This window comes from Mesorhizobium sp. M0898 (assembly GCF_040319695.1).
Lineage (GTDB): Bacteria > Pseudomonadota > Alphaproteobacteria > Rhizobiales > Rhizobiaceae > Mesorhizobium.
Map to the genome: position 1 here is coordinate 53,595 of NZ_JAMYOE010000016.1, position 54,099 is coordinate 107,693.

At 62.5% G+C, this 54,099-nt stretch carries 61 protein-coding genes and 1 pseudogene (2 of these 62 running past the window's edge); 33 read left to right on the top strand and 29 right to left on the bottom strand.

Annotated features, from left to right (window positions below; all coding sequences use genetic code 11):
- On the top strand, positions 1 to 1,371 hold the 3' portion of the coding sequence (locus NKH90_RS18155; protein ID WP_352820257.1) for a multicopper oxidase domain-containing protein. 546 nt of this gene lie to the left of the window's left edge; 1,371 of the gene's 1,917 nt are visible here — the last part of the coding sequence; the start codon falls outside the window, past its left edge; the stop codon is at positions 1,369 to 1,371.
- A gap of 74 nt (positions 1,372 to 1,445) precedes the next feature.
- On the opposite strand, the gene NKH90_RS18160 is transcribed toward NKH90_RS18155, so the two are convergent.
- The 3 genes from NKH90_RS18160 to NKH90_RS18170 are packed head-to-tail and all read right to left on the bottom strand — an operon-like array spanning position 1,446 to position 3,472.
- Positions 1,446 to 2,159, bottom strand: a complete 714-nt coding sequence (locus tag NKH90_RS18160; RefSeq protein ID WP_352472639.1) for a HoxN/HupN/NixA family nickel/cobalt transporter — start codon at positions 2,157 to 2,159, stop codon at positions 1,446 to 1,448.
- A gap of 30 nt (positions 2,160 to 2,189) precedes the next feature.
- On the bottom strand, positions 2,190 to 3,212 hold the full coding sequence (locus NKH90_RS18165; RefSeq protein WP_352541627.1) for a cation diffusion facilitator family transporter: 1,023 nt from the start codon (positions 3,210 to 3,212) through the stop codon (positions 2,190 to 2,192).
- Positions 3,209 to 3,472: a metal-sensing transcriptional repressor gene (locus NKH90_RS18170; RefSeq protein WP_023719742.1), complete on the bottom strand. Its 264-nt coding sequence runs from the start codon at positions 3,470 to 3,472 to the stop codon at positions 3,209 to 3,211. Before NKH90_RS18170 ends, NKH90_RS18165 begins: the two co-directional genes overlap by 4 nt.
- A 104-nt stretch (positions 3,473 to 3,576) precedes the next feature.
- Between NKH90_RS18170 and NKH90_RS18175 the strand changes: the two genes are divergently transcribed.
- Complete coding sequence (locus NKH90_RS18175) at positions 3,577 to 4,248, top strand: TIGR02117 family protein (RefSeq protein ID WP_352541626.1); 672 nt, start codon at positions 3,577 to 3,579, stop codon at positions 4,246 to 4,248.
- A 27-nt stretch (positions 4,249 to 4,275) separates the two neighbouring features.
- Here the strand turns inward: NKH90_RS18175 and NKH90_RS18180 are convergent, their stop codons facing one another.
- Complete coding sequence (locus NKH90_RS18180) at positions 4,276 to 5,493, bottom strand: FAD-dependent monooxygenase (protein ID WP_352820260.1); 1,218 nt, start codon at positions 5,491 to 5,493, stop codon at positions 4,276 to 4,278.
- Between the two features lie 19 nt (positions 5,494 to 5,512).
- Positions 5,513 to 5,758, bottom strand: a complete 246-nt coding sequence (locus NKH90_RS18185; RefSeq protein WP_254820632.1) for a zinc-finger domain-containing protein — start codon at positions 5,756 to 5,758, stop codon at positions 5,513 to 5,515.
- A gap of 149 nt (positions 5,759 to 5,907) precedes the next feature.
- Between NKH90_RS18185 and NKH90_RS18190 the strand changes: the two genes are divergently transcribed.
- Together NKH90_RS18190 and ppx are read left to right on the top strand one after the other, a co-directional pair.
- Entirely contained in the window at positions 5,908 to 8,109 is a 2,202-nt protein-coding gene (locus NKH90_RS18190) for an RNA degradosome polyphosphate kinase (RefSeq protein ID WP_352541624.1), read from the top strand.
- Positions 8,109 to 9,641, top strand: a complete 1,533-nt coding sequence (ppx, locus tag NKH90_RS18195; protein WP_352820262.1) for an exopolyphosphatase — start codon at positions 8,109 to 8,111, stop codon at positions 9,639 to 9,641. The genes NKH90_RS18190 and ppx overlap by 1 nt, the downstream gene beginning before the upstream one ends.
- Positions 9,642 to 9,886: 245 nt before the next feature.
- On the opposite strand, the gene NKH90_RS18200 is transcribed toward ppx, so the two are convergent.
- From NKH90_RS18200 to betI, 5 genes are all read right to left on the bottom strand, one after another.
- Positions 9,887 to 10,318: a DoxX family protein gene (locus tag NKH90_RS18200; protein ID WP_352820264.1), complete on the bottom strand. Its 432-nt coding sequence runs from the start codon at positions 10,316 to 10,318 to the stop codon at positions 9,887 to 9,889.
- A 140-nt stretch (positions 10,319 to 10,458) separates the two neighbouring features.
- Complete coding sequence (locus NKH90_RS18205) at positions 10,459 to 10,893, bottom strand: DoxX family protein (RefSeq protein ID WP_352501902.1); 435 nt, start codon at positions 10,891 to 10,893, stop codon at positions 10,459 to 10,461.
- 159 nt (positions 10,894 to 11,052) lie between these two features.
- Entirely contained in the window at positions 11,053 to 12,450 is a 1,398-nt protein-coding gene (gene fumC / locus NKH90_RS18210) for a class II fumarate hydratase (RefSeq protein WP_352501903.1), read from the bottom strand.
- A 268-nt stretch (positions 12,451 to 12,718) separates the two neighbouring features.
- On the bottom strand, positions 12,719 to 13,477 hold the full coding sequence (locus NKH90_RS18215; protein ID WP_352472648.1) for an SDR family NAD(P)-dependent oxidoreductase: 759 nt from the start codon (positions 13,475 to 13,477) through the stop codon (positions 12,719 to 12,721).
- A 112-nt stretch (positions 13,478 to 13,589) separates the two neighbouring features.
- Complete coding sequence (betI, locus tag NKH90_RS18220; protein ID WP_352501904.1) at positions 13,590 to 14,192, bottom strand: choline-binding transcriptional repressor BetI; 603 nt, start codon at positions 14,190 to 14,192, stop codon at positions 13,590 to 13,592.
- A 123-nt stretch (positions 14,193 to 14,315) separates the two neighbouring features.
- Between betI and choX the strand changes: the two genes are divergently transcribed.
- Genes choX through NKH90_RS18235 form a run of 3 tightly spaced genes read left to right on the top strand, consistent with a single transcriptional unit; the run spans position 14,316 to position 17,565 of the window.
- Complete coding sequence (gene choX / locus NKH90_RS18225; protein ID WP_352820267.1) at positions 14,316 to 15,251, top strand: choline ABC transporter substrate-binding protein; 936 nt, start codon at positions 14,316 to 14,318, stop codon at positions 15,249 to 15,251.
- On the top strand, positions 15,248 to 16,108 hold the full coding sequence (locus NKH90_RS18230; RefSeq protein WP_352503397.1) for an alpha/beta fold hydrolase: 861 nt from the start codon (positions 15,248 to 15,250) through the stop codon (positions 16,106 to 16,108). Before choX ends, NKH90_RS18230 begins: the two co-directional genes overlap by 4 nt.
- 8 nt (positions 16,109 to 16,116) lie before the next feature.
- Positions 16,117 to 17,565, top strand: a complete 1,449-nt coding sequence (locus NKH90_RS18235) for an amidase (RefSeq protein WP_352820270.1) — start codon at positions 16,117 to 16,119, stop codon at positions 17,563 to 17,565.
- Positions 17,566 to 17,613: 48 nt separating this feature from the next.
- Here NKH90_RS18235 and NKH90_RS18240 read toward each other — a convergent pair whose 3' ends face one another.
- Positions 17,614 to 18,372: an NIPSNAP family protein gene (locus tag NKH90_RS18240; RefSeq protein ID WP_352820310.1), complete on the bottom strand. Its 759-nt coding sequence runs from the start codon at positions 18,370 to 18,372 to the stop codon at positions 17,614 to 17,616.
- Here NKH90_RS18240 and NKH90_RS18245 point away from each other — a divergent pair.
- Entirely contained in the window at positions 18,286 to 18,957 is a 672-nt protein-coding gene (locus NKH90_RS18245) for a hypothetical protein (protein WP_352820312.1), read from the top strand. The genes NKH90_RS18240 and NKH90_RS18245 overlap by 87 nt on opposite strands.
- A gap of 186 nt (positions 18,958 to 19,143) precedes the next feature.
- A complete protein-coding gene (locus tag NKH90_RS18250; RefSeq protein ID WP_352820272.1) occupies positions 19,144 to 19,737 on the top strand; it encodes a TetR/AcrR family transcriptional regulator in 594 nt (197 codons plus the stop codon).
- A 59-nt stretch (positions 19,738 to 19,796) separates the two neighbouring features.
- Here NKH90_RS18250 and NKH90_RS18255 read toward each other — a convergent pair whose 3' ends face one another.
- Positions 19,797 to 20,390: a hypothetical protein gene (locus NKH90_RS18255; RefSeq protein WP_352820274.1), complete on the bottom strand. Its 594-nt coding sequence runs from the start codon at positions 20,388 to 20,390 to the stop codon at positions 19,797 to 19,799.
- Between the two features lie 118 nt (positions 20,391 to 20,508).
- Between NKH90_RS18255 and NKH90_RS18260 the strand changes: the two genes are divergently transcribed.
- Entirely contained in the window at positions 20,509 to 21,639 is a 1,131-nt protein-coding gene (locus tag NKH90_RS18260; protein ID WP_352820276.1) for a metallophosphoesterase, read from the top strand.
- Positions 21,640 to 21,703: 64 nt separating this feature from the next.
- Here NKH90_RS18260 and NKH90_RS18265 read toward each other — a convergent pair whose 3' ends face one another.
- Entirely contained in the window at positions 21,704 to 21,883 is a 180-nt protein-coding gene (locus NKH90_RS18265; RefSeq protein ID WP_352820278.1) for a CsbD family protein, read from the bottom strand.
- Positions 21,884 to 22,030: 147 nt separating this feature from the next.
- On the opposite strand from NKH90_RS18265, the gene NKH90_RS18270 reads away from it, so the two are divergent.
- A complete protein-coding gene (locus NKH90_RS18270; protein ID WP_352820280.1) occupies positions 22,031 to 22,699 on the top strand; it encodes a glutathione S-transferase family protein in 669 nt (222 codons plus the stop codon).
- An 83-nt stretch (positions 22,700 to 22,782) separates the two neighbouring features.
- Positions 22,783 to 23,538, top strand: coding sequence for an SDR family NAD(P)-dependent oxidoreductase (locus NKH90_RS18275; RefSeq protein WP_352820282.1), 756 nt, complete (start codon positions 22,783 to 22,785; stop codon positions 23,536 to 23,538).
- An 18-nt stretch (positions 23,539 to 23,556) separates the two neighbouring features.
- Here the strand turns inward: NKH90_RS18275 and NKH90_RS18280 are convergent, their stop codons facing one another.
- Positions 23,557 to 24,408, bottom strand: coding sequence for a LysR family transcriptional regulator (locus tag NKH90_RS18280; RefSeq protein ID WP_352820284.1), 852 nt, complete (start codon positions 24,406 to 24,408; stop codon positions 23,557 to 23,559).
- A gap of 97 nt (positions 24,409 to 24,505) precedes the next feature.
- Between NKH90_RS18280 and NKH90_RS18285 the strand changes: the two genes are divergently transcribed.
- The 7 genes from NKH90_RS18285 to NKH90_RS18315 all read left to right on the top strand — a co-directional run bounded on the left by NKH90_RS18285 (position 24,506) and on the right by NKH90_RS18315 (position 28,002).
- Entirely contained in the window at positions 24,506 to 24,967 is a 462-nt protein-coding gene (locus tag NKH90_RS18285; protein ID WP_352820286.1) for a RidA family protein, read from the top strand.
- A gap of 66 nt (positions 24,968 to 25,033) precedes the next feature.
- Positions 25,034 to 25,825 carry an SDR family oxidoreductase gene (locus tag NKH90_RS18290; protein WP_352820288.1) on the top strand — a complete coding sequence of 264 codons (792 nt, stop codon included), beginning with the start codon at positions 25,034 to 25,036 and terminating at the stop codon, positions 25,823 to 25,825.
- 433 nt (positions 25,826 to 26,258) lie between these two features.
- Complete coding sequence (locus NKH90_RS18295) at positions 26,259 to 26,468, top strand: cold-shock protein (protein ID WP_010915421.1); 210 nt, start codon at positions 26,259 to 26,261, stop codon at positions 26,466 to 26,468.
- A 344-nt stretch (positions 26,469 to 26,812) separates the two neighbouring features.
- Positions 26,813 to 27,040: a hypothetical protein gene (locus tag NKH90_RS18300; protein WP_023677608.1), complete on the top strand. Its 228-nt coding sequence runs from the start codon at positions 26,813 to 26,815 to the stop codon at positions 27,038 to 27,040.
- Positions 27,040 to 27,447 carry a hypothetical protein gene (locus NKH90_RS18305; RefSeq protein WP_352503387.1) on the top strand — a complete coding sequence of 136 codons (408 nt, stop codon included), beginning with the start codon at positions 27,040 to 27,042 and terminating at the stop codon, positions 27,445 to 27,447. The genes NKH90_RS18300 and NKH90_RS18305 overlap by 1 nt, the downstream gene beginning before the upstream one ends.
- A gap of 1 nt (position 27,448) precedes the next feature.
- Complete coding sequence (locus tag NKH90_RS18310) at positions 27,449 to 27,613, top strand: hypothetical protein (protein WP_023722752.1); 165 nt, start codon at positions 27,449 to 27,451, stop codon at positions 27,611 to 27,613.
- Positions 27,614 to 27,663: 50 nt separating this feature from the next.
- Entirely contained in the window at positions 27,664 to 28,002 is a 339-nt protein-coding gene (locus NKH90_RS18315; RefSeq protein WP_352770987.1) for a YkgJ family cysteine cluster protein, read from the top strand.
- 37 nt (positions 28,003 to 28,039) lie between these two features.
- Here NKH90_RS18315 and NKH90_RS18320 read toward each other — a convergent pair whose 3' ends face one another.
- Entirely contained in the window at positions 28,040 to 28,969 is a 930-nt protein-coding gene (locus tag NKH90_RS18320; protein WP_352820290.1) for an AraC family transcriptional regulator, read from the bottom strand.
- Positions 28,970 to 29,048: 79 nt separating this feature from the next.
- On the opposite strand from NKH90_RS18320, the gene NKH90_RS18325 reads away from it, so the two are divergent.
- Both NKH90_RS18325 and NKH90_RS18330 read left to right on the top strand, forming a co-directional pair.
- Positions 29,049 to 29,549: a nuclear transport factor 2 family protein gene (locus NKH90_RS18325; RefSeq protein ID WP_352820291.1), complete on the top strand. Its 501-nt coding sequence runs from the start codon at positions 29,049 to 29,051 to the stop codon at positions 29,547 to 29,549.
- 86 nt (positions 29,550 to 29,635) lie between these two features.
- The gene (locus NKH90_RS18330) at positions 29,636 to 30,247 is read left to right on the top strand and encodes a LysE family translocator (protein ID WP_352472666.1); all 612 of its coding nucleotides are present in this window, start codon (positions 29,636 to 29,638) and stop codon (positions 30,245 to 30,247) included.
- A gap of 25 nt (positions 30,248 to 30,272) precedes the next feature.
- Here NKH90_RS18330 and NKH90_RS18335 read toward each other — a convergent pair.
- The 3 genes and pseudogenes from NKH90_RS18335 to NKH90_RS18345 all read right to left on the bottom strand — a co-directional run bounded on the left by NKH90_RS18335 (position 30,273) and on the right by NKH90_RS18345 (position 32,190).
- Positions 30,273 to 30,657 (bottom strand): annotated as a pseudogene (locus NKH90_RS18335) (nuclear transport factor 2 family protein).
- Positions 30,658 to 30,673: 16 nt separating this feature from the next.
- A complete protein-coding gene (locus NKH90_RS18340) occupies positions 30,674 to 31,120 on the bottom strand; it encodes an OsmC family protein (protein WP_352622135.1) in 447 nt (148 codons plus the stop codon).
- A gap of 59 nt (positions 31,121 to 31,179) precedes the next feature.
- Positions 31,180 to 32,190 (bottom strand): zinc-dependent alcohol dehydrogenase family protein, encoded by a 1,011-nt coding sequence (locus tag NKH90_RS18345; protein WP_352817479.1) that lies wholly within the window; start codon positions 32,188 to 32,190, stop codon positions 31,180 to 31,182.
- Between the two features lie 95 nt (positions 32,191 to 32,285).
- Between NKH90_RS18345 and NKH90_RS18350 the strand changes: the two genes are divergently transcribed.
- On the top strand, positions 32,286 to 32,885 hold the full coding sequence (locus NKH90_RS18350; protein WP_352684914.1) for a TetR/AcrR family transcriptional regulator: 600 nt from the start codon (positions 32,286 to 32,288) through the stop codon (positions 32,883 to 32,885).
- 93 nt (positions 32,886 to 32,978) lie between these two features.
- On the opposite strand, the gene groL is transcribed toward NKH90_RS18350, so the two are convergent.
- Both groL and groES read right to left on the bottom strand, forming a co-directional pair.
- Positions 32,979 to 34,634 carry a chaperonin GroEL gene (gene groL, locus NKH90_RS18355; RefSeq protein ID WP_352817476.1) on the bottom strand — a complete coding sequence of 552 codons (1,656 nt, stop codon included), beginning with the start codon at positions 34,632 to 34,634 and terminating at the stop codon, positions 32,979 to 32,981.
- A 62-nt stretch (positions 34,635 to 34,696) separates the two neighbouring features.
- Complete coding sequence (gene groES, locus NKH90_RS18360; protein ID WP_006333965.1) at positions 34,697 to 34,993, bottom strand: co-chaperone GroES; 297 nt, start codon at positions 34,991 to 34,993, stop codon at positions 34,697 to 34,699.
- A 217-nt stretch (positions 34,994 to 35,210) separates the two neighbouring features.
- Here groES and NKH90_RS18365 point away from each other — a divergent pair, with 217 nt between their 5' ends.
- Positions 35,211 to 36,146, top strand: coding sequence for a bifunctional helix-turn-helix transcriptional regulator/GNAT family N-acetyltransferase (locus NKH90_RS18365; RefSeq protein ID WP_352820292.1), 936 nt, complete (start codon positions 35,211 to 35,213; stop codon positions 36,144 to 36,146).
- 40 nt (positions 36,147 to 36,186) lie between these two features.
- Here the strand turns inward: NKH90_RS18365 and NKH90_RS18370 are convergent, their stop codons facing one another.
- Both NKH90_RS18370 and NKH90_RS18375 read right to left on the bottom strand, forming a co-directional pair.
- Positions 36,187 to 36,432 carry a BBE domain-containing protein gene (locus NKH90_RS18370; RefSeq protein ID WP_352474504.1) on the bottom strand — a complete coding sequence of 82 codons (246 nt, stop codon included), beginning with the start codon at positions 36,430 to 36,432 and terminating at the stop codon, positions 36,187 to 36,189.
- Positions 36,401 to 36,832 carry a hypothetical protein gene (locus tag NKH90_RS18375; RefSeq protein WP_352474506.1) on the bottom strand — a complete coding sequence of 144 codons (432 nt, stop codon included), beginning with the start codon at positions 36,830 to 36,832 and terminating at the stop codon, positions 36,401 to 36,403. The genes NKH90_RS18370 and NKH90_RS18375 overlap by 32 nt, the downstream gene beginning before the upstream one ends.
- A 135-nt stretch (positions 36,833 to 36,967) precedes the next feature.
- Here NKH90_RS18375 and NKH90_RS18380 point away from each other — a divergent pair, with 135 nt between their 5' ends.
- The 4 genes from NKH90_RS18380 to NKH90_RS18395 all read left to right on the top strand — a co-directional run bounded on the left by NKH90_RS18380 (position 36,968) and on the right by NKH90_RS18395 (position 43,323).
- Complete coding sequence (locus tag NKH90_RS18380) at positions 36,968 to 37,447, top strand: MarR family winged helix-turn-helix transcriptional regulator (protein WP_352474535.1); 480 nt, start codon at positions 36,968 to 36,970, stop codon at positions 37,445 to 37,447.
- Positions 37,444 to 38,622, top strand: coding sequence for an HlyD family secretion protein (locus tag NKH90_RS18385; RefSeq protein ID WP_352820294.1), 1,179 nt, complete (start codon positions 37,444 to 37,446; stop codon positions 38,620 to 38,622). Before NKH90_RS18380 ends, NKH90_RS18385 begins: the two co-directional genes overlap by 4 nt.
- Before the next feature lie 304 nt (positions 38,623 to 38,926).
- On the top strand, positions 38,927 to 40,462 hold the full coding sequence (locus tag NKH90_RS18390) for a DHA2 family efflux MFS transporter permease subunit (RefSeq protein WP_023674328.1): 1,536 nt from the start codon (positions 38,927 to 38,929) through the stop codon (positions 40,460 to 40,462).
- A gap of 173 nt (positions 40,463 to 40,635) precedes the next feature.
- Positions 40,636 to 43,323, top strand: coding sequence for an EAL domain-containing protein (locus NKH90_RS18395; protein ID WP_352820295.1), 2,688 nt, complete (start codon positions 40,636 to 40,638; stop codon positions 43,321 to 43,323).
- Between the two features lie 43 nt (positions 43,324 to 43,366).
- On the opposite strand, the gene NKH90_RS18400 is transcribed toward NKH90_RS18395, so the two are convergent.
- Both NKH90_RS18400 and NKH90_RS18405 read right to left on the bottom strand, forming a co-directional pair.
- Positions 43,367 to 43,885, bottom strand: a complete 519-nt coding sequence (locus tag NKH90_RS18400; RefSeq protein ID WP_352503378.1) for a CAP domain-containing protein — start codon at positions 43,883 to 43,885, stop codon at positions 43,367 to 43,369.
- Positions 43,886 to 44,120: 235 nt separating this feature from the next.
- Positions 44,121 to 44,576 carry a MarR family winged helix-turn-helix transcriptional regulator gene (locus tag NKH90_RS18405; RefSeq protein WP_352453713.1) on the bottom strand — a complete coding sequence of 152 codons (456 nt, stop codon included), beginning with the start codon at positions 44,574 to 44,576 and terminating at the stop codon, positions 44,121 to 44,123.
- Positions 44,577 to 44,638: 62 nt separating this feature from the next.
- Between NKH90_RS18405 and NKH90_RS18410 the strand changes: the two genes are divergently transcribed.
- Positions 44,639 to 45,088 carry an SgcJ/EcaC family oxidoreductase gene (locus NKH90_RS18410; protein ID WP_254817420.1) on the top strand — a complete coding sequence of 150 codons (450 nt, stop codon included), beginning with the start codon at positions 44,639 to 44,641 and terminating at the stop codon, positions 45,086 to 45,088.
- 276 nt (positions 45,089 to 45,364) lie between these two features.
- Here the strand turns inward: NKH90_RS18410 and NKH90_RS18415 are convergent, their stop codons facing one another.
- Entirely contained in the window at positions 45,365 to 45,730 is a 366-nt protein-coding gene (locus NKH90_RS18415) for a winged helix-turn-helix transcriptional regulator (protein WP_352474516.1), read from the bottom strand.
- A gap of 108 nt (positions 45,731 to 45,838) precedes the next feature.
- Between NKH90_RS18415 and NKH90_RS18420 the strand changes: the two genes are divergently transcribed.
- Positions 45,839 to 46,543 (top strand): glutathione S-transferase family protein, encoded by a 705-nt coding sequence (locus NKH90_RS18420; RefSeq protein ID WP_352503374.1) that lies wholly within the window; start codon positions 45,839 to 45,841, stop codon positions 46,541 to 46,543.
- Between the two features lie 101 nt (positions 46,544 to 46,644).
- Here NKH90_RS18420 and NKH90_RS18425 read toward each other — a convergent pair whose 3' ends face one another.
- On the bottom strand, positions 46,645 to 47,016 hold the full coding sequence (locus NKH90_RS18425) for a winged helix-turn-helix transcriptional regulator (RefSeq protein WP_352503373.1): 372 nt from the start codon (positions 47,014 to 47,016) through the stop codon (positions 46,645 to 46,647).
- 110 nt (positions 47,017 to 47,126) lie between these two features.
- Between NKH90_RS18425 and NKH90_RS18430 the strand changes: the two genes are divergently transcribed.
- Together NKH90_RS18430 and NKH90_RS18435 are read left to right on the top strand one after the other, a co-directional pair.
- Positions 47,127 to 47,876: an SDR family oxidoreductase gene (locus tag NKH90_RS18430; RefSeq protein WP_352569766.1), complete on the top strand. Its 750-nt coding sequence runs from the start codon at positions 47,127 to 47,129 to the stop codon at positions 47,874 to 47,876.
- Between the two features lie 133 nt (positions 47,877 to 48,009).
- Positions 48,010 to 48,834, top strand: a complete 825-nt coding sequence (locus NKH90_RS18435; RefSeq protein ID WP_352503372.1) for a DUF2189 domain-containing protein — start codon at positions 48,010 to 48,012, stop codon at positions 48,832 to 48,834.
- Between the two features lie 6 nt (positions 48,835 to 48,840).
- Here the strand turns inward: NKH90_RS18435 and NKH90_RS18440 are convergent, their stop codons facing one another.
- Both NKH90_RS18440 and NKH90_RS18445 read right to left on the bottom strand, forming a co-directional pair.
- Positions 48,841 to 49,473 (bottom strand): LysE family translocator, encoded by a 633-nt coding sequence (locus tag NKH90_RS18440; RefSeq protein ID WP_352685524.1) that lies wholly within the window; start codon positions 49,471 to 49,473, stop codon positions 48,841 to 48,843.
- A gap of 119 nt (positions 49,474 to 49,592) precedes the next feature.
- A complete protein-coding gene (locus tag NKH90_RS18445) occupies positions 49,593 to 51,560 on the bottom strand; it encodes a pilus assembly protein TadG-related protein (protein ID WP_502898859.1) in 1,968 nt (655 codons plus the stop codon).
- 338 nt (positions 51,561 to 51,898) lie between these two features.
- Between NKH90_RS18445 and NKH90_RS18450 the strand changes: the two genes are divergently transcribed.
- Both NKH90_RS18450 and NKH90_RS18455 read left to right on the top strand, forming a co-directional pair.
- A complete protein-coding gene (locus NKH90_RS18450; protein ID WP_352503369.1) occupies positions 51,899 to 52,759 on the top strand; it encodes a TIGR01459 family HAD-type hydrolase in 861 nt (286 codons plus the stop codon).
- Positions 52,760 to 52,768: 9 nt separating this feature from the next.
- The gene (locus NKH90_RS18455) at positions 52,769 to 53,752 is read left to right on the top strand and encodes a bifunctional riboflavin kinase/FAD synthetase (RefSeq protein ID WP_352541594.1); all 984 of its coding nucleotides are present in this window, start codon (positions 52,769 to 52,771) and stop codon (positions 53,750 to 53,752) included.
- A gap of 79 nt (positions 53,753 to 53,831) precedes the next feature.
- Here the strand turns inward: NKH90_RS18455 and NKH90_RS18460 are convergent, their stop codons facing one another.
- Positions 53,832 to 54,099: the final stretch of an HdeD family acid-resistance protein gene (locus NKH90_RS18460; protein ID WP_352685523.1), read on the bottom strand. 287 nt of this gene lie beyond the right edge of the window; the window shows 268 of its 555 coding nt (coding positions 288–555); its start codon lies off the right edge, out of view; its stop codon occupies positions 53,832 to 53,834.

Genomic DNA, 54,099 nt, shown 5'->3' on the forward strand with positions numbered 1-54,099 from the left:
GAGCTGCTGTTCTGGGGCGTGATGTCGATCGGCGTCATCGCCGGTTTTGCGCTTGCCTATCCGGCCAATGTCTGGCTGGTCGCCCGGGGGCTGAAGCATGGGCTGATGACGCAGCGTGCGCAGGCAGCCGGCATCGATGTCCGGGAGCAGCCTGCCACGAGGCAACATGCGCAGATACAAATGCAGCAGGCCGACGCCAACGGCCATCGCGGGCAGCACCACGATATGGTTTCCCACAAAGGCAAAGGCGGCGGCCATCACATGGAGACGGATGCCACGACGCCGCAGGTCGCTGCCCTGGGTGCCGTCTCCCTGCTGGCGCTCGCCATCGGCATGGTCGCGCCGGCGAACTGGCTGAACCTGACGCTGTCGGCACGCGACGTCGGCGGGGTGATCATGCCGCGAGGCATGATCATGGATCGCGACACGCCAGCCGATACAATGCGCGACATGGCGGCTACCGATCCACGCCTCGTGGCCGCCTCTTATGGCCTGACGGCAAGGGGCGACCAGGAACTGCCGTTTCGGATGGAGAACGGCATCAAGGTGTTCGAGCTCAGGCCTTCAGTGGTCCGCTGGCAGATCCTGCCGGACGTCGCGGTCGACGCCTATGCCTATAACGGCCAGATTCCCGGTCCGCGAATTCATATTCGCCAGGGCGATCGGGTCAGGATCAACGTCACCAACGGCCTGCCTGAGGAAACGACGGTGCATTGGCATGGCTTGATCCTGCCGAACCAGATGGATGGGCCGGCCGAGATCACGCAGCCGCCGATCGAGCCCGGGCAATCCTATTCATACGAATTCACCGCGACCCAGCACGGAACCTATTTCTATCACCCCCATGCCAAGCCGGACCGGACCCAGGCGCTCGGCCTCTACGGTGCGCTGATCATCGATCCCGCCAATCCCGCCGACGAGGTCGCGGCCGACCATGATTACGTCATCGAGCTTCAGGAATGGCTGGTGGGGGAAGGGCTGACCTACCCGTCGATGCCGATGGATGGCGGCATGCCGAATTTCTTCACCATCAACGGCAAGGCCTATCCCTCGACCGAGACGATCCCGATGAAGGTCGGCGAGACGCTCAAGGTGCGGTTCATCGGCACCAACAACGGCTTCATCCATCCGATGCATATCCATGGCGGACCGTTCGAGGTCGTTGCCCGCGACGGCGAGACGGTCCCCGCTTCGGGTCGTTTCCTTGCCGATACGATCAACGTCGGGCCGGGTCAGCGCTACGACGTAATCTGGAAGGCGCAGCGTCCGGGCAAATGGCTGATCCATTGCCACATCCCGCATCACACCACGAACAACAATGTCGAGGAAAAGGGCGGCGGCGGGCTGATGGTCGTGATCGATGTGACATGACCGGCGTCGCCTAGGCTCGTTCCAGCCGGTGCACCGGCCCGGACGCCATGCAGTGGCTGGGGCCAAATTTTCTCTCAAGCTGAGGTGATCTGCCAGACAGCGACGCCGGCAAGGGCGAGACCGGCGGCGCCCTCGATGGCCCGGGAGATGGTTTCGAACAGGCGTGGCTGGCGCGCGAAAAACTGTACAAGCCGTTCCCGAAACACGATCGACAACACGGCGACGCAGGACAGCGTCAGCGCCACGCCGACCATCATTGTGATGGCAAACAGGACGCCCGCTGCCGGAACACCCCTGGACATCGCGAAAGTCATCGCGAAAAGCGTAAGCGGACATGGGATCAGGCCTGCCATGACGCCGACAGCCTCGCCCTCGTGCCTGTGGTGATGGCTGTGGCTCAAAGCGCGCCAGAGCATCCAGATGCCAATGAGGCCGAGCAGCCCGCGACTGGTGTGCTCCAGAAGCGGAGCGCGGCCGACGCTGCCCAATGCTATTGAGACCAGTGGCAGCGAGAGAGCCGCAATCAGAACGGCAATCGTCACATGCGTGAACGATAGCGTGATAGATACGAGCAGACCACGCGAGACCTTCGCATCCGAACCGGCAAGATAAGTCGCCAGGACGGCCTTGCTGTGCCCCGGCGTCAGCGCATGGGCAGCCCCGAACACGACGCCCATCGGCAGGAAGGCCATGAACGCCAGCCAATTGCCTCCGGCCGCAAGCAGTTTGATCTGTTCGCCGAGCGTCAGATAGATCGTGCGCTGAAATTCGACGAGCGTCTGGAACATCGGACAAGACTAGCAGAAAATCGGCGAGCGTCAGTGCATGTGGCCGTGGTCATGCGTGTGCTCATGCGGATGGTCGTTCTCTCCACGTTCCGTTGAAAACCGCACATTCGCCTCAGCCAGGGCGGGCATATGCTGGGATAGTTCGTCCTTCAGCGCTGCGGCGATCTTGTTGGCCGCCGACAGCGGCAGGGTTTCGTCCGCGGCAATTGCGATGTCGGCGTGCAATCTATGACCGATCCAGCGCGCCTTGGCATCGACAATGCGCGCGCCCGGAACATGCTCGGCGGCATGTCGGATTTCGTCTATCACACCGGGTTCGATTCCATCCAGCATGCGGGTCAGCACCGAGCGGGCCGATTGCCAGACGATACCGAAGATCGCAATCGTGATCAGCAGGCCGACGATCGGATCGGCCAAGGAAAAGCCAAACCAGACGCCGATGGCTCCGATGACCACGGCAAGGCTGGTAAGTCCATCTGTGCGGGCGTGGTAGCCGTCGGCAATCAGTGCCGCGCTGTTGATTTCGCGGCCGACGCGGATACGGAACACGGCAACCGCCTCGTTGCCGAGGAAGCCGACAATGCCCGCCGCAGTCAGCCAGCCCAGGTGTGTCACCGCTTGTGGATTGATCAGCCTGTCGATGGCTTGGTAGGCAGCGACTACAGCGCTGAACAGGATGATGAGCACGATGATGATGCCGGCCAGATCCTCGACCCGGCCCAAGCCATACGTGAAGATCCGCGACGGCTTGCGCCGCGCCAGAACGAACGCAATCCAGAGCGGGATCGCCGTGGTCGCGTCGCCGATGTTATGGATCGTGTCGGCCAGCAATGCCACGCTCCCCGACAACGCAACCACGACCATCTGCAATGCCGCGGTGATGGCCAGGATCACGAACGACCATTTGATTGCCCAGATGCCCCGGTCGGTGGTGGCAATTGTCGCGTCGATGACGCCATGGCTGTGACCGTGCGGACCGTGATCGCCGTGATGATGTGCGGCGTGCGAGCCGAACCCGAGCCAGTCCAGAATGCGGGCTACGATGGCATTCATAGATATTTCGCCAGCTGCTTGAGTTCCGCCAGCGAGTTGCCGCCGGTTTCGACGCTGTCGGTCAGGCAATGCTCGATGTGATCGTTGATCAGCTCGCGCTTGGCGCTGCTGATGGCCCTTTCGACGGCATGAAGCTGCTGCGCCAAGTCAACGCAAGGGCGATGCGCCTCGATCATCGCCAGCACCGCCGCAAGGTGGCCTTGCGCGCGCTTCAGGCGCTTTATGATGGAAGGATGCGAGGCGTGGAGGTGATCTGACATGCCTCAGCGTATCCTCCCGGGGAGGATACGCGTCAAGCTCTAAGTCAGCTGTGCAACTTTCGGAGGGGCTTCACCTTGAGCATTGCTTGTTCTATGCCTTTCCCATGAAGAAGCTTGCCCGTTTTCTTGGCCTGCTGGTCGTTGCAGCAGTCCTTGCGGTGGCATTGGGCACACTGCTGCCGCGCCCGCTCTGGCCGGCGGCAGTTGCCGATCCGATCGGCTCAAGCCACCGCATCCTGGTGCTGAAAAATCCGATCCACACCGACATCGCCATCCCGGTCGACGACGATGTGCGCCGGCGCTTCCATTTCCTGGTCGATGCCGGCATTCCAGCAGACGTGGCGGAGGTCCGCTACATCGTCTTCGGCTGGGGCGGCCGCGCCTTCTATCTCGAGACGCCGACCTGGTCGGAACTGAAGGCAGTGCCGGTGATGAAGGCGCTGACCGTCGATGCCTCGGTGATGCATGTCGACATTTCAGGCGAAATCGCCGAGCCGCATCCCGACGTCGCCGGCTTCGACATCGGCGAGGAGCGGTTTACGGCGCTGCTCGATTACATTGCGGGAAGCTTCCGGCAGGGACCGAGCGGGGCCATGCCGATCGAGAATGCGGCGTATTCCCGTTTCGATCGTTTCTTCGAAGGCAATGGCCGTTTCAACGCGCTGGTCGGCTGCAACACCTGGGCGGCGGCGGCACTGCGCATCGCCGGGCTGCGCACCGGCTGGTGGAACCCGCTGCCGGCATCGCTCGGCCTGTCGATGCGGCTTTACAATTGACCGGGCGACTTAGGACCGCCGAACGTCCTACGCCCGCCAGCCGTAGAGCCAGTCGAGATCGGCGGCGAGTTTTTCGGGCGAGCGCATCGCCAGGAACAGGTTGCGGGCCATCGCCACCGGCCCGGCCGCATGCCAGGCGAGGCGATTGACGGCGCCGCGGCGGGCGACCTGGGCGACGCGCGGCCGCCGCGCCTGTTCCCAGGCGGCAAGCGCCCCCTCAAGATCGGCTGTGGAGGCCGCAATGAAGCCGGCAAGCGTCGCCGCGTCCTCGATCGCCATCGCCGCGCCCTGTGCGGCAAACGGCGTCATCGCGTGCGCCGCATCGCCGATCAGCGCGATGCCTTGCGGCGTCGTCCACCGCCGCTGCTCGAGAATGTGGATCGGCCATGCCGTCCACGGCGCCGCCTCGGTCGCCAGGCGAACCAGCGCCGGCGCGGTACCGCGCATGGCGCTGGCGAGGCTGGCGGGGTCGGCATACCCCGACCAGCCTTCGGCGATGCGCTCGCCCTTGGTGAAGGCAGCGAGGTTGAAGGCAGTGCCACGGCTGACCGGATAGGCGACCATATGAAAGCCGGGATAGAGGAATGCGGTAACGCAATCGGGCGCACCGATCGCCCTGAAGGCTTGTCCGGCGAGGGTGTCCGCGGCCACCGTGGCGCGCCAGGCAAGCTCGCCCGAGAATCGGCTTCTGCCGAATTCGGCCGCCTTGCGGGCCAGTTTTTCTCGCACCGACGACCAGACCCCATCGGCGCCGACCAGCAACGATGCTTCGGTTTCGATGGTCGTGCCGGCAATCTCGACTGTTGCGGTGATGCCATTCGGTCCGGTTGCGACGCCGCCGACGCGGGCACCGGTGACAAGCTCGACCTCGGGCCGCTCGGCTATCCGCTGCATCAGCGCTGACTGCAGATCCGCGCGGTGGGCAACGAGATAGGGCGCTCCCCAGCGCGTGTCGGCCGCCTGGCCAAGCGGTACGCGCGCCAGCTTGCGCAGCGTGGCGGCATCCTTGAGCACGACTGCCTCCGGCCGCACCGCCGTCGCCAGCAGCCGATCGAGTACGCCGAGCTGCCGTAGGATGCGCGTCGCGTTGGGCGAAAGCTGGATACCGGCGCCGGCAGCCTCGAGGTGCTGCGCCTGTTCGAACAGTTTTACCCGATAGCCGCGCTCGGCGAAGGCCAGTGCCGCGGTCAGCCCGGCGACGCCCGCCCCGGCGATGACCACCTGCCGGGACTGCGTTTCCTGCATCAGGCTTGTCGCGGAAGAATCAGGCGGCCTGGTCGATATAGAGGCAGCCCGGCGGCTGCGTTTCCAATGCCTTCAGTTTCGGCGAATAGCGATAGAGCGTCGAGCAATAGGGGCAGACCTTTTCATTGTCGTCGCCCATGTCGAGAAATACATGCGGATGGTCGAAAGGCGGATTGGCGCCGGTGCACATGAATTCCTTGACGCCGATGTCGATTGCCGGGTAGCCCGCATCGTTCTGGAAATGGGGAATGGAACCGCCTGCCATCGTCGTCTCCTGATCTCGTCGATTGCATCTGGATCATAACCCGTCTCTTTGCAAGATCGATGAAATGAAACTGTCGCAAAAGCCTGTCAGAGGATAAGTTAAGCCGGTTAAGGCTGTGCTCGTCGAACGGTGTGGGAAGAGCGGGAACCATGAACGAACTGAAGCCGGTGCAGAACGAATTCATCACCGTCGAGGCGGCGAGCCCCGAAGGCGGCAATCCCGATCGCTTCGTCAATCGCGAGTTTTCCTGGCTGCAATTCAACCGGCGCGTGCTCGAGGAATCGCTGAACGCCAATCACCCGCTGCTCGAGCGCGTTCGCTTCCTGTCGATATCGGCCGCCAACCTCGACGAGTTCTTCATGGTCCGCGTCGCTGGTCTTGCCGGCCAGGTGCGCGAAGGCATCGTGCTGAAGAGCCCGGATGGGCGCACTCCCGAGCAGCAGCTCGAACAATTGCTGCGCGAGGTCGAGCGCCTGCAGGAGGACCAGCAGAACAGCCTTTCGGCGCTGATGCTGCTGCTCGACAAACAAGGCATCGAAAGCATCACCCGCGATGGCCTGACCAAGGACGAGAAGACCTGGCTCGAGGACCATTTCCAGGAGCAGGTATTTCCGGTCCTGACGCCGCTGTCGATCGACCCGGCGCATCCGTTTCCGTTCATTCCCAATCTCGGTTTCTCGATGGCGCTGCAATTGCGCCATCGCAAGAACGGCGAGGAAATGAGCGCGCTTCTGCGCCTGCCGGTGGCACTGAGGCGCTTCATCCGTTTGCCGGATCGCAAGCATCATGTCCGCTTCATTCCACTCGAAGAGGCGGTCAGTCTCTATATCGGCAAGCTGTTCCCCGGCTATGAGGTCAAGGGCTCCGGCACGTTCCGCATCATCCGCGACAGCGATATCGAGGTCGAGGAAGAATCAGAGGATCTGGTGCGGCTGTTCGAGACGGCGCTGAAGCGGCGGCGCCGCGGCTCGGTTATCCGGATCGAGTTCGACCGGCTGATGCCGGCCGAATTGCGCGATTTCGTCGCCGGCGAGCTCGGCGTCTCGGCAAGCCGCATCAGCGTGCTCACCGGTCCGCTGGCGCTCAGCCAGATCTCGGAGATCGTCGCCGTCGCCCGCGACGATCTGAAATTCACCCCCTACAATCCCCGCTTTCCCGAGCGCATCCGCGAGCATGGCGGCGATTGTTTTGCGGCGATCCGCGAGAAGGACATCATCGTCCACCATCCTTACGAATCTTTCGACGTGGTGGTGCAGTTCCTGCGCCAGGCAATGGCCGACCCGGAAGTGGTGGCGATCAAGCAGACGCTCTACCGCACCTCCAACGACAGCCCGATCGTACGCGCTCTGGTCGACGCCGCCGAGGCCGGCAAGTCGGTGACGGCGCTGGTCGAGCTCAAGGCGCGCTTCGACGAGGAGGCCAACATCCGCTGGGCGCGCGACCTCGAGCGCGCCGGCGTCCAGGTCGTCTTCGGTTTCCTCGAGCTCAAGACCCATGCGAAAATGTCGCTGGTGGTGCGGCGCGAGGATGGCAGGCTGCGCAATTACGTGCATCTGGGCACCGGCAACTACCACCCGGTCACGGCACGCATCTACACCGACCTGTCCTTCTTCACCACCGATCCGACGATCGCGCGCGATGTCGCCCAATTGTTCAACTTCATCACCGGCTATGCCGAGCCGGCCGAGCAGATGCGGCTGGCCATCTCGCCGTTTACGCTGCGCGACCGCATCCTCCAGCACATTTCGGATGAGATCAGCCACGCGCTGGAGGGCAGGCCGGCCCGCATCTGGATGAAGATGAACGCCTTGGTCGACCCGATCGTCATCGATGCGCTCTACGATGCCAGCCGCGCCGGCGTCGAGATCGATCTCGTCGTGCGCGGCATCTGCTGCCTGAGACCGCAGGTGCCCGGCCTATCGGAGAACATTAGGGTGAAGTCGATCGTCGGCCGTTTCCTCGAGCACAGCCGCATCTATTGCTTCGGCAACGGCCACGGCCTGCCCTCGGACGGGGCGATCGTCTATATCTCCTCGGCCGATCTGATGCCGCGCAATCTCGACCGCCGCGTCGAGACCATGGTGCCGATCACCAATCCAACTGTGCATGAACAGGTGCTCGGCCAGATCATGCTCGGCAACATCATGGACAACCAGCAAAGTTTCGACGTATTGGCTGACGGAACCTCCCGGCGCGTCGTGCTGGAGGAGGGCGAGGAACCGTTCAACGCGCAGGAATATTTCATGACCAATCCGAGCCTGTCCGGACGGGGCGATGCGTTGAAGTCGCATGCGCCCAAGCGCATCGCGCAGTTCAAGCGCCGCAAGAAACAGAACGCAGCGACGGGCTGATGATTTCAGCGTCCCAGGGCCGGCTCCAGGACCGCCGACCGCTGTCCATCATCGATATCGGATCGAACTCGATCCGTCTTGTCATCTATGAAGGACTGGCGCGCTCGCCGACCTTGCTGTTCAACGAAAAGATGCTGGCCGGCCTCGGCCGCGGCATCGTTTCGACCGGAAAGCTCGATCCCGAGGCGGTGACGCGCTCGATGGAAGAGTTCCGCCGCTTCCGCGCGCTCTCCGACCAGGCCGGCGCCGAGCGCATGTATGTGCTGGCGACCGCCGCCGCTCGCGAGGCCGTCAACGGCCCCGACTTCATCCACCGTGCCGAGGATGTGCTCAAGACCGAGATCCAGGTGCTGAGCGGCCGCGAGGAAGCCCATTATTCGGCGCTCGGCGTCATTTCCGGTTTCCATCCGGCCAACGGCATTGCCGGCGACCTTGGCGGCGGCAGCCTCGAGCTGATCGATATTGACGGTGAGACGATCGGTGACGGCATCACGCTGCCGTTGGGCGGCTTGCGCCTGCAGGACATGGCGAAGAACTCGCTGACCCAGGCGGCAAGGATCACGCGCGAGCAACTGGCGCGGGCGAAATTGCTGAAGGGCGGGCAGGGCAGGGCGTTCTACACGGTCGGCGGCACCTGGCGAAACCTCGCCCGGCTGCACATGGAAATGACCAACTACCCGCTCGGCGTCATGCACCATTACGAGATCGGCATCGAAAGCGCCGCGAACTTCCTCCGGCAGGTCGCCAAAGCCGAGATCGACAAGATCAAAGGCATCGAGGGCATCTCCAAGAACCGCCGCTCGCTGCTGCCCTATGGCGCCATCGTGCTGCAGGAGATCATGGCGGCGATGCAGCCGTCGAAGATCATCGTCTCGGCGCTGGGCGTGCGCGAGGGCTTTCTCTACTCGCTGCTCGACGAGGCCGAGCAGAAGGCCGATCCGCTGATCTCGGCGGCGGAAGAGCTTGCCCGCCTGCGCTCGCGCTCGGTCGACCACGCGCATGAGCTTGTCGAGTGGACCGGCAAGGCCTTCTCTGCCTTCGGCATCGACGAAACCAGGGACGAGGCGCGCTACCGCCACGCCGCCTGCCTGCTCGCCGATATCGGCTGGCGTGCCCATCCCGAATATCGCGGCAAGCAATCGCTCAACATCATCGCCCACGCCTCGTTCATCGGCGTCGACCATCCCGGCCGCGCCTTCCTGGCGCTTGTCAGCCTGTTTCGCCACGAGGGCGTGTTCAATGAAGCCGCGCCGGAAATCCGCGGACTGGCGACGCCGCGCTATCTCGAGCGCGCCCGCGTCTTGGCGGCGTTGCTGCGCGTCGTCTATTTGCTGAGCGCGGCAATGCCCGGCGTCATGCCGCGGCTGAAATGGGAAAACCGCGGCAATGGCGTGCTGGCGCTGGTGCTGCCGGCAGCACTGGCCGATCTTTACGGCGAGCGGCCCGCCGGCCGGCTGGCACAACTGGCAAGGGTCACCAATCGCCGGCTGGTGCTGGCGGTCGAGGGCGGGCCTAGCATGTCGGTGAAGTAGTGTCTCAGCCAGGCAATCGCTTCAGGTCTGCGCCGCCCCTCATCTGCCTGCCGGCATCTTCTCCCCGTATAGTGACGGGGAGAAGGGCACCTTCGCAAAGGATTTCGCTCACCTCCAGCGTTGCAGTAACGGTGCCGAGATCTCGGCCAGCTTCCTTCTCCCCGTCACTATACGGGGAGAAGTGCCCGGCAGGGCGATGAGGGGCAGCGCCGACTTCGACAATTGGACGGTCGAGAAAGCTGGATCTAGACTGAAGCAATTCCTCTGGATCCCACCGCAGCCATCCGGCCGTCGGCCGACCATGCACCCGCGCCAGCCATCGCCAGCGCCAGAAAACCGCCTGATATCGCGATGTCCTTCATCAGCATCTGCGAATGCATGAAGGTCAGCGTCGGATCGCCGTCGCCCTGGCCATAGTGGCCGATGAACGCTGTCGCGACGCAAAAGGCGGCGAGCAGCAGCGCCACGATCGGCGTCTTGAAGCCGACGAGGATGAGCAGCCCGGCGATCAGTTCGAACAGCCCGGTGCCCCAGGCAGCCAGCGTCGGCAGCGGCAGGCCAAGGCCGGCGAAATAGCCGGTCGTGCCGGCAATGTCGGTCAGCGCGTGGAAGCCGGACGGCACGAACAGTGCGGCGAACAGCAGTCGGGAAAGCAAAAGCAGCGCATTGCGGGGCATGGTAACCTCCGTTGTCGGCCGGGTGGCCAAGAGCCCGATCCTAGCAGAATTCCGGTCAGCGGACCGACAGGCACAAACGACAACGAAAAAGGGGCGCGGAAAATTCCGCGCCCCTTTTGTTCAGGAAATGCTGGACTGCTTCAGCCGCGCTTGGCGTCGATCGAATACGCGCCTGGGCCCGAGGAGGCGAGCACGAGGAAGCCGCCGGCAATGCCGAGGTTCTTCATGAAATTGATCATCTGCATCTGATCGGCCCAGCCGGTGTGGGCGACCAGGGCGGTGGCGACGGTGAAAATCGCCATTACCCAGCCGACGATCCGGGTCTGGAAGCCGACGAGGATGGCCAGGCCGCCAAGCAGTTCGATAAGGCCGACGACAATGGCGGTCACCATCGGCAGCGGCAGGCCAAGGCTGCCGAAATAGCCGGCGGTGCCGGCAATCGCCGTCAGCTTGCCGAAACCCGAAAGCAGGAAGATGACCGAAAGCAGGATGCGGCCGAGCAGGATCGTGCCCGAGGCGCCGGCGGCGGTGCCGGAACCGGCAAACGAAGTATTGGCGGACGTGTTGGTGGACATGCGTAACTCTCCAGAAGGATTTGGCCAAACGGCTTGGGATACCCGTCTAGTTAGCGCAGGCCGACTGTTCACCAAAGATGCCAGATTGGTTACGGATTGTTCACCAAGGTAACGTTTTCGCGATCAACATGGGTGTTGAGATCCAGGCATATCAACGCCCTAGCCTGGATGCGTCATGTCCTCCGGCCGCACCAGCCGCTCATAATCGGCTTCGCTGACCAGCCCGGTGGCCAGCGCTTCCTGGCGCAGCGTGGTGCCGTTCTTGTGCGCCGCCTTGGCGATCTTGGCGGCGTTGTCGTAGCCGATCGTCGGCGCAAGCGCCGTCACCAGCATCAGCGAACGGTCGAGTGCTGCCTTGATGTTGTCTTCGCGGGCCTCGATGCCGACGACGCAATTGTCGGTGAACGACACGGAAGCGTCGGCCAGCAGCTGTACCGATTGCAGGAAACAATAGGCCATCAGCGGATTGTATACGTTGAGTTCGAAATGGCCCTGGCTGCCGGCGAAGCTGATCGCCGCATTGTTGCCGAACACCTGCACGCAAACCTGCGTCATCGCCTCGCATTGGGTCGGATTGACCTTGCCCGGCATGATCGAGGAGCCCGGTTCGTTTTCCGGCAGCGACAATTCGCCGAGGCCCGAACGCGGGCCGGAGCCGAGCAGGCGGATGTCGTTGGCGATCTTGAACAGCGCCGCCGCGCAGGCATTGATGGCGCCGTGCGAGAAGACCATGGAATCATGCGCGGCCAGCGCCTCGAACTTGTTCGGCGCGGTGACGAAATCGATGCCGGTGATCGCGGCGATGCGCGCCGCCACCTTTTCGGCAAAACCGACCGGCGCATTGAGGCCGGTGCCGACCGCGGTGCCGCCCTGCGCCAGCTCCTGCAGGCCGGGCAGGGTCATTTCGATGCGCTTGACCGACGAGGCGACCTGCGCCGCGTAGCCGGAGAATTCCTGGCCAAGCGTCAGCGGCGTCGCGTCCTGGGTGTGGGTGCGGCCGATCTTGACGATGTGGGCGAAAGCCCTGGTCTTGGCCTCGAGTGCCTTATGCAAATGTCTTAGCGCCGGCAGCAGGTCGTGAGTGATGCGCTCGGCGCAGGCGATGTGCATGGCCGTCGGATAGGTGTCGTTCGACGACTGGCTCATGTTGACGTGGTCGTTGGGATGCACCGGCTTCTTCGATCCCATGACGCCGCCCAAAAGCTCGATCGCCCGGTTGGAAATCACCTCATTGGCGTTCATGTTGGACTGGGTGCCTGAGCCGGTCTGCCAGACGACCAGCGGGAAATGCTCGTTCAGCTTGCCGTCGATGACCTCCTGCGAGGCCTCGATAATGGCCTTGCCGATCGCCGGATCGAGCCGCTTCAGCTCCATATTGGCCTCCGCTGCCGCCCGCTTGACGATGCCCAGCGCCCGCACGATCGAGGCCGGCTGTTTCTCCCAGCCGATCTTGAAATTGGCCAGCGAACGCTGCGCCTGCGCGCCCCAATAGCGGTCGGCGGCGACCTCGATGGGACCGAACGTGTCGGTTTCGGTTCTGGTCTCTGGCGCGCTCACGAAGTCTCTCCGGTTTGCAATTTGCAAACGGCGTATCGCGTTGCACAAATGCCTTCAAGCGGAGATTGCGGGTGACGGGAATGCAAATCGGTTGAAGGTGCTGGCAATCTCCCCACTTGAGGGGGAGATGTCGCCGAAGGCGACAGAGGGGGGGCGGTAGGTCTTGACGCAACTCCCATAGCGGACGGAACAGGCTGGTGTTCCACGCGAGACGACCCCCTCTGGCCTGCCGGCCATCTCCCCCTCGAGGGGGGAGATCGCAACAACCTTACCCCGCCGTGTATCCTCCATCCACGGCGAAGATTCCGCCGCTGGTCCATGCCGCTTCGTCGCTGGCGAGATAGACCGCGATGCCGGCAAGGTCGCTGGTCCGGCCGATGCGGCCGAGCGGATAGCTGCGCTCGACATAGGCCTTGAGCTCGGCTTGCGCGGCCTCAGGCAGGTTTTCGATCGACCTGCGCCGCATCGCTGTGTCGACCGTGCCGGGCGCGATCGCGTTGACCCTTATGCCGCGCGGCCCGAGCTCGAAGGCGAGCGACTTGGTCAGCGAATTGAGCGCGCCCTTCGACAGCGAATAGAGGCTGGACGGCCGCTTCGGGATCATCTTGTGCGCGAAATAGGACGAGATGTTGATCACCGAAGCCGCACCCGGCGCGAGATGCGGCAACAGCCGTTGGGTGAGAAAGAATACCGCCGTGACGTTGAGCGCGAATGACTGCTGGAACTGGTCCTCGCTGACGGTCTCGAACGGCACAAGGAACGCTACGCCGGCATTGTTGACGAGGATATCGACAGGTGGGCCGCGCCTGGCATGCTCGACCACGGCATCGATGCCGGCGCTGGCCGACAGGTCGGCCGACAGCGTGTCGACATTATCCCCGAGCTGCTTGCGGGCGGCGTCGAGTTTTTTGCCGTCGCGGCCGACGATCAGCACGTCCGCGCCTTCGCGCAAGAAAGCCTCGGCGATTGCCAGCCCGATCCCGTCCGAGCCGCCGGTGACCAGTGCCCGTTTGCCGCCTAGTCTCATCCAACACTCCCGCGCATTGCCGTCTTGTCTGATAAGCAGAACAGCGCCGTTGCCAATTGTGGTCAAGCCGCCGGCCTATCCTACAATATGAACTTTCGGCTGATGCGCCTGTCTATTCGGCAGCGGCTGCACCGCGCCGAACAGCCAGCCGCGTAGCGACGAAATCCTTGACCTGATGAATGGCCTGTTCACGCGTGACGCTGCCTGGCTGCAGGCCAAGCCGCAACCACAGCCCGTCGATCAGGGCGGTGACGCCGAAAGCGATCTCGTCAGCATCGCGTGCCGGCGCCAGACCGCGCAGGCCAGATAGCAGGTTGGAGCGCATGCGCGCATGGATCACCTTCTGGATGCGGGCAAGCTTTTCGTCGCGCGGCACCTCCGCGCAAAGCGAAAGCCAAGCGTGGCAGAGGGACGGCTGGAAGAGATGCGGCTCGAAATTGCCTTCGATGATGGCCTCTATCCGTTGCATTGGCGTGCGCGCCTGTCTCAGCCGCTCGACCACCGCATGCCGCAGCACCAGGTTCGATTCGCGCATGGCATGCTCGAACAGCTCCCGCTTGCTGTTGAAATAGTGCAGCACGATGCCCTTCGACGCACCGGCCTGTGCCGCCACTTTTTCTATGGTCGCGCCAGCTATGCCTTCGCGCTGAAGCACGGCAAAGGCGGCTTGCCGCAGCTCCTTGCGGCGTATGTCGCTGAGACGCTTGAGTTTCACGGGCCAGGATCCATGCATCGAAAACCGACGTTGACATTTTTGTCCGCCGAGATCAATGATTGACCGTTGGGACAATTTAAAAACCGAATGGTCAACGTCGTTGGTGAAATGAGGAGAACCGAAATGCTTCGTAGCCTTGGAATAGGCGCTTCGCTCTGCGTCCTGCTGGCGATCCGGCCGGCCTTTGCGGCTGAACCTGAGCAATGCGAGGTCGTGCGCATGGCCGAGCCTGGATGGAACGACCTTGCCTTCACCACCGGCGTCACCAGCGTCCTGCTCGATGCGCTCGGCTACAAGCCGGCAAGCTCGCTTCTGGGCATCAACGTCATCTATGAATCATTGAAGAACAATGACTTGGACGTGTTCCTTGGCTATTGGGATCCGGCGATGATCACCTACTACGAGCCCTATAAGAAGGACGGCTCGGTAGACGATGTGCGCGTCAATCTCGTCGGCGCCAAATACACCTTTGCCGTGCCGATTTACGTTTGGGAGGCCGGCGTCAAGGATTTTGCCGACCTGCAAAAGTTCGCCGACAAATTCGGCAGGAAGATGTACGGCATCGAGCCGGGCTCGAACCAGCTGATGATGGACGCCATCGCCGATAAGTCGCTCGGCCTCGATGGCTGGCAGGTCGTCGAATCGAGTGAAGCCGGCATGCTTTCCGAGGTCGGCTACGAGATCAAGGAAAAGCGCTTCATCGTCTTCCAGGGCTGGGCGCCGCATCCAATGAACACGATGTACGACTTCAAATATCTGAGCGGCGGCGACAAGTTCTACGGCCCGAACTTCGGCGCCGCGACGGTGACGACGCAGGTGCGCAAGGGCTATCTGCAGCAATGCCCGAATGTCGGGCAGTTGCTGAAGAACCTCGCCTTCGATATCGATTTCGAAAATCTCGGCATGGGCTATCTCATCAATGACGGTATGAAGCCGGAGGAAGCCGGCCTGAAGGCCCTCAAAGAGAATCCGGATAGGCTCGGCGCCTGGCTTGCCGGTGTCACCACATTCGATGGCAAGCCCGCGCTCGATGCAGTCAAGCAGCAGCTCGGCCTGTGATATCGGCCGATCAGGCGGGCTGGAGCGGCCGCAAGCGCAAGGTCGGTGCCGGCTGCACTGAAACGGCCTTCGTCGAAATCGCCGGGCAGGAGCCCGCGCTGGTGCTGGTGCACGGCTTCTCCGACACGAGCCGCAGCTTCTCCTTGCTGGCGCCGCATCTCGCCGGGCGCCGGCTTGTCATTCCAGACCTGCGCGGGCATGGCGCCTCGCCGGCCGGGACACGCGGCTTCGCCCCAGCGGATTTCGCGGAAGATGTGGCGAGTTTGATCGAGCGATTGCGGCTCGAGCGGCCGGTTCTGGTCGGGCATTCCCTGGGCAGTATGGTGGCGATCGAGGCAGCCGCACGCTACGCCGAGATGATCGGCGGCCTGGTGCTGATGGCCGGAACGCTACGGCCGCAGATCGGTGAGGATCACCCGATGACCATTGGTGTGCGGGCGCTTCGAGACCCGATATCGCCGGCCGATCCGTTCTATGACTATTGGCATGCCTGCGAGGCCGAGGTTCCAGCGGAATTCCTGACCATGACTGCGGAGGAGGCGTCAGCCATGCCGGCGGCACTCTGGCGCGCAATCCTGGAGCAGGTTCGGCGCATCGATCTGACCGACAAGGCGCGCATGCTGCGCCTGCCGGCGCTTGTCATTGCTGGCGCGCACGACCTGCTCTTCGACGAAACGCACCAACGGCGGCTCCTCGAAGAAATCCCTAGCGCCGCTTTCGTGAGCGCGGTGCGATGCGGACACAACCCGCACTGGGAGGATCCGGCATTGGTCGCGGCAGCCATCGGCCGGTATTTCAAGATCGGTACCAAAGCTGGACCCCAGCCGACAGCCGAAGCGACCGGTAGTCCGGGCTGAGAGCAGTCATGAATCTTTCCGAATACGTGGCGTTGGATGCCGTCGCCCTGGCCGGGCATGTTCGCTCGGGCGAATTGTCGGCCGTCGAGGTCGTCGAGGCGGCTATCGAAGCGATCGAAAGCATCAATCCCGCCCTCAATGCCGTGACGCTGATCGATGCGGACCGGGCGCTTTCCGTTGCGGCAAGCTGCAACCGGCAGGCGGCACTCGCCGGCATTCCTTTTCTGGTCAAGGACACCGGCGTCAATGTACGGGAGTGGCCGACGACGCACTCGTCGCTCTACTTCAAGGATGCCGCGCCGAAGCCCGACAGCGAGATCGTCCGGCGCTGGCGGGCCGCCGGTCTGATCTTGCTGGGCAAGACAAACACGCCTGAATTTGCCAACGACTTCGTCACCGAACCCAGCTTTCGCGGCCCCACCTCGAACCCCTGGGATCCTTCGCTGACGGCGGGCGGCTCAAGCGGCGGAGCTGCTGCCGCGGTGGCGAGCGGCATGGTGCCGGTCGCCCACGGTTCCGATATCGGCGGATCGATCCGGGTGCCGGCTGCCTGTTGCGGCGTGTTCGGCATGAAGCCGTCGCGCGGGCTCATGCCTGTCGGGCCTGGTCGAGGTCAGGTCGGCGCCGGGCTCTACGCCGAGAACGTCCTGTCCCGCACCGTTCGCGACAACGCCGCCATGCTGGACATGACTGCCGGTCCAGAACAAGGAGCGCCTTACTCCGTGTCCAAATCGGTGCCGTCCTACCTGGACTGGCTGTCTTCGCCCGGCGAGCGTCTGCGCATCGCATGCCTGGCGCGCCGGCCGGACGGCACGCCCGTCGCGTCCGAGATCGGGGCAAGATTCCAGGAAGCCATGATCCTCCTCGAGGACAGGGGGCACGAGGTCACAGACGCGCGTTTCCCGCGGGAAGCCAGCGCCGAAGCGGACTGGAGCATCTTCTGGATGTCGGAGGTCGCGCGGCTGGTTGACGAGCGCGCCGACGAGATCGGGCGGATGCCGGGGGCCGGCGAAATCGAAAGCCTGACTCGTCACGCGCTCGACTGTTTTCGGCGATCCTCGGCCGCCGATTATCTCAGGGCGCAGGACCGTGTGCACAGCGCTTCGCTGGCGATGGCGATGGCGTTCGATGGGTTCGACCTGATCATGACGCCGACGACGGCCGAGCCTACGCCCCGGCTTGGCGCCATCCATGGCGATGGTGCTCTCTTCGATTACGAGGCTTGGGCGAGCCGGGCCTACGGCTTTGCGCCTTTCACAGAAATCTTCAACGTCACCGGCCAACCGGCCGCCAGCCTGCCGCTTTTCCAGTCGAAAGACGGCCTGCCGATTGGCATCCAGCTCATTGGCCGCAAGAACGAGGATCACCGGCTGCTGCGCGTTTGCCTTGACCTGGAGCAGGCAACCGCATGGACCACGCGTTACCAGGTGATCCATGCCAGGCATTTTCAGGTGTGAACCAGACAGGGGGGTTCAGTGCACATAGGTGGCTTTCAACGGCATTGGTCACGCCGGCGTTGGCTGTCCGAGCAGCGACCGCGCCGTCGGCGCCAGGCGCAGAACCTCCACGGGCCTGGCGAATTCCCACTGCGCGGCCTGCTCCAATTCCTGCCATCTCGGGAAGGCAGCCAAGGCTGCCTCATGGCGGGCATGCGCTTCGGTGCTGTCGAAACCGGTGATGATGATGAAGACGTTTTCGCTGGCCCGCACCGGCAACCGCGGAAAGCTGTTTTCGGCATGCTCGGTAACGAAGGCGGCGAGCGGCGACGCGCCAAATGCGGCGAGCACCGGAAGGGCCGCGGTCTGGGAGTCGTTGGCGAAACGGGCTTCCAGGCCCGGTTGCAAATGATGAATCCTGATGACAACAATTGCCTGCAAATCGCTGCTTGCGCTCGGTTTTTCGAGGTCCGCCTGGGGTAATCGTTGCAATCCCGAGAGGTCTAGGTCGGCGCTTGGCCAAGCCGGCTTCAGCAGCAGCACGTCGTCAGAATCAATCATCGTGGCGTTGGCGGCGTCGCGCCAGGCGGCCCAGACCGGCCCGTCATAGAAGGCGGTCAGAGCGTTTTTCCGCGCTTCCATACCGCCGAAGCCGCGCAGCCAGACGAACATATCCGGCCGGTCGAGATCGCGGAACTGGCCGATGATGGTCATCCCCGCGGTTTCCTGGCCCTCGATCAGGTGATTGTCGAAGATGCCGATCAGCGTCTCGCGCCTGCCGGGTTTCAGCGTGTATTGCCTGAGTTCGACAACGGGCGAGGTGAGCATATCGGATTTAGAACCGACGTTCAAAGGCAGGTCCATTGCGCGATCTCCAAAACAGGACAGTCATCCTGTTTTACAAAACAGACTGGTTGTCCTGTTTTGTCAATCTGCTATCGTGTGAAGATGTCAGCAGAGATATCCGCTCGCCCAAGGTCGCGGGCTCAAAAACGCACCAACGACCCCGAAGGCATGCGCAAGAAAGTGCTCGATGTGAAGCAGCCAGAAGCGCCAAGGGAACCCGAAAGAGAATACGTTGAGGCTGCCATATTGCACCGTCAACTACTTGAAATGGGGGATGTCAAAGGATCGAATGCGGCTCACGACCGCTTAATCCGCGCAATAAGAGAGATCAGGAACCGACCTGATCGTGGCCGATCTTTTCTGTTGGGAACCCTGAGGCATACAGACGAAAATGTCAGGTTCTGGAGTGCCGGGCACCTTTTGCCACTCGAAGAAAAAATGGCTCTTGCCGATTTGAAGAGCCTCGCAAGAGACGCGAAATCGTCGGTGGTTAGTTTAAGTGCCGATGTGACCGCAACGGAGTGGCGAAGAGGCACGCTGGATATTGATTGGTTCATGAAAGAGTAGAAGCAGCGCCTCGTCCGAATCGATCACTGGGCGTTGGCGGCGTCGCCCCAAGCAAACCCTACCGGCTGTTTTACAAAACAGACCGGTTGTCCTGTTTTGTCAATCTGCTATCGTGTGAAGATGTCAGCAGAGATATCCGCTCGCCCAAGGTCGCGGCCTCAAAAACGCACCAACGACCCCCAAGGCATGCGCAAAAAGGTGCTCGATGTCGCCGAGGAGGCGTTTCAGGCACGCGGCTATCATGCGTCCAGCATGGGCGACCTGATGGCGACTGCGGGCGTCACCGGTGGCGCGCTACACCACCATTTCCCAACCAAGAAGGCGCTGGCGCTCGCAGTGATCGAGGAGCGGGTCGCCGCCGCCGTAGAAGAGACATGGATCGCGCCGGTGCGGATGGCTCCCTCAGCGCGCGAGGGCGTGCGCTCCGTGTTCGCGGCCGTCGCGGCGGAGCTGGAGCAGCAGGGATTCGTGCGCGGCTGCCCGCTCAACAACCTGGCGCATGAACTGTCGCTTGCCGATCCGGATTTCCGCATTGCCCTTGCCAGCATTTTTTCTACCTGGCGTCAGGCGATCGCCGACAAGGTCAGGGCCGACCAGCAGGCGGGCCGGGAGCAGGGCATCGATCCGCAGCGCTTCGCGTCGCTGGCTGTCGCCACCTATTCCGGCGCCATGTCGATGGCCAAGACCGCGCAGGACGCAAGCGTGCTGCGCGATTGCCTGATGGCATTGGAACAGGGAGTCACGAGGCGACGTCGCAGGATACTGCACAGGGCGCTTTAACGCTGGCAGGACAGAGGCCGCAGTCGCTCATATCGCGACCGAGGCGGGAGGCCGAGCTCTTAATTCGGCAGCGGCTTGATCAGCTCGTAGCCGACCACGCTTTCGGCGCTAGTGCCCTCGTCATAGCGCCTGGCCACAACTGCCTGCAGGTCGGGTGCGTAAAGCGCGGTGAACTCGTCCCGCGTCTCGCCGGCCTGGCTCCTGATCGTCTGCTTGACCGCGAGTACGGAGTATTTGCAATCACCCAGGCTGAACGTCTCCTTGCCCTTGACGTTGATCTCCAGCGTCTCGGTGCCCTTCGGCGGCTTGTTCGGTGCAAGACGGGCAAACACGATCTTGCTCTTGGCACCCGCCTTCAGCGGGAACACCTTCCTGAGATCGGAAAACGGGATCATCGCCAGCTGCCCCGTGCTGCTATCGCGAAACACCTCGATCACCCCGCCGAACAGGTACTGCGACTGCGGCGATTGGGACTGGTATTTGTTGGCAACCGCCACCATTCCGCCCGCCGCCGGACGAAATTCGCTACGGATGCCGGGCCTTTCGAGAATGAAGCCGGCCTTGGCCGATTTGGCGTCGATGCACCCGGCGCCATGCGCTGCGCTCGTCACCGCCAGAATCGCCATTGTCATGCCGATGGATGCAGTTTTCATGGCGTCCTCTCTGCCCGCGCAAGTTGAATGCCGAAAGCAATGCCAGACCTGGGAGAACGTGTCGACATACTTTACGAGCAACTGGACTGCCGGTCCGCGTCGTGCTGAATTTTAGCGCATGATGCATCGCATTTTCGCCCGGCCGGTTTCCCGGCGCAGCTTCCTGATGAAGGCAGCGGCCGTTGCCGCGGCCGGCGCCGTTTCGCGCCCGGCCTTCGGCCAGACTGGGCAGCGCATCCCGCCCATCGACGCCACTTTCCTGTTCATTGCCGACGTCCATGCCTGCCGCATGGCCAGCGGGTTGAGCCCGCATTGCGAGCAGCAAGGCAAGACCGACGACGCCTTGCTGCGCAACGTCGCCGCACTCAATGGCATCGGCGACAGACAATGGCCGGCCGAAGTCGATGGCGTCGCCACCGGCCTGCGCTCAAAAGGCAGAATCGGCACGCCGCTCGGCCTCGTCGTTGGCGGCGACATCACCGATGACGGCGGCGGCCAGATCACCCAGCCCAGCGAGGGCACGCAGCTGCTTCAGTTCAGCCAGCGCTACCAGCAAGGCGTCGGCCCCGACCGCGTGCACATGCCGGTCTATGTCGGCCTCGGCAACCACGACCTCGACCAGAACGGCCCGCGCTCGCATGTCGACTGGTACCGCCGCGAAATGCGCGACTACGTCGAGGTCAACCACCGCCCCGGTGTGTTCTTCAAGCCGCCGGTGCCGGCCACTGCCTTCGATGTCGCGACCGACTGTTATTCGTGGGATTGGGGAGGCCTGCATCTTGTCCAGACGCACCGCTTCGCCGGCGATACCGGCCATGGTGCCGTCAGCAGCCTGCCATGGCTGAAGCAGGATCTGGCGACCTACGCCGGCGACGGCCGCCCGGTCATCCTGTTCCAGCATTATGGTTGGGATACTTTTTCGATCGAAAGATGGGACGCAGCCGAGAAGACCTTCGACGAAGGCGGCAAGGGTCCGCCGCACTGGTGGAGCGAAGCTGACAGGCAGGCGCTGCTGGCTGCGCTGAAGGGCTATAATGTCGTCGGCATTTTTCACGGTCACCAGCACGCGACGCCGATGATCTACCACCGTGACGGGCTCGATCTGTTCAAGCCGAAGGCCGCCTTCATGGGCGGTTTCGCGCTGGCGCGGGTGACCAGCAATAGCATGGAAGTGGTTCTGGGCGAGGCCACCGGCGACCACGGCGAGGTCACTTTCACCAATGCATACAGCAAAAGCCTGACTTTCTGACGGGCAGGAGAGGACGCAAAAAAGGCGGCCGAGCCGCCTTTTCCTGGTTTGCGAAGGGCCACCCTCAAAGCGCCTTCTTCACCTTGTCCTTCACGTCGCCATAGGCTTTCTGCATCTTGCCGGTGGCCTTGTCGACATCGCCTTCGGCCTCGGCGCGCCTGTTGCCCGTGGTCTTGCCGGCGGCCTGCTTGACAGCGCCCTTGGCTTGCTTGGCAACGCCGGCAACCTGATCCTTGTTCACCATCTCGCATCTCCTGAACCGTTCGCCTGGAGAAACGGTCGCGGATCGCTTAGGTTCCGGGTTCTGCCCGTCGATTGGGATAGCTTCCGGCCGCAAAGCCGACAGAATAGGGTGCACCAGAACGCCCGAATAGACAGGGCCGGAGGGACAATGGCTGAATTCACGCTCTTCATCGGCAACAAATGTTTCTCGTCCTGGTCACTGCGGCCATGGCTGGCGATGAAGCACCTGGAGATCCCGTTCGAGGAGGGTTTTGTGCGCCTGCGCACGCCCGAGACCGCGGCCAATCTGGCCAGGATATCGCCGACCGGCCAGGTGCCGGTGCTGAACCATCGGCTGCCGAATGGCGAGGTCCGGATCGTCTGGGAAACCCTTGCCATCCTTGAATATCTTGCCGAGCTGTTTCCCGGGAAAAAGCTGTGGCCGGCCGATATCGGCGCCCGTGCGCTGGCCCGCTCGGCGGCGACAGAGATGCATTCGGGCTTTCGCGAGGTCCGCTATGGCTGGCCGATGAATTTGCGCCGGCCAAAAGGCCACAAGCCGCTCGACGCCGAAGGTGAGGCACAACGGGCGCGCATCGAAGGGCTATGGCGCGAATGCCGCGGAAAATACGGCAAAGGCGGCCCGTTCCTGTTTGGCCGTTTCACCGTGGCCGACGCCATGTACGCGCCGGTCGCCACCCGCTTCGACACCTATGGCGGCACGCTGGCGCCCGACACCCGCGCCTATGTCGACGCCGTGCTTTCGATACCGGCGATGCGCCACTGGTATGCCGAGGCGGCGAAAGAGCCTTGGCCGGAGCCCGGCCCAGACGAATAGAGCCGAGCAATCGGCAAGCTGGTCTTCCACTTCGCGGCCCGCGGCCTATCTGAAGATCGGGCTGGGGCCTTGGAGACTTCACAATGACATCTGTTTCTTCCGCACTGGCCGGCAAAGTCGCACTCGTCACCGGCGCCTCCTCGGGCATCGGCGAGGCAACGGCTGTGGCGCTCGCAACCGCCGGGGCCAAGGTGGCGATTGCCGCACGCCGCGCCGATCGTCTCGAAGCGCTAGCCTTACGTATCGAAAAGGCCGGCGGCACGGCGCTCCGCATCGAGGCCGACGTCACCAGCAACGACGATGTCACCGCCATGGTCGACAAGGTTGTCACCGAATGGGGCCGCCTCGACATCCTCGTCAACAATGCTGGGGTGATGCTTCTGTCGCCGGCCGCCGAGGCGATGCTCGACGACTGGCGCCGCATGGTCGAGCTCAACCTGCTGGCGCTGATGGGCGTCACCAAAGCGGCGCTGCCGCATCTGAGGGCCGCCAAGGGTCACATCGTCAATGTCTCGTCGGTCGCCGGCCGTGTCGCCAATCCGGGCGCCAGCGGCTACGCGGCAACCAAGTTCGGTGTCGTCGGCTTTTCCGAATCGCTGCGCCGCGAAGTCTACGCCGACAAGGTTCGCGTCACCGTCATCGAGCCCGGCCTGGTGCGCACCGAGCTCGGCGACCACATCACCAATCCGGCGTTCAAGGCTGATCTGGATAAGCGGCTTGCCGCCATGGAGGCGCTGACCGCCGAGGACATCGCCGCGGCCATTTTCTACGCCGTGAGCCAGCCGGCACATGTCAACGTCAACGAGATCGTCATCCGCCCGACCGACCAGGAACGGTGAACGGCGTCAGATATTTCGCTACGCTTCGAATCCCGCTCGCAGGAAATCGCCACACTCCTCGACCAGCCGCGACGGGTCCCTCGCGAGATAGACGCCGAAATCCGCCATCGCCGCCGGCGGCAGGTTGAAGCGTCCGTTGAGGCTTTGGCAGTCGGGCGGCAGTCCTTCCTGCAGCAGAAGCCCGATGCCGAGCCCGGCCCTCAGCGCCGAGATCAGTGTCGCGAAGGTCGACACGCGGCAGCCGATCTTCCAGCCGATCCCGGCCTCGGCGAGCGAGGCCAGCATCCTGTCCTGCCAGGAGCAGGCGCCTTCGAAGATGATCAGCGGAAGCTCGACCTCGTCATCGATCTCGATCATGCGGCTTGCCGCCCAGACCAGCTGTCGTGACACATGGCCTCGCGGCGCCATTGTGAAGCGTGCCGGATCGGCCATGACGATGTCGCATCTTCCTGCGCCCAGCGACTTGCTGAGATCGCTGCTGCTGGCCGATGTCAGCTCGATCTCCACGGAAGGATGCCGACGGCGGAAGTCGGCAATGATCAACGGCAGCCGTGTCACCGCCAAATCCTCGACGATGCCCAGCCGGACACGGCCGACCAGCCTGCGGCCTTCTATCTCGCGCCTGGCATCGTCGCCGATCGCGATTGCCTTGCGGGCGAAGGCGAGCAGGATCTCGCCGGCCTCGGTCAGCGTCACGCCGCGCGGCGAACGGCGCAGCAGCTCGGCTCCGACTTCACCCTCGAGGCGCTGAAGCTGCATACTCACCGCCGCCTGTGTGCGGGCAAGCCGATCGGCCGCCCGGCTCACCGTTCCCGTATCGGCCACGGTGACGAAGGCGCGCAGCAGCCTGACGTCGATATCACCAGTCATAAAAATTCCTGATAGCTGTGTCAGCACTATCAGGCTATCCGAAAGCCCGATCTGAATTCAAGGTCCGCTCGCACGAACGAAAACAGGAGCAGCCACCTTGCCCTACAGAAGAAGATTTGAGGAGTTCGGTGTCGCCTGGCCGTCGCTCGAGCGGCCTGCTTTGCCGTTCTCGCCGACGGCTCGGGCCGCAGACATCGTCTATGTCTCCGGTCAGATCCCCGAGATCGGGCAGGAGATCGCTGCGATCGGCCAGGTCGGCGCAGAGATCGATCTGGCCGCGGCGCGGAACGCCGCCCGGCTCTGCGCGGCCAACATCGTCTATTGGCTAGACAAGGAATTGGACGGCAATCTCGACCGCGTCGTGAAATTCGCCAAGCTGACCGTCTATGTGAACGCGGCGGCCGGCTTTGCGGCCTATTCGGAGGTCGGCAACGGAGCATCCGAATTTCTGCTCCATGTTTTCGGCGAGCGTGGCGAGCATGCCCGCTGCTCGCTCGGCATGGCCGGCTTGCCGGCCAATGTTCCGGTCGAAGCCGACGCCATTGTGCATGTCCGCTGATGCACGCCCAGAACATGCACTCGGGCCTGATCCGAGAGTGCGCAGCGAAACCAAGGGAGGCTTGGCTTGATTAGCGCAAATCTTGAGGGGCGGAAGGCGCTTGTCCTCGGCGGAGGCAAGGGCCTCGGTTTCGGCGTCGCCGAAGCGCTCGCGGCGAAAGGCGCGGAGATCATCCTGGTCGGACGAGGGGAGGAGACCCTGGATGCGGCGCGGCGCGCGATCGAGTCCGCCGGCCCCGTCTGCTCGACCTTCAGCGCCGATCTTTCCGATAACGACAGCGTCTCCCGGCTGATCCGTGCCATCGAGGACGAGCATCAGCGGATCGACATCGTCCTGCTCAATGGCGGCGGCCCGCCGCCCTTCGCGGCCAGCGTCTTCGATGCGAGCGTCTGGGAGAAGCAGTTCACCAGCATGGTGCTGAGCCAGATGCGTATCGCCATCTCTTTCCTGCCCGGCATGCGGGCGCGGCGCTGGGGACGCATCATCGCCGTTTCCTCCACATCCGTCCGCGAGCCGATCCCCGGCCTCACCGCTTCGAACGCGTTGCGCGCGTCGCTTGCCGGCTGGGCCAAGACCCTGGCCGGCGAAGTGGCGGCGGACGGCGTCACCGTCAACCTGTTGCTGCCTGGCCGTTTTGCGACGGACCGGACGAAACAGTTCGACGCGATGGACGCCGCCGACAGGGGTGTGGACGCTGCTGTGATCGCCGCCGAGAGTCAGGCCGAAATCCCGGCAAAGCGCTACGGGACCCCCGCCGAATTCGGCGCGGTTGCCGCATTCCTGGCCAGCGACGACGCCGCCTATATCACCGGCGTGGCTTTGCCGGTGGATGGCGGGCTCAGCCGGGCCATGCCGTGAGGGGCAGGCGGCGCGAATGGTCGCATCACAGGAACGCCCCTCGTGCCTTTTATCTGCGCGGGGGGCGTCCTGTTTGTCGTCCGCCTCTCTCAAGATCGCTCTTTCAAGAACGGCTTTCGACACCGAAAGAATGCCCGCGATGCCAAAATGGTTCCCGGCTGATTGGTTTTTTCGGCGGGCAATAGCCCGGCTTTCACCGTCCGATGTGCTGGCGCGGGCCGCCGCCGCGCGTCTCCGCGAGTGTGGCAAATCAAAAAAATTGACACAACGCGCAAAGAAGTCTATAAGAATTTTGTCGATATTTGTTTGACCGACTTTTGTTATCCGCGTGCTTAGGCGCGCCTTTGGCGAACTTCCCCCATCAAAATCGAGACAAACGTTGTTGTGCATCCGCATGACGGCGAACGAATATTTGCCATGGAAAGGGTTCGTTATGAGCACAGGCACAGTTAAATGGTTCAACGCCACCAAAGGTTTTGGTTTTATTCAGCCTGACGACGGTTCTGCCGACGTTTTCGTCCACATCTCAGCCGTCGAGCGCGCCGGAATGCGCGACATCGTCGAGGGCCAGAAGCTTGGCTACGAGATGGTCCGCGACAACAAGTCGGGCAAGATGTCCGCCGACCAGTTGAAGGCGGCCTAAAACGGAATTAAGCCTCACCGGTGACCACGGATGTACTGGCACCGGTGAATGGCAAATTCCAGCGCATGATCGCGGGGATGTTAAGTCCCCGCTCATGCGCATGAGAAGAACGTTTCCTTGCGCGTCTCTCGGGATGCGCGGGCGCTCTTATGGAAGGTCAGGCGGTGCCTGGCCTTTTTCATTTTTGCGCTTCGATCGCCGAAAGAGCGCCGCTCGACGGCCCGGACGTGCTAAGGACGTTCCAGCAATTTGAAACCGGCTGCCGTATTGCTTTGTGCGGGATCCTGGCCGAAAGACCAGTCTCGCCACTTTTCGGCGGCGTGCTCCGAACCGGGAGAAAGACCTTGACCGCAACTTCAAAAAAACCCCGCGACCAGGCCGAATCCATTTTCAGCAAGACGCGGACCCAGTCGATGTCGCTCGACCGCATCAATTCCGAACGGGATGCCGTCAGCCAGGCCCGCGAAGCCAAGACCGCGCGGCTGCGCGAATTGCGCCTGGAGAAGGAAGCCGACGACATGGCGGCGGCGGTTGCGCTCGCGGCCTCGCCGAAACGCGCAGGCAAACGCTGATGGCCACCAAACGCGTGCCTCAAAAGGCGATCGCCGCAGATTCGACCATCGCCGATGTCGTGGGCGAACTAGACAAGCCGGTCGAATATGTCCGGCGCGTGCTCGAAAAGCTCGAGCGCTGCAGGCGTGTCCACGGCGATGCCCAGGTTCGGCTCGGCGTGCGCGGTCGTGCCGAATGCCCCAATTATCTGATCGAATACGTCCGGGAAAACACCAAGACCCGCGAGCGCGTGACCTTTCAGGATGCCGCCTACAGCGGCAGCACGCATCGCGAGCTGGCGCCCCGGCACATCGAGGAAGCCAGGAACTGGTCGCCCGAAGAAATGAACATCACGGCCGTTTCGGCGCTTATCGGCCGCCTTCGCAATCCGAATGCGCCATCATCGCGTTTCTCTGACGAGGATTGATATGGCAATCAAGTTTTCCGCCAAGGGCCAGCCGGCAGCGCCTGCTGCCGCCGTGAAGCCGGCCAAGCCGGCCGCCGCGCCAAAAACCGGCGAAGCCGCCGAAGCGGGCACCGATCTGTTCAGGTCGCCGGCGGAAGCACCGCCGCGCAAGCCCAAGAAGAAATAGCGCCCTTGCAGCAAAATGCCGACCGGAAATCTGCGCCAAGGCTGCTTGCCCTGGCGGTCGCAGAGGAGTTTTCGTCGCCACGAGAGGGCGCCGGTCCGGTTGCCTTCGATTGCCAGACCTGTGGCGCCTGCTGCGCCTACTCGTCCAGATGGCCGCGCTTCTCCACCGAGGATGACGCGCAGCTCGACCTTATCCCGCAAAAATACGTGGCTGCCGACGAAGCCGGCATGCGCTGCGACGGCGCGCGCTGTTCGGCACTGTGCGGCGAGGTCGGCAAGTCAACGGCCTGCGGCATCTACGACATCCGCCCCGACGTCTGCCGCGCCTGCATGCCGGGCGATGACGACTGCCTGATCGCGCGTCGGGCTCACGGTCTGCCGACGCTGTAATGACGGCCCTCGGGCTGGCGTCTCAGTTTGAATTTCGTCAATCAGATGCGCGAAAGTCGCTGCGGTAGAGGCCGGGCGATCGTCCGGTCAATCGTTTGAATGCCTGCGAGAACGACGGCACCGATTCATATCCGACGGCGCGCCCGATCTCGCCAATGTTCTGGTTCGTTTCCCGCAGAGCCCTGGCGGCAAGGTTCATCCGCCACCGGGTCACATAGGACAGCGGCGGCTGTCCTACCAGTTGAGCGAAGCGACGCGCGAAGGTGGCCCGCGATTGTGCTGCGCCGCTGGCAAGGGAAGCGATGGTCCAGGGATTGCCCGGCCGCTCGTGGATCAGGCGCAAAGCCTGCGCAATGCCTTTGTCGCGCAAGGCGCCAAACCATCCCCCTGTTCCGAGTGGCTGATGTTCGATCCAGGCACGCAACAAGAAGATCAGCGTGCTGTCGAGAAGGCGTGGGGCGACAATGTCGTGGCCGCCGAGATCGCCTTTCGCTTCGACCTGCAGAAGTTCCAGGGCAAGCCGCAGCGGCTCGCTGGTGCCAATCTGATTTCGGGTCAAATGGATCAGCGGAGGAAGCAGCGAAACCATCGGGTATGGCCCGACGCCGTCGAGTGAATATCTAGCACAAAGAAGAGTTGTTGCGTCGCTCTCGCTTTTCGGTTCCAGTCCGCTCCGATTTGCGGAAAGGACGGCGGATATCGATGCCGTCGGTGCATCCGCCGGATTGCAAAGGGCATGCCCGATACCGCTCGCGACAAGGATGACATCTCCCTCGCCTAAGCGGATCGGCTCTTTTTGACCAGTCAGCCGCAACCAGCATTCGCCGTTCTGTATGACGTGGATGGCGGCATTCCTTGTCGGACCCACCGAAATACCCCATGGCCGATGCAGCGTCGCGCTGCCGATCATGGCGCTGCCAAATCGCAGCGAAGCAAGAACTTCGGACAAGGCGTCCATGAGAACCATCCTCCGACAATGAACCGACGACGATATTAGACGATTGGATAAGAATCCAGGCGAATAGCGTATCGACCATCTCACAAGCGTGGCTGATCATGTTGGCAATATCGGCCTGCGGACGCCCTGTCCACGTCGGGCAGAAGCAGGCACCTCACGGAGCAAAAACATGCGTGACGAACCATCAAATCCAGTTCCAGCCAAGATCCATAATTCGCTCGAGACCAACAAAACGATCGTCCTGGACTTCATCGACAAAGCAGTAAACCAGGGCAACATCGAAGCTGCTTCGATGCATTTTGGCGAACGCTACATCCAACACAATCCGAACATTGCGGATGGTGCGGACGGCTTCAAAGCCTATCTGCAGCAGCTCAAACAGTCATTTCCCCTCGTGAAGGGAGAGGTGAAGCGGATTTTTGCCGAAGGGGATTTCGTCATCGTGCACATGCACGCAAAACGCGAACCGGAGGAGGAGGGCCTGGCCATTGTCGACATTTTCAGGCTGAAGGACAGCAAGCTGGTCGAACACTGGGAAGTTCGGCAGCCCGTCGCGGACAGCAAGCTGCACGCCAACAGCATGATCTGAATGCGCATAGGCTCTCAGGCTGGCTTGTGCCCGCACGTTTCGCTGATTACGCTGCCGGCGGCAGGGCCAGCACCGGGAGACCATCCGTGAGCATCGAATTTCTGTTGACGTCGCTGATTGTCGTGGCTTCGCCCGGTACCGGCGTTCTCTATACGCTGAGCGCCGGGCTTTCGCGTGGCGCGCGCGCCAGCATCATTGCCGCTTTCGGCTGCACGCTCGGCATTATTCCGCACATGGCGGCCGCCATCACCGGCCTCGCGGCGCTGCTGCATACCAGTGCCGTCGCCTTCGAGACGCTGAAATATCTCGGCGTCGCCTATCTTCTCTACATGGCCTGGAACACGCTGAAGGAGAAGGGCGGCCTGAGCGTCGACGAAAATGTGGCGCCGCGCTCGGCCGGCAAGGTGATCACTTCGGGCATCCTCATCAACATCCTCAATCCGAAGCTGTCGATCTTCTTCTTTGCCTTCCTGCCGCAATTCGTCAGCACCACCGAACCGCATGCGCTGTCGCAGATGCTGGAGCTCAGCAGCGTCTTCATGCTGCTCACCTTCGTGGTCTTTGTCGGCTACGGCGTTTTCGCGGCGTCAATCCGCAGCCATGTCGTGTCGCGGCCAAAGGTGCTGACCTGGATGCGCCGTACCTTCGCCGGAGCCTTTGTCATGCTCGGCGCCAAACTGGCGCTGGCGGACCGGTAGACAGGAAGGTCGCGGGCATTCAAATCTATCCCTTCACATAGCCCATGGCCTCGACAATCTGCCCGTCCGCCACGCGCATCAGGTTGACGCCGCGCAGCGAATTGCCGTCGCCCATCCAGTAGCGCCAGCGGATCGTCGCCCGATCGCCGGCGACGAAAGTTTCTTCAATGTCGAAGCGCGTGCCGGGTCCGGTTGCGATCGCCGACCACAGTTCGACGCAGGCGCCCTTGCCGATGCGGCGGGCGCCGTCCGGGGCCGGCGTGGTGTTTTCGATCACGCAATCTTCCGCCACCAGATCGTCGAGCGCCGACGGGTCGTGGCGCTGGAAGACGTCGTTGTAGCCGCATGATCTCGGCCGTTTCGGCGGAGCGTTTGGCGGCGGCGATGTCGATGACGAGTTCCTGTGTCATTGGATATTCCTTCCCTTCAGTGATCGGTAGCGGTTTCGATGAGGCGGGCCTTGAGCGTGATCACTGCGACGCCGGCCAGCGCCCGCGACACGAGGCAGCTCTCCTTGGCCGTCTGCGCCAGCCGCTCGAACTCCCCCGCCGCCAGCCCGGCGACGCTTGCCTCGGTTTCCAGCTCGATACGGGTCAGCGTCGGTCCAGCCGCGGTGGCGCCGAGATGCGCTTTCGCGATCGTGTGGATGCGTGCGGGAGTGTAACCTTCGCGGCCGAGGACGGCGCTCAGCGCCATCGAGAAGCAGCCGGCATGCGCCGCCGCAATCAATTCCTCGGGGTTGGTGCCGGGACCGTTCTCGAAACGCGACGGGAACGAGTAGGCGCCTTCGAAGACGCCGCTGCCGAGCTTCAGCCGGCCCGAACCTTCCTTCAACGATCCCTGCCATTGGGCCTCTGCTTCACGAATGGTCATAATGGTCATTGTGTCTCTCCTTTGATTTGAGGGGTCGATCAGATTTTGGGGCGGACCAGTCAGGCGCTGTCGACGACCACTTTCCCGAAGACGTCGCCTTGCTGGAAATAGCGATAGGCGTCGTTGGCCTCGTCGAAGGCGAACACCTTGTCGATGACAGGCTTAAGCCGATGCACCGAGATGGCGCGCAGCATGGCTTCGAGGTTGGTGCGATTGCCGACGAACAGGCGGCTGATGGTGGCGAGGCTGCGCTGGTAGACCGGGCCGGGGATCTGCACCGTCCCGCCTTTCGCATCCTGTATGGTGAGAAGCACGATGCGCCCGTAAAGCGCGCAGGCGATCATCGACTGCGCGAAGGTCGGCGGGCCGCCGGTCTCGACGACGAGGTCGATGCCGCCGGTCTGCTCTCGTACCGCAGCACCCCATTCCGGCATGTCGGCGGTCGAGACGACGAGGTCGGCGCCCAGCGCCTGCAGCCGGTCCAGCTTCTCGTTGCGCGAGCTGACTGCCACGACACGGCAGCCGAGCAGCTTGGCGAATTGCAGCGCAAATAGCGCGACGCCACCTGAACCGATGACAAGAACCCATTGGCCGGGCTTCGGCATTTCGGCCGCCGTCACGGCATTCCAGGCGGTCAGGCCGGCGCAGGTTAGTGTCGCCGCTTGATGCCAGTCGAGATGATCGGGAAGCCGCACCGCCCATTGCTCGTCGAGCACGGCGTATTCGGCCAGCATCCCGTCCAGCGTGCAGCCAAGCTGGTCGATCAGACCGGCATTGATGCGGCCATCGATCCAGCGCGCAAAATAACTGCCGGTGACGCGGTCGCCGACGGCAAAGCGGGTGACGGCCTCGCCGACGGCAACGACTTCGCCGGCGCCGTCGCTCAGCGGGATAACGCCTTGGCGCGGCGCCAGCGGGTAGGTGCCGTTGAGGATCATCGTATCGCGGCGGTTGAGCGCGGTGGCGCGGACACGCACGACGATCTCGTGCGGCTTCGGCGTCGGCTGCGCCTCGTCGCGCATCACTAGGCACTTGGTCCCGCAGGTTCCTTCAAGACGATAGCTGCGCATTTGCCTCTCGATATGTAGACTGATCTACATATTATGTAGACCGATTGTCATATTCGAGGCAAGGTCTATAATGCTCACTCCTGACAGAGGTTGACATGGCGAACGACACCCGTACCCGCATACTCGAGACCACGGGGCGCCTGCTTCGGCAGCGCGGCTATCACGGCACTTCGCTCAACGACATATTGAGCGCCTCAGGCGCGCCGAGAGGCTCGCTCTATTTTCATTTTCCGGGCGGCAAGGACCAGTTGGTCATCGAGGTGACGCGCGACAGCGTCGAGGACGTCTCGAAAAGGCTGGGCGAGGCCCTTGCAGCCGAAAAGGACCCGGCGGTGGCCGTCCACCACATCTACCAGTCGGTCGCGCGCATGCTGGAAGACAATCGGTTCACGCTCGGTTGCCCGATCGCGCCCGTGGTGTTGGACTCGCCGATCGACATGCCGGAACTGGCCGAGTTGTGCCGCTCCGCCTTCGAGCAATGGATAGGCTTGCTCAGGGCGGCCTTCGTCAGGGCAGGGGTGCCCGAGCGCCGCGCGCATGCGCTGGCACTGCTGGTCGAATCATCGCTGGAAGGGCTGATGGTGATCGCACGCGCCACCCACGACCGCGCCCCGGTGCTGGCGGTAGCCGATGAGGTCGCGGCGCTGATTGAGGGCGCTTTGCCGGCCAAGAGTGCCACTGCCGCGGTGCATTGATATCGCCGCTTGAGCCGGGGCAGCCCGCTATGAAGCAAACAAAAAGGGCGGCATCGCTGCCGCCCTTTCCGAAAGCTTGCGAGATTGGCTGGATTAGAAATCCATGCCACCCATGCCGCCCATGCCGCCGCCGCCCATGCCGCCAGGCATGCCGCCGCCAGCCGACTCCTTCTTCGGAGCCTCCGCGATCATGGCTTCGGTGGTGACCAGCAGGCCGGCGACCGAGGCCGCGTCCTGCAGAGCCGTGCGCACAACCTTGACCGGATCGACGATACCCATGGCGATCATGTCGCCATATTCGCCGGTCTGGGCGTTGTAGCCGAAGGTTGCCCCCTTGTTCTCAAGGATCTTGCCGGCAACGATCGATGCTTCCGCACCGGCGTTGGCCGCGATCTGGCGGGCCGGAGCCTGCAGCGCGCGGCGCACGATGTTGATGCCGGCGGCCTGGTCGGAGTTGGCGCCGGTTGCCTTGATGCTCAGCGAAGCGCGCAGCAGTGCGACGCCGCCGCCGGGAACGATGCCTTCTTCGACGGCCGCGCGGGTCGCGTTGAGGGCGTCATCGACGCGGTCCTTCTTTTCCTTGACTTCCACTTCGGTCGCACCGCCGACGCGGATGACGGCAACGCCGCCCGCCAGCTTGGCGAGACGTTCCTGCAGCTTCTCCTTGTCGTAGTCCGAGGTGGTCTCCTCGATCTGCTGCTTGATCTGGGCGACGCGGCCCTGGATTTCGGCCTTCTTGCCGGCGCCGTCGACGATGGTGGTGTTCTCCTTGGAGATCGACACCTTCTTGGCGCGGCCGAGCATGTTCAGGCCGACATTCTCGAGCTTGATGCCGAGGTCTTCGGAAATGACCTGGCCACCGGTGAGGATGGCGATGTCTTCCAGCATGGCCTTGCGGCGATCACCAAAGCCCGGCGCCTTGACGGCGGCGATTTTCAGGCCACCGCGCAGCTTGTTGACGACCAGCGTGGCCAGGGCCTCGCCTTCGACATCTTCCGAGATGATGACCAGCGGCTTCGAGGTCTGCACGACGGCCTCGAGGATCGGCAGCATGGCCTGCAGATTGGAGAGCTTCTTCTCGTGGAGAAGAATGTAGGCGTCTTCCAGATCCGCAACCATCTTCTCGGCGTTGGTGACGAAGTAGGGCGAGAGATAGCCGCGGTCGAACTGCATGCCTTCAACGACTTCAAGCTCGGTCTCGGCGGTCTTTGCTTCCTCGACGGTGATGACGCCCTCATTGCCGACCTTCTGCATCGCTTCCGCGATCATCGAGCCGACCGACACGTCGCCATTGCCGGCGATGGTGCCGACCTGGGCAACCTCTTCCGAGGTCTTGATCTTCTTGGCGTTCTTAATCAGCGTCGCGACGACGTCGGCGACGGCGAGGTCGATGCCGCGCTTGAGGTCCATCGGGTTCATGCCGGCTGCAACCGCCTTGTGGCCTTCCTGGACGATCGACTGTGCCAGAACGGTCGCGGTCGTAGTGCCGTCGCCGGCGATGTCGTTGGTCTTCGAAGCAACTTCGCGAACCATCTGCGCGCCCATGTTCTCGAACTTGTCTTCAAGCTCGATTTCCTTGGCGACGGTGACGCCGTCCTTGGTGATGCGCGGTGCGCCGAACGACTTGTCGATGACGACGTTGCGGCCCTTGGGGCCGAGCGTGACCTTCACCGCGTCGGCGAGGATGTTGACGCCGCGCAGCATGCGCTCGCGAGCGTCGCGGGAGAATTTTACGTCTTTGGCAGCCATTTTTAGCTCCTGGCAGGGGCTTGGATTGAGCCCGAAGATTTAAATGAGGGTGAGGCCGATATTCAGCCGATGATGCCCATAATGTCGGCTTCCTTCATGATCAGAAGGTCTTCGCCATTGAGCTTGACTTCGGTGCCCGACCACTTGCCGAACAGGATACGGTCGCCGGCCTTGACGTCCAGCGGGACGAGCTTGCCGGCTTCGTCACGGGCGCCGGAACCGACGGCGATGATCTCGCCTTCCTGCGGCTTTTCCTTAGCCGTGTCGGGGATGATGATCCCGCCCGCGGTCTTGGATTCGGATTCGACCCGACGAACGACCACGCGGTCATGAAGCGGGCGGAACTTCGACTTTGCCATTTTTTATTCCTCGATGAGAATGGTGAGAACAGTTCCTCCGTCCGGCGGCGCCGGACATGTGGTTAGCACTCATCTTGGGGGAGTGCTAACGTGGCGCTGAAATAGGCTGGCAACTCGCGCGAGTCAAGGCGCCCGGTGAGCATCATCAGGACAATTGCTTCAAACGGATACTTGACTAAGTCAACTAAATCGCTGATCTTGCCGGGAGGAGGATGCCATGACCATTCATCATCACCCAGGCAAGGAGCGGATCGACGCGGTGCGGGCCTTCAACCGCTTCTACACCCGCCAGATCGGGCTGCTCGACGAAGGGCTGCTGAAAAGCACCTTCTCGCTGACCGAGGCGGGAGTGCTCTATGAGCTGGCGCATCGCGATGGCCTGACCGCCACCGACCTTGGGCGCGATCTCGGCCTCGATGCCGGTTATCTCAGCCGGCTGCTGAAGAAGTTCGAGGAGCGTGATCTGGTCGAGCGCGCCACGATCGAGACGGATGCACGGCGTTCGACGATCGCGCTGACCAAGGCCGGGCGGCAGGCCTTCGCGCCGCTGAACCAGGGTTCGCACGACCAGGTCGCGGCATTGCTCGACCGGCTTCCAGTTCCCGAACAGGACAGGCTGGTCAGGGCCATGCAGACGGTGCAGCGTCTGCTGGGCGGAAGCACCGAGCCCAAAATTCCCTATATGCTGCGGCCTCTGCAAATCGGCGACATCGGCTGGATTATCCATCGCCAGGGCCTGCTCTACGCGCAGGAATATGGCTGGGACGAAACCTATGAAGCGCTGGTCGCCGAAATCCTCGGCGCATTCGTCAAATCCTTCGATCCGAAATGGGAACGCAGCTGGATCGCCGAGCGGCAAGGCGAGGTCGTCGGCTCGGTCTTCGTCGTGCGCCAGTCGGACGCGGTGGCGAAGTTGCGCCTGCTCTATGTCGAGCCGTCGGCGCGCGGCCTCGGCATCGGCAAGCGGCTGGTCGAGGAATGTATCGGCTTTTGCCGCGCCACGGGTTACACGACACTGACGCTGTGGACCAACGGCGTGCTCGCCGCCGCTCGCCACATCTATGAGGCTGCGGGCTTTAAATTGACCAACGAGGAGCGCCACCATTCCTTCGGCAAGGATCTGGTCGGCCAGAACTGGAATTTGGAGCTGTAGCAGCGCCGCAGAATTTCGAGCATCGGCCTGGGGCGGTCGCTCAGGTCGCAGGCTTAATGTTTTGGTTCAAGCGAAAGAAATTGGTGGGATCATACTTGTTCTTTAGTGCGGCCAACCTCGGATAATTCTCGCCGTAAGCCGCCAGAACCCGATCAGTGCCTTCTTCGCCGAGATTATTCGCATAGACGCCGCCGGTCGAGAACGGTCTCATTGCATCCCACAGGTCGCGCGCCCATCGGATGTGCGTTTCGTCGTCAGACGGGTAGTCCCAGATCGTAAAGCGCATCCCGATTGGCGTAGGGCGTTCCGTCCATCGGTACTCGCGAGATGGCGCCGCCAACCTGCTGCAGGACCAGAAGCGATTCGCTGGGTGCAGTCATGTAAGCCGCAAGCATGGTATCGATCGCCTGATCTGTGATTTCGCGCATGAACTGCGCCTTCCAGTAGTAGCGCCGCCCGCGCGGAAAGAGGCTGTCCCCGGCCGATTGGATTTGAAGATAGGGGACAGGAGCAATCCGGCGCTCAACTGGCGTGCCATACTCTCTCAGAGGTTGAATGATTTGTTGGCCTTCGTCGAGTGGGCCGATGTAGCACGCCGATATGCTGAAGAAGCGTTCGCCCGAGGGCGCCGTCACAAGCGCTGCATCCAGGCTCAGCTCATCCGGGGCGCCGCTCGAGAACCGCATCGCTTCGCGTTACAAGCGCCCGGCGTAATAAATTGCTAACTACGATCGCCCTGCACCAACTGCCATGCACACTCGCCGGCTTCTGGCACAATCCGGCTCCTTGAATTATGAGCACGCTTATTATATATGTCGCTCATGGTTTCCGACGGCATCGACAGATTAGGCTTTTTGATCCACGACGTGCAGCGCCTGATGCGCAAGCGCTTCGAGGCGCGCGCCAGTGGTTTCGGCCTTTCTTCAGCGCAATGGCGGCTTCTGGTACGTGTCGCCAAGGAGGCGGGTGTCGCGCAGGCGCGGCTTGCCGAGCTTCTTGAGATCGAGCCGATCAGCGTCTCGCGTCTTGTCGATCGCATGGAGGAGGGCGGCTGGATCGAGCGCCGTCCCGACGCAACCGACAGGCGAGTGCGCATGATTTTCCCGACCGCCAAGGCAAACGCGGCTTACACCCACGTCAAGAGCCTTGCCGGCGAGGTCTATGAGGAATCGCTCGTTGGCGTTTCGCCGGAAGATCGCCGCGTCCTGGTCAGGGCGCTGGAGACAATGGTGCAGAATCTTGCAGATGGTGAGGCGCCGCCCTCGGAAAAAGTGAAGAATACGGAAGGCACAGCAGCATGAACGCGGTAGCCAAACTAGATGAGAATGCGGCCAAGCTGGAGATGGAAGCTCCCGCGAAGCCGGCGGCAGCTCCGGTAACGGTCGCTCCGCAGATAGCTCCGGCGCCGGTGGCGCCGAAGCAGAAGCGCCGTGCCGGCCGCTTCCTTTTGATGTTTGTGCTGCCCGCTGCGTTGATCGCCGGCGGCAGCTATGTCTGGGTGACCGGCGGCCGCTATCAGGAGACCGAGAACGCCAATCTGCAGCAGGCCAAGGTGTCGATAGCCGCCGATACGGCGGGCCGCATCGTTCAGGTCGACATTTTCGACAACCAGTCTGTCAAGCAGGGCGACGTGTTGTTCGCTATCGATCCCGAGCCCTACCGGATCGCATTGGCCCAGGCCGACGCGGCGGTGGCCGGCGCACGGCTCAATGTCGAGCAGTTGCGTGCGGCCTACAGCCAGGCGCTGGCGCAGGAGAAGTCCGACGAAAGCCAGGTCCAGTACGCGCAGTCGCAATATGACCGCGCCGCCGACCTTGCCCGCAAGGGCATCAACGCCAAGTCGTCTCTGGACGAAGCCAAGAACGACCTCGACAAGGCGAAGCAGCAGCTGGCCGTGGCCCAGCAAGGGATCGTCAGCGCCAAGGCGGCACTTGGCGGCAATCCCGACATCGAGACCGACAAGCATCCAACGGTAATGGCGGCGCTCGCCGCACGCGACAAGGCGGCCTACGATCTGGTCCAGACCACGGTCAAGGCACCCGCCGACGGCATCATCAGCCAGGCCGCTTCGTTCAAGGTCGGCCAGTATGTCGGTTCGGGCACGCCGCTGTTTTCGCTGGTCGAGACCGGCGACACCTGGGTCGACGCCAATTTCAAGGAAACCCAGCTCACCAACATGAAACCCGGCCAGAAGGCCGAAATCATGGTCGATACTTATCCGGGCAAGACGTTCGAAGCCACCGTCAAGGCGATCGGCGCCGGCACCGGCGCCGAGTTCTCGCTGCTGCCCGCGCAGAACGCTACCGGCAACTGGGTCAAGGTCACGCAGCGCATTCCGGTCCGCCTGGAATTGACCGATGCCGACGCCAAGGCGGCGCTGCGCACCGGCATGAGCGCGACCGTCACGGTGGACACCGGCGTTTCCCGCGGGCTGCCGAGCATTTTCCGCCGCGCCACGGCAGGCGAGGCCAGGTAAAGAGGCCTGGTAGCGGCCGCATAGCAAACAGCGAGATGGATGCAGGATTGGTCCGAGGGAGGCGCGGGAAAAGTTGAATGCGTGGACGGGCTGCGCTGTAGCCTGCCTGAGCAGACAACGCCGCGCAGGATCTTCGGTCCTCAGGTTTCCGGGCGGCAGGCGCCCGCTTTATCGAGACGCTCAGTCGATGTAACCCCCACATCGATGCTCGCGTCCCACCGCGATGAGGGTCTCTCTACAGCGGGGCCTCGCCGTCCGGAAACCTAATGTACACGTTTTTGTTACCTGCTGGAAGTTTTACGTCATGAGCAGCCCAGAACCCTTTCGCGAAGTACCGCACCGCGGCTTGATCACAGTTGCGCTCATGCTTGCGACGATCATGCAGGCGCTCGACACGACGATCGCCAACGTTGCGCTGCCGACCATGACCGGCGATCTCGGCGCCTCCCCCGACAACATCAACTGGGTGTTGACCTCCTACATCGTTGCCGCGGCGATCATGACGCCGGTGACCGGTTGGCTGGCCGACCGCTTCGGTCGCAAGGAGCTGTTCCTGACGGCCGTGGTCGGTTTCACCGTCTTTTCAATGCTGTGCGGCATCGCCTGGAGCCTTGAGACCATCGTTTTGTTCCGGCTCATGCAAGGCGTGTTCGGTGCGGCCATCGTGCCGCTGTCGCAGACCTTCCTGCTCGACATCAACCCCAGGGAACGCCACGGCCAGGCCATGGCCATCTGGGGCGCCGGCATCATGCTGGGACCGATCCTTGGCCCGACGCTGGGTGGCTGGCTGACTGAGAATTTCAACTGGCGCTGGGTGTTCTTCATCAACCTGCCGGTCGGCATCATCGCCTTCCTCGGCATGGCGGCATATCTTCCCAGCGTCGCCCGGCGGGTGCGCAGCTTCGATTTCTTCGGCTTCACCATGCTCTCGCTCGGTGTCGGCGCGCTGCAGCTGATGCTCGATCGCGGCGGCGAGGTCGACTGGTTTTCCTCGATCGAGATATGGATCGAGCTTGGTCTTTCCATCACCGGCTTCTGGGTATTCACCATACATACGTTGACGGCGGAGCACCCCTTTATCGACCCCAAGATCTTCCTCGATCGCAATTTCGTCACCGGGCTGGCGTTCATCTTTGTCATGGGCGTGCTCATCCTGGCGAGCATGTCGCTGCTGCCGCCAATGCTATCGACCATCTTCGGCTATCCGACCCTCACCATCGGCGTCGTCCTGGGGCCGCGCGGTGTCGGCACGATGATCGCGATGCTGTTCGTCGGGCGGATCATGCACAGGATCGATGCCAGGATCCTCGTCGTCATCGGCTTCCTGCTGACCGCGCAATCGCTCTATACGATGTCGAGCTTTTCGCCGCAGATGGACAACTGGCTTATCCTCAGCTCCGGCGTCATCCAGGGCCTTGGAATGGGAATGGTGTTCGTGCCGCTGTCCACCGTGGCTTTCGCCACGCTCGACGCACGTTTCCGCACCGATGCAACGGCGCTGTTCAGCCTGGTGCGCAATCTTGGCTCGTCGATCGGCGTATCGGTGGTGACGGTTCTGCTGGTACGCAACACGCAGATCAACCACGCCGAGCTCTCGGCCTATATCAATCCGTTCAATCCCAACCTCTGGGCGGCATCGCCGGCAGCGGCGGGCGGCGATCCGACGGCGCTGTCGCTGATGGATCGCATGGTCAATATCCAGGCGATGATGATCTCCTACGTCAATGACTTCAAGCTGCTGATGATGATGACGCTGCTTGCTGTCCCGTTTGTTTTCCTGCTGCGCAAGCCAAAGGCTGCGCCGCCCGCCGGTGGGGCGCCTGCCGCGCATATGGACTAAGCCTCGGGGCTTACGGCAACCGCGACCGGCCACGGTTTCCGTTGCCGTGCCGGTCGCGTCGGCGTTGAGCCAGGTTCACCTGCCATTAGTATATCCGGACCAATATGCAGTCGCTTTTGGGTTGAAGGCGAGCCTCCTTTGCTTGCCTCAAGCATCAGCGGGAGGAATTGTGTTTGGCCACGAAATCATCCAGGCAAACCGCCGACGCGCCCGAATCCGCAAATTTGACGACGCTGGCACAACTGGCGACTGCCTCATATGAGGCCCTCGAGTGCGAGCTTCGCGCCACGATTGCGGCACTTCAGGACCAGGCACTGCGGTTCCAGACCGCGATAGAGAACATCTCGCAAGGCATCTGTTTCTTTGATGCCGGTGAACGGCTGATCCTGTGCAATCGACGCTACGCGGAAATCTATCGCCTTGCCCCGGAGCAATTGCAGCCGGGTGCGGCGCTGCGCGAAATCGTCGAGCGGCGCGTCGCTGTCGGAACCTCGGCAATGAATGCGGACACTTATCTGGCGTTGGCCCGGGCAGTCAATTCGGGCACGGCTTCGGGGAACTGGACAGCCGAGCTCGCCGATGGCCGGACAATTCAGGTCTGCCATCAGCCGATGCCTGACGGCGGCTGGGTGGCCACGCATGAGGACATCAGCGAGCTCAGCGCCAACCGCTTGGTCGTCGACGAGCGTATCTCCTTGCAGACGCTCATCGACCTGGTGCCTGACTACATGTGGGTGAAGGACACCGAAAGCCGCTTCGTCGTCGCCAACCGAGCCATTGCGTCCGACAGCGGTCGAGACAGCACGAGCGACATGATCGGTCTGAGCGACTTCGACCTTCACGCGCCGGATCTTGCGCAGAAATTTCGCCTCATCGAGCAGCAACTGATGCGCGACGGACAACCGATGATCGACGAGGAGGAGTTCGTCGTCGATGCGTCAGGCACCGGCAAATGGTTCCTGTCTACGAAACTGCCGTTGCGCAACGTTCAGAACAACATTTTCGGCCTCGTCGGCATTGCCCGTGACATCACTGCGCGCAAGCAGGCCGAAATCCTTCGCGACGGGCAGGCGCATATCCTCGAGATGATCGCAAAGAGCGCTCCCCTCGAAGACGTGCTCGAGCGGCTCATGCGTCTGGTCGAGTCCCAACTGGCGGGGATATTCGGTTCGGTCTTGCTGCTCGACAAGGATGGCAGCCACTTGCGCCACGCCGCCGCGCCGAGCCTGGCGAGAGACTACACCGACGCCGTCGACGGCGCCGCGGTAGGCCCAAGGGCAGGGTCTTGCGGTACCGCAGTCTATCGGCGCGAGCCGGTGATTGTCGCTGATATCATGCAGGATCCGCTTTGGCAGGACTATCGCGAACTCGCGCGGCCACACGGTTTGCGTTCATGCTGGTCGACACCGATCCTGTCGCATCAGGGCGCCGTGCTCGGCGTCTTTGCGATGTATTCTATGACGGTGCGCGAACCGACCGAGGCCGAGACTCGCCTCATCGATTTCACCACGCGCATCGCCGGGATCGCCATCGAACGCAAACAGGCCGAAGACCGGATCCACTTCATGGCCAATCATGACGTGCTGACCGGGCTTCCCAATCGCGCCTTGTTGGAGGACCGGCTTTCACAGGCGGTCTTGTACGCCCAGCGATACGATCGCTGGGTGACGGTGGTGTTCATTGATCTGGACAATTTCAAATTCGTCAACGACACGCTCGGCCACAATGCCGGCGACGAGCTTCTGAAGACCGTCGCAAGTCGCATGGTCGACTGCGTCCGGGCGACCGATACCGTCGTGCGGCTTGGCGGCGACGAATTCGTCGTCGTGCTTTTCGACCAGCCGGCGAACGTCGATCTCGTTTCCGAGACCTTGCAAAAGCTCAGGGCTGCACTCGCCGAACCGGTTCGGCTCGGAGCGCATCTTGTGCGGGCGACGGCCAGCATCGGCATTGCCAACTATCCCAAGGATGGGACGGATCCCGATACGCTGCTGGCAAATGCCGACGCGGCCATGTATCGCGCCAAGGAGTTCGGCCGCGATAATTTCCAGTTTTACGCTCCGGAGTTCAACACCAGGGCGCATGAAAAATTCGTGCTTCAGGAAGAGTTGCGAAACGCCTTGGCGCGTTCGGAATTCACGCTGCTCTACCAACCGCAGGTGGACCTTCGGTCAGGTCGGGTTTTTGCGGTCGAGGCGCTGATACGCTGGAACCACCCAACGCTTGGCACGGTAATGCCGACGATGTTCATCCCGACCGCCGAGGAGACAGGTCTGATCGTACCGATCGGCGACTGGGTTCTGCATGAGGCGTGCCGGCAGAACAAAGCCTGGCAAGACGCGGGGCTGCCGCCCTTGACCGTTTGCGTGAATGTGTCGGCGCGGCAATTCAGGGAGCGCAACCTGATCGATCGCATCGTCAGCGCGCTGAAGGACAGCGGCCTGGAGGCCAGGTATCTCGAGCTGGAGGTGACCGAGAGCCTTATCATGCAGGATATCGAGCTGGCGGTCGCCACCATGAACGCCCTGCAAAGCCTGGGTGTCCAGATCTCGATCGATGATTTCGGCACCGGCTATTCCAGCCTCAGCGCACTCAAGACCTTTCCCGTGGCGCGGCTAAAGATCGACAAGTCCTTCATCAAGGATCTCGCCGCCGACGAGAACGATCAGGCTGTGGCCAGCGCGGTGATTTCATTGGGGCAAAATCTCAACCTGAGGGTCATCGCCGAGGGCGTTGAGACAGATGATCAGGTTGCTTTCCTGCGCAGGAACAATTGCGACGAAATGCAGGGCTATCATTTCAGCAGGCCGGTTTGTGCGCAGGACATCGAGGAATTGCTCGGCGGCGGCCGCAAAGACTGACGGATCGGTCGCCAGCAGGCTTCCGCCGTCCAAATGGTGGAAGTTATCTGCCGAGCACAAGGCACCAGTAGCGAAGCGTGCTGTCGCGGCCGTCGCGCACATAGGCGAGGCCGAAGCGGGTGAAGCGCGGGTCGAGCATGTTGCGGCGGTGGCCTGGCGAATGCACCCAGATATCGAACAGCTTCTGCTGGTCGAAGCGGCCTTCGGCAATATTTTCGGCGGCAGCGCCGGCAATGCCATTGTCTTTGACGCGCGAGGCAAAGTCCTTGCCCCAGCCGGTGGTGTGATTCATTCGGCCGCCGCGTGCCATATATCCGGCCTGCTGGAGCGCCGCCTGCTCGAGCCGGGCATCGGGGGCGAGCGGCCCCAGACCCGCCGAAGCGCGGATGCCGGCCAGCGTGCCGGCGGCGGAAGCAGAGACACCGGCGCTTTCACCGGTAGGCAGCACGGCGGTTGCGCAGGCGGTGAGCCCGGCAAGGGCGCCAAGGCCGGCAGCTCTGAGCAGCACGCGCCTGCTTAGGCTTGGTTGGGCCTGATAATTTTCGATTTTCGTAACGGTCATGCCCGGCTGGCATAACCGCGATCATGGCTTTTGCCGGGCAGGGCGATGAAAATGCGTGATGAATGGTTTCGACGCGATGGTACTGTGTCAGATTGATTTCACCGCTCAATCGAAACAGGCCTGCTCGGATGGCAGCATTCGCCCAGACGGCTGTTCGGGCTCGATACTCCCAGGAGCTCGATACCCAGTCAGGCCTTCACGGACAGAGAGTTTCTTTTGCCCTACCTTTGCGGCTTCACGAGCGCTGGCGAGGTATCCTCGGTTGCAAATTTTCGCTGGGGGATATCGCTTGCAGTGACGACCGGAGCGATTCGTACGCCTGAGCACCAAGCAGCCTTCGGTATTGGTCTTCGAGACGCTGATTGAAATCGTGGACGGTCCGGATCACCGCAAGCGCCGCGTCAGTTGCAACGATTAATTTGGCCCGTCTGTCGTTCGGATCATGCGAACGCCGAACATAACCGAGGCGCTCCAGTTCATCGATCAACTCACCCATCGATGCTTTGCCAATGCCCGCACGCTCTGCGAGGACGCTGGGTCGGGTTCCTTCTGCGTCGATGTTGGCGAATACAGCGCCGTGTTTGGGCTTGATTGCCGAATGGCCGCTCTCCCGGAGAACCTGGACCAAAGCGCTCGCCGACGATTGATAAGCATAGAGAAGCAGAGACTGCGTGTAGGGCTGATTATCCATCTTTTCAAACTTATATGGTGCCCATATAGTATGGCAACCGAACTATATGACAGGAGATCAGCATGGCTACCGGCAACGTCCGAACTGAAGGGGTGGAAAGTGTCGCGCACAGGCTGATCGAAGCTTGGAATCGTCACGATGCTCGCGCCTTTGCCGCCGTATTCGCGGCAGATGCCGAATTTACAAACGTCTTCGGGATGCAGGCGACTGGACGTGACAAGATCGAGCAGTTCCATGCCCCAATTTTTGAGAAGATGTTCAAGCACAGCCACCTATCCGCCGAAAGCGTGCGGAACAGGCTTGTTCGCCCTGATGTTGCCACGCTCGACCTGCGGTGGTCCATGACTGGCGCGCTCGATCCGATGGGAAACGAATGGCCGCGTCGGCGCGGATTAATCAGCGTAGTGGCGACGCGGGATCATGATGAATGGTTGATTGCAACGATGCACAATATGGAACTTGGGGACGATCAAATGGCAAAGTCTCAGGAGAAACTTCAAGAGGATAAGTAGGCTCTTCGTTCACGTCAGGATCGAAAGCGACAGCCAGCCAGCATGGTCAAGCCGATCTGATCGGGCAACGAGATCGAACGGCGGATCAGGTGATCAGGATTGGCGAGCTATGCTACAGGAGTTGGTGCCGGATGGCGGTGCCTTGTCCCGGTTTGGCTGGCCACAATGGCGCGCCCCATAGCCGGCCGCCTTGGTCTTGCGGAATCTAATGTATGAACGGCTTGGAGCGCTCTGGGCTCTCGCCGGCAGTTCTTTGCGGCGGTGATCGCCGGTCGGCTATTCCGCCGCCACGAGTTTGGTTTCCGGCGTCGATGTAGCCCGGTCGGCCCGATCGTCCTCGGTATCTTCCCACCAATCGCCCAGGGCGTCGATGAGCGGCACAAGTTTGAGACCGGGCTCCGTGAGGTCGTAATCCACGCGAAGCGGATAGCCGGTACGCGCCGTTCGCCGCACGATCCCGGCTTCCTCCAGCTTGCGCAGTTCCAGCGCCAGAATGCGGTGCGAAACTGTCGGGTTGTCACGCCTCAAATCGCTGAAGCGCTTGGTCCCGTCCTTGAGGTAGTAGAGCAGCAAGGTGGGCCAGCGACCGCTGAGCACACGCATAGTCTCCTCGATCGGGCAGCGTGAGACGACATCTTTCATGGCGGGGACCTGGTTACAGAATAGTGCGTAATTTACATGGGGCGACCAGCGTTTAGGGTCAAGTTTCGCTGCGCAGCGTAATCCCTAAATCATGGAAGAGACAAAGAAATGGAACCTATTCTCCTTTACGGCTTCCCGCTGGGAAGTTCGATGGGGCTTGTCGCTGCATTTGAACGCGTCGGACAACCCTACCGCCTGTGTCGCGTCGATATGCTCACTGAGATGAAGAACGACGCCTATGCCAGCATCAACGGTCGTCAGGAAACACCGGTGTTGATCACGGACGAGGGCAGGGTGCTCACCGAGACCATGGCGATTGCCGCCTGGCTCGAAGCCCGCGATACGCAACGCCGTATCAGCTTCGATCCTCGCTCGCCGGAGGGCGACCGGATGCATCAGCTGATGGCTTTCGTGAACACCGGTTTCACCGCCGCTTTCACCCCGCTCTGGGCGGCTTATGAAATGGAATCGGCCGAACCGGTGCTGCTGGCGACCTTGCGTGATTTCGGCCGCAAGGTCGTTACCAACCGCCATGACCAGCTCGAGGCGATGATCCTCGACACGGATTTCCTGGTCGGCGACCGGCCGACGCTTGCCGATACCACGCTGATCGGCGTAGCGCGCTGGGCGGAGTTCCACCAGGCGGTCGACGGCGCCGCTTATCCCAGGCTGGCGGCGCTACGCCGCCGCATCGAAGCCGATCCGGCCGTGCGATACGCGCAGGCCATCGAGGGTGGCGAAAAGCCGGCGGGTTCGGGTGCCTGTCTTGGCCATGTCCCCCTGGCCGAAGTGATCGATCGTTTCGCTGCCTAGCTTTTGTCACGCATCTCAGCCGCGCGGCGCCAAAGTGTGGTGCCGCGCGGTGACCGCCTGTGGCTTTAGCCGGGCAGGGCAAACAATCCGTGCACGATTAGTCAGGTGATCAGGTGGGATGCGTTGACACGCATCCAGTCGGCCAGCGAATCCAGCGTGCCACGCAAGGTTCTACCCAGCGGCGTTATCTCATACTCCACGCGCGGCGGCATCTCGGCATAGACCCTCCGATAGACCAGACCGCGATGTTCGAACAGGCGCAGCTGCCGCGTGAGCTCCTTTTGCGTAATCGGTGCGACGGCCCTCTGGAGCTCGCCGAAGCGGATCGGACAACCGGTGACGATCAGGCGATAAAGAATGGGAATGGCCCATTTTCCCGAAACCAGATTGACGAAATCGATCATCGGGCAACGATCGGTAGTGCCATTTCCGCCTTCGACTGGCGTTACCTCGATGGCTTTTGCCTGCGCCATGAAATTATTTCCTTTAGTACCCATTCGGTGCCTACTATACAAAGCATACTATCGTGTCGACAATGCCATTCTCATCGTCTTTGGGAAGGCAAATCATGGGTCGCCAAATCATGGGTCGCTTGAAAGGCAAATATGCCCTCATTACCGGGGCAACCAGTGGCATCGGTCTCGAAACCGCGCGCCAGTTCCTGGCCGAGGGTGCGACGGTGGCAATCACCGGCAGGAGCCCGTCCGGGCTGGAAGCTGCGCAGCGCGAGCTGGGCGGATCGGCGCAGGTGATCAGGAATGATGCCGGCAACCTCGCTGATCAGCGTGCGCTTGCCGCCGAACTCGCGCAGTGCTGGCCTCGGCTCGACATACTGAACATCAACGCCGGCGATGTGATGCATCAGCCCCTTCAGGATTGGGACGAGGTGGTCTATGACCGTCTGATGCAGACCAATCTCAAGGGGCCGTTCTTTTTGATCCAAGCCCTGTTGCCGATGTTCTCCAACCCGTCATCGATCATCCTGTGCGGTTCGGTCAGTGCCCATATCGGCCTGCCCCAGAGTAGCGCCTACGCCGCCAGCAAGGCTGGCCTCCTGTCGTTGGCGCGCACCCTCTCGGGTGAGATGATCGAGCGCGGTATTCGCGTCAATGGCCTCAGCCCCGGGCCGACCGAGACGCCGGCCTTGGGCAAGCTGGGTCTGCCCGAAGCGGACGAGAAGGCGCTTGGCGATCAGATACGCGCGCTAGTGCCGATCGGCCGGATGGGCAAACCCTGGGAACTCGCCAAGGCGGCGGTGTTTCTAGCATCGGATGAGTCGAGCTTCGTCGTTGGCACGGAACTGCTCGTCGATGGTGGCGTCGGAAATCTATAACCGGGATTTACCATCGTGACCATCGACTTGGCGACAATCACCCCTAAATCGACTACCATAGTGCTTATACGAGAAGTGGCAGCTACGGGCGGCCATCCTGGCGGCGGCCGTCCCGACCCACGGGAGAAAAGTTATGGCCGGCTTTCATGTCATGGCGGACGCACGTGGAATGCATGTACAGCCCACGGTGCGCCGCATCAGCACCGAGGATCTGCTCGATGCGCTCCGTCTCGGCGTAGAGGATTTCTGGGCCAAGCCGTCGCACTACGTGTTCCTGTGCCTGATCTATCCGGTGGTCGGCCTGATCCTGACGCAGTGGACGTCGGGCTCGAACGCCATCCAACTCATCTATCCGCTGATGTCCGGCTTCGCTTTGGTCGGTCCGTTCGCCGCTATCGGCCTTTACGAAATCAGCCGCCGGCGCGAGTTCGGCATGGATACATCCTGGTGGCATGCGCTCGACGTGCGCCACTCTCCGGCGCTGCCCGCGATTGCGGTCATCGGTATCATGCTGGTGGTACTGTTCCTGCTCTGGCTGTTCACCGCGCAATCGATCTATACCAGCCTGTACGGCAATCAGCCTCCGGCCTCTATTGTCGGCTTTATTCGCGAGGTGCTGACGACCAGCAAGGGCTGGACGCTGATCCTGCTCGGCAACCTGGCCGGGTTCGCCTTTGCCGCGATCGTGCTGGCGACGACCGTCGTCGCCTTTCCGCTGCTGCTCGACCGCGATGTCGGCGCGGTCTCGGCAATCGAGACGTCGGCAAGGGCAGTTCTGACAAACCCGCTGCAGATGGCGCTGTGGGGCCTGATGGTCGCCGTGCTGCTGGTCATCGGCTCGATCCCGCTATTTGCCGGGCTTGCCGTCGTCATGCCCATCCTTGGCCACGCGACCTGGCATCTTTACCGCAGGGTGGTCGAACCGGAGCGGGCACAGCCGGACCGGCGGCCGATGTAGGACCGATCAGCGTTGCGCGTCGGTTGCCATCTTGACGGCCAGCGCGGTCAGCACCGTGCCCATCATCCAGCGCTGGATCACCAGCCATAGCGGCCGCCCGGCGAGGAAGAGGGCGATCGAGCCGGCCGTCACCGCGATGATGGCGTTGACGGTCAGGCTGATCGCGACCTGTGTGGCACCGAGCACCAGAAGCTGCGACAGCACGTGGCCCTTGCCGGGGCTGATGAATTGCGGCAGCAGCGACAGATAGAGCGCTGCCACCTTCGGGTTGAGCAGGTTGGTCATCAGGCCCATGGCGAACAGCTTGCGCGGCCTGTCTCTCGGCAGTTCGCGGATCTGGAAGGGCGAGCGCCCGCCGGGCTTCACCGCTTGCCAGGCGAGCCACAGCAAATAGAGCGCGCCGGCAAGGCGCAGCACATCATAGGCAAAGGGCACGGCGAGCAGCAACGCGGTGATGCCGAACGCCGCCGACAGCACGTAGAACAAAAAACCGAGCGCCACGCCGCCCAGCGAGATCAGTCCGGCCTTCGGCCCTTGCGACAGCGAGCGCGAGATCAGATAGATCATGTTCGGGCCGGGCGTCAGCACCATGCCGAGGCAGACCAGCGCAAAGGCAAGGTGGTTGGCGGGTTCAGGCAAGAGCGCATCTCCGGATGAGGACACTCACCACATGCTTCCATCACCCGCAAGGGCATGAGGGCAGGAGCCTTTGCGCCAGTGCGCCGGGGCCCCTGCCTTAGTCGCCAATCCCATCGCCTTCAGCCGACGATGCGCAGGTTCGACAATTCGTTGGCGATTTCCTTGAAATTGTCCGACAGCGTCGCGCCCGTCGCATTCCAGAACAGCTTGGCCGGCTTGCTCGGGTCGGCCGAATCCTTGCGGAAGCGCGAATCCGACGAACACGCCTTCAGCGCATCGATTGCCTTCTTGTCGCTGGCATCTGTGGGCGACAGGTCGAGCGCCACCGTCATCACCAGAATGTTCGAATTCTTTGCATTGGCGCAGAGCGTTTTCATCTGCTCGTCGAGTGCTGCCGTGTAGTTGGCACCGGTATAGGTGGTCTTGCCGATATCGGTGCTGGTATTCATGAACAGGCGGGTTACGCTTCCAGATCCCGGATAGGTCAGCCCAGTGTAGCCGTAGGCGGCGTAGGTCGACCTGTTGTTGGCGTAGCTGCCGTCGCTGACGGCACTATAAGTATTGGCTCCGTCGGTCAGCACCACGACCACCTTGTCGTTGCCCCTCTCGCTGTTCGGCCGACCATCGGTGAACGGTGGGTTGCTCGATACAGTTCGCCAGCCCCAGGCAAGGCCCTCCGGCACGTTGGTGTTGCCGTTCGGCGCCATGGCGTCGATGGCGTCCTTGATCTCCTGCTTCTCTGCGTCCTGGCTGACGTCCTTCAACGGCGTGATCGGGTTGGTGGTGCAGGAGGAATTCGGCCCATCGCCTGCGGCTGCGGATTGCGAACCGTATGGTTTTACAAGGAAGTATTTGCGCATGTCAGACTGGCGCTGGGAAGCGGTAGGACCGGCGACATAGGGCCAATCGGCCCACCAGTTGTTGCCGTAATTGTAGGACGTGCCGATGACGTCGTTGATGCCGTCACGGTTGAAATCGAGCCACAGAGTGCCAGCCTCATCCGGGGCGAACATCGGCACGAAAAGCGTGGCCGGCGCGGTTGTATCGGGCGTGGTGTCGCTGACATTGTAGGGATATGGCCGTGCTTCGACGCAACCTTGCCAGCTCGCATAGCGGCTTGTGGTGTAGATATATTCCGGTGCGCTCCAATGGCCGTACTGGCAGGTGCCGTTCTTCTTGTATGTGTCGCAGACATATTGCTTCGAATTGGGTACCTCTTCGCGGCCCGATTCGACCGTCATGTCGGCGTAGAGGCTGAAACGGGTCAGCGGCTGGTCCTTGGTCTCGCCCCAGCCGGTGCCGCGCTTGTACCAGACGCCGTTGAGCTTCTCGGCATATTTGTCGGGATTGTTGGCGGCACTCATCGTCGTCCAGTCGAAATCCTCGTGCTGGATCGGGGACATGCCGTCCTGATCCATCCAGCCGTCCTGGTCGTGGGTAGGACCGACATTGACCGAGGCCGCAAACGGCACGAGAGAAAACTGCACCGGTTTGGTAATCTGCTTCATCTGCTGCGCCTGAAGCGCCAGCGTATCGACAAGCTGCTTGGCGGCCGACTTCAGCAGGTTTATTCGCTTCTCGCCGGTGCCGGAGCCGAGATCGCTCATCGAGCCGGAATTATCCAGCACAAGCGCGACTTCGAGGGTGTTCTTGAGGCGGAGTTCCGAACATTCGGTGAAGGTCGTGTCGCTTGCCGTGCCGCCGATCAGCAGGCTGGCGGCCGGTAGAAAATAGGGATGGAAGGTGAGGCTGGCGCAGAGCTTCAGGGTGCCGCCGCCGGCATTGTTGTTGGGCAGCGTGACGGTCAGCGCTGTATTCGCCGGGTCGATACGTGCGAGATTGGTTTCGAAAAATGTCTTGGCGTAGGCCTTGACGTCGTCGTCGCTGGCGCCGGCAACGATCTGCTGGGCGGCGGCGAGGCCGGCCGCATCAAGGGCGTTCAGCGTTTCGTGCTTTTGGCGCAGCAACTCCCCGTAGTCGACACTGAGCGCCAGACCGGCCATCAGCGGCACAATGGTGATTGCAGTCATTAACGAGTAGTTGCCACGTCTGTCGTGTCGGAATTCTCCGACTATTGCCTTCAGCATTCCCGCCCGCCCCATTTTTCCCGGACGATGCCACGCATTTTTAAATTTCCGATTGCTGAAATACGTTCAAGGCCGGTACGGGTTTTCAATCCCTGTTAACCACGCGTCCGCAATCGGCAATGCTGCTCCGAGCTTCCCGCGGCAAAGCCTCTAAAAAAGGGGATAAGGCGCTGGAAAAGAAAAGTTTTCACCATCGCGTCCTCGCCGGCGTCCCCGTGCGACAATCTTGCGGCGCTATGAAAGCTGGTGACAGGGTGAAGCGCTTCGGTTAATCCCAACCGGTCGCGGCGGACCGTCGGTCGCGGCGCTCGCAAGCATCATGGTACAGGGACAACGGCATGGCGGATTCGCCCGACATCATCGGTTCGCTCGCAGACTTGTCGGGAGCCTATTCAGCCATCCTGTGCGACGTCTGGGGCGTGGTGCACAACGGCGAATGGCATTTCCCGGCGGCGGCTGCCGCGCTGATCGCTGCTCGCGCGGCGAAAATACCTGTCGTGCTGATCACCAATTCGCCGCGTCGCAGCGCCGACGTGGTGGCGCAGATGAACGCCATCGGCGTTCCTCCCGCCGCCTACGACCGTGTCGTGACGTCCGGCGACGTTACCCGCGACCTGATCGCGGAAGGGCCGCGAAAGATCTTCCACATAGGCGCCGATCGGGATTTCACGCTCTATGAGGGCCTCGACGTCGAACTCGTCGAGGAGTTCGAAGCATCCGGCGTGGTCTGCACTGGCCTGTTCGATGACGAGGTGGAGAAGCCGGAGGATTATGCCGATCTTCTGCTGCGGCTGCGTGCCAGGAACCTGCCCTTCATTTGCGCCAATCCCGACATCGTCGTCGAGCGCGGCGAACGCATGATCTGGTGCGCGGGCGCTTTGGCCCGCGAATACGCACAGCTTGGCGGACGCACGCTGATCGCCGGCAAACCCTACGCGCCGGTCTATGATGTCGCCATGAAGGAGATCGCCGTCATTCTCGGCCGCCCGGTCGAGCGTTCGCAAGTTCTGGCCATCGGCGACGGCATGATGACCGACATCAAGGGCGCGGCCGACAATGGCTTCGACGTGCTCTACGTATCGGGCGGGATCCATGCCCGTGATTACGGTGAGACGCTGCAGCCGGATCCGGCCAGGCTCGCGGCCTTCCTGGAAAAATATGGCTACAGGCCGGTCGCGGTGATTCCCAGGCTGCAATAGGTTCAAGCCATGACGGCCATGTTCGAACGCATTTCCGCAACCGCACCGCTGCCGGCCCATCTGCGCGGCGGCGTGGTGGCTATCGGCAATTTCGACGGCGTCCACCGCGGCCACCAGGCGGTGCTCGAACGCGCGCGCGCCGAAGCGGAGCGTCGCGGCGTACCCGCCCTGGTGCTGACCTTCGTACCGCATCCGCGAAAGGTGTTCAGGCCGGACATGCCGTTGTTCGTGCTGACGCCGCCGCCGATGAAGGCGCGGCTGTTGTCGCATCTGGGCTTTGCGGCGCTGGTCGAGCAGCCGTTCACACGCGAGTTCGCCGCCTTGTCGGCGGAGGCTTTCGTCACCGGCGTGCTCGAGCGCAATCTCGGCATAAGCCACGCCGTCACCGGCTTCGATTTCCATTTCGGCAAGGACCGCCAGGGCGGCCCGGCCTATCTGATGGCTGCCGGCGAGCGCCACGGCTTCGGCGTCACGCTGGTGGATGCGTTTCGCGACGAAAGCGCCGAGGTGGTGTCGTCGAGCCGCATACGCACGCTGCTGTGCGAGGGCAATGTGGCCGAGGCCGCCGGTTTGCTCGGCTACCGTTTCACCGTCGAGGCGGAGGTGATCGGCGGCCAGCAGCTCGGCCGGACACTCGGCTTTCCGACCGCAAACATGAGGCTTTCGCCGGAAGCCACCCTCAAGGAAGGGATTTATGCCGTCCGCTTCCGCCGCGCCGACGGTTCGCTTCACGATGGCGTCGCCAGCTTCGGCCGCCGGCCGACGGTCGACGACAATGGCGCGCCATTGCTGGAGACCTTCGTCTTCGACTTTTCCGGCGACCTCTACGGCGAGATTTGTGCCGTGTCCTTCTTCGGCTACCTGCGCTCGGAGGTGAGGTTCGACGGGCTTGACGCGCTGGTCGCCCAGATGAAGCGTGACGAGGCCGAGGCGAAGGCACTGCTCGCCGGCGTCAGGCCGCTTTCCGGGCTGGACGCGGCCATAGCTTTTTAGAGCATGGTCCCGAACCGAAGGTCAGCGAAGCAAAAAAGTGGGAACCGGTTTTCCGATTAAGATCATGCTCAACCAGAATTTATCTCTTCAGCGCCAAGCCAAGGGCGATGAAGCTCCAACCCTGGAAGATCAGGTCGACGGCCAGGAACAGGCCCAGCACCCACACGCTGTTGACCGGCCAGCCCATGGCGATGACCAGTCCCGCCAGCGCGCTGATGACGCCGGCCGCTACCACCCAGCCCCAGCCGGGCTGCGGCCGGTGGCTGTAGCCGACCCAGGCCCTGAGCACGCCTGAGGCAAGCAGTGCGACCGCCAGGAGGAAGGTCAGCACCGTCGAGGCGAGGACC

Coding starts and splice junctions, on each gene's coding strand:
- NKH90_RS18160 (WP_352472639.1), bottom strand. CDS start 2,159: ATGTTCCAGACGCTCGTCGAATTTCAGCGCACGATCTATCTGACGCTC.
- NKH90_RS18165 (WP_352541627.1), bottom strand. CDS start 3,212: ATGAATGCCATCGTAGCCCGCATTCTGGACTGGCTCGGGTTCGGCTCG.
- NKH90_RS18170 (WP_023719742.1), bottom strand. CDS start 3,472: ATGTCAGATCACCTCCACGCCTCGCATCCTTCCATCATAAAGCGCCTG.
- NKH90_RS18175 (WP_352541626.1), top strand. CDS start 3,577: ATGAAGAAGCTTGCCCGTTTTCTTGGCCTGCTGGTCGTTGCAGCAGTC.
- NKH90_RS18180 (WP_352820260.1), bottom strand. CDS start 5,493: ATGCAGGAAACGCAGTCCCGGCAGGTGGTCATCGCCGGGGCGGGCGTC.
- NKH90_RS18185 (WP_254820632.1), bottom strand. CDS start 5,758: ATGGCAGGCGGTTCCATTCCCCATTTCCAGAACGATGCGGGCTACCCG.
- NKH90_RS18190 (WP_352541624.1), top strand. CDS start 5,908: ATGAACGAACTGAAGCCGGTGCAGAACGAATTCATCACCGTCGAGGCG.
- ppx (WP_352820262.1), top strand. CDS start 8,109: ATGATTTCAGCGTCCCAGGGCCGGCTCCAGGACCGCCGACCGCTGTCC.
- NKH90_RS18200 (WP_352820264.1), bottom strand. CDS start 10,318: ATGCCCCGCAATGCGCTGCTTTTGCTTTCCCGACTGCTGTTCGCCGCA.
- NKH90_RS18205 (WP_352501902.1), bottom strand. CDS start 10,893: ATGTCCACCAACACGTCCGCCAATACTTCGTTTGCCGGTTCCGGCACC.
- NKH90_RS18215 (WP_352472648.1), bottom strand. CDS start 13,477: ATGAGACTAGGCGGCAAACGGGCACTGGTCACCGGCGGCTCGGACGGG.
- choX (WP_352820267.1), top strand. CDS start 14,316: ATGCTTCGTAGCCTTGGAATAGGCGCTTCGCTCTGCGTCCTGCTGGCG.
- NKH90_RS18235 (WP_352820270.1), top strand. CDS start 16,117: ATGAATCTTTCCGAATACGTGGCGTTGGATGCCGTCGCCCTGGCCGGG.
- NKH90_RS18240 (WP_352820310.1), bottom strand. CDS start 18,372: ATGCTCACCTCGCCCGTTGTCGAACTCAGGCAATACACGCTGAAACCC.
- NKH90_RS18250 (WP_352820272.1), top strand. CDS start 19,144: ATGCGCAAAAAGGTGCTCGATGTCGCCGAGGAGGCGTTTCAGGCACGC.
- NKH90_RS18255 (WP_352820274.1), bottom strand. CDS start 20,390: ATGAAAACTGCATCCATCGGCATGACAATGGCGATTCTGGCGGTGACG.
- NKH90_RS18260 (WP_352820276.1), top strand. CDS start 20,509: ATGATGCATCGCATTTTCGCCCGGCCGGTTTCCCGGCGCAGCTTCCTG.
- NKH90_RS18265 (WP_352820278.1), bottom strand. CDS start 21,883: ATGGTGAACAAGGATCAGGTTGCCGGCGTTGCCAAGCAAGCCAAGGGC.
- NKH90_RS18270 (WP_352820280.1), top strand. CDS start 22,031: ATGGCTGAATTCACGCTCTTCATCGGCAACAAATGTTTCTCGTCCTGG.
- NKH90_RS18275 (WP_352820282.1), top strand. CDS start 22,783: ATGACATCTGTTTCTTCCGCACTGGCCGGCAAAGTCGCACTCGTCACC.
- NKH90_RS18280 (WP_352820284.1), bottom strand. CDS start 24,408: ATGACTGGTGATATCGACGTCAGGCTGCTGCGCGCCTTCGTCACCGTG.
- NKH90_RS18295 (WP_010915421.1), top strand. CDS start 26,259: ATGAGCACAGGCACAGTTAAATGGTTCAACGCCACCAAAGGTTTTGGT.
- NKH90_RS18305 (WP_352503387.1), top strand. CDS start 27,040: ATGGCCACCAAACGCGTGCCTCAAAAGGCGATCGCCGCAGATTCGACC.
- NKH90_RS18310 (WP_023722752.1), top strand. CDS start 27,449: ATGGCAATCAAGTTTTCCGCCAAGGGCCAGCCGGCAGCGCCTGCTGCC.
- NKH90_RS18320 (WP_352820290.1), bottom strand. CDS start 28,969: ATGGTTCTCATGGACGCCTTGTCCGAAGTTCTTGCTTCGCTGCGATTT.
- NKH90_RS18340 (WP_352622135.1), bottom strand. CDS start 31,120: ATGACCATTCGTGAAGCAGAGGCCCAATGGCAGGGATCGTTGAAGGAA.
- NKH90_RS18345 (WP_352817479.1), bottom strand. CDS start 32,190: ATGCGCAGCTATCGTCTTGAAGGAACCTGCGGGACCAAGTGCCTAGTG.
- NKH90_RS18350 (WP_352684914.1), top strand. CDS start 32,286: ATGGCGAACGACACCCGTACCCGCATACTCGAGACCACGGGGCGCCTG.
- groL (WP_352817476.1), bottom strand. CDS start 34,634: ATGGCTGCCAAAGACGTAAAATTCTCCCGCGACGCTCGCGAGCGCATG.
- groES (WP_006333965.1), bottom strand. CDS start 34,993: ATGGCAAAGTCGAAGTTCCGCCCGCTTCATGACCGCGTGGTCGTTCGT.
- NKH90_RS18365 (WP_352820292.1), top strand. CDS start 35,211: ATGACCATTCATCATCACCCAGGCAAGGAGCGGATCGACGCGGTGCGG.
- NKH90_RS18370 (WP_352474504.1), bottom strand. CDS start 36,432: ATGCGCTTTACGATCTGGGACTACCCGTCTGACGACGAAACGCACATC.
- NKH90_RS18375 (WP_352474506.1), bottom strand. CDS start 36,832: ATGCGGTTCTCGAGCGGCGCCCCGGATGAGCTGAGCCTGGATGCAGCG.
- NKH90_RS18380 (WP_352474535.1), top strand. CDS start 36,968: ATGGTTTCCGACGGCATCGACAGATTAGGCTTTTTGATCCACGACGTG.
- NKH90_RS18385 (WP_352820294.1), top strand. CDS start 37,444: ATGAACGCGGTAGCCAAACTAGATGAGAATGCGGCCAAGCTGGAGATG.
- NKH90_RS18390 (WP_023674328.1), top strand. CDS start 38,927: ATGAGCAGCCCAGAACCCTTTCGCGAAGTACCGCACCGCGGCTTGATC.
- NKH90_RS18400 (WP_352503378.1), bottom strand. CDS start 43,885: ATGACCGTTACGAAAATCGAAAATTATCAGGCCCAACCAAGCCTAAGC.
- NKH90_RS18405 (WP_352453713.1), bottom strand. CDS start 44,576: ATGGATAATCAGCCCTACACGCAGTCTCTGCTTCTCTATGCTTATCAA.
- NKH90_RS18410 (WP_254817420.1), top strand. CDS start 44,639: ATGGCTACCGGCAACGTCCGAACTGAAGGGGTGGAAAGTGTCGCGCAC.
- NKH90_RS18415 (WP_352474516.1), bottom strand. CDS start 45,730: ATGAAAGATGTCGTCTCACGCTGCCCGATCGAGGAGACTATGCGTGTG.
- NKH90_RS18420 (WP_352503374.1), top strand. CDS start 45,839: ATGGAACCTATTCTCCTTTACGGCTTCCCGCTGGGAAGTTCGATGGGG.
- NKH90_RS18425 (WP_352503373.1), bottom strand. CDS start 47,016: ATGGCGCAGGCAAAAGCCATCGAGGTAACGCCAGTCGAAGGCGGAAAT.
- NKH90_RS18430 (WP_352569766.1), top strand. CDS start 47,127: ATGGGTCGCTTGAAAGGCAAATATGCCCTCATTACCGGGGCAACCAGT.
- NKH90_RS18435 (WP_352503372.1), top strand. CDS start 48,010: ATGGCCGGCTTTCATGTCATGGCGGACGCACGTGGAATGCATGTACAG.
- NKH90_RS18445 (WP_502898859.1), bottom strand. CDS start 51,560: ATGCTGAAGGCAATAGTCGGAGAATTCCGACACGACAGACGTGGCAAC.
- NKH90_RS18450 (WP_352503369.1), top strand. CDS start 51,899: ATGGCGGATTCGCCCGACATCATCGGTTCGCTCGCAGACTTGTCGGGA.
- NKH90_RS18455 (WP_352541594.1), top strand. CDS start 52,769: ATGACGGCCATGTTCGAACGCATTTCCGCAACCGCACCGCTGCCGGCC.